The organism is Streptomyces sp. NPDC030995, from assembly GCF_055571215.1.
Genome location: NZ_JBVIFS010000043.1, coordinates 1 through 43,908, shown reverse-complemented (window position 1 = coordinate 43,908; position 43,908 = coordinate 1). Strand labels below are relative to the sequence as shown.

The following is a 43,908-nucleotide window of genomic DNA, read 5'->3' as shown; positions in this document are numbered from 1 at the left end:
CAGGGCAGGTACGCGGAGGCAACCGCGGCCCACGAAAGGGCACTCACGCTCTACCGGCAACTCGGAGACAGGCGTGGCGAGGCCAACGCCACCAGTGGACTGGGCGACATCCACTACGCGCAGGGCAGGTACGCGGAGGCAACCGCGGCCCACGAAAGGGCACTCACGCTCTACCGGCAACTCGGAGACAGGCGTGGCGAGGCCAACGCCACCAGCGGACTCGGCAACATCCACTACGCACAGGACCGCTATCCGGAGGCGACCGCGGCGCACCGCAAGGCACTCGCCCTCTACCAGGAACTCGGCGACGGGCGCGGCCGGGCCAACGCCACCAAGAGTCTCGGCGACATCCACTACGTACAGGGCAGGTACGCGGAGGCGACCGCGTCCTACGAGGAAACACTCGCCCTCTGCCAAGACCTCGGCGACCGCCACGGCCAGGCCAACGCCACCAGCGGTCTGGGCGACATCCACTACGCGCAGGGCAGGTACGCGGAGGCGACCGCGTCCTACGAGGAAACACTCGCCCTCAGCCAAGACCTCGGCGACCGCCACGGCCAGGCCAACGCCACCAGTGGACTCGGCAACATCCACCGCGCGCAGGGCAGGTACGCGGAGGCGACCGCGTCCTACGAGGAAACACTCACCCTCTACCGAGAGCTCGGGGACAGACGCGGCCAGGCCGAGACGACCAAGAGTCTCGGCGACATCCACTACGCACAGAGCAGGTATGCGGAAACGGCAGCGGCCTACGAGGACGCGCTGCCCGTCTACCGAGACCTGGGCGACAGACGCGGCGAGGCCAACGTCCTGTACGGCATGGCGCACGTCGATCTGCTCTTCGACCGCCGCCGCACCGCCCTCAGCAGATTTCGCTCAGCACGTCGGCTGTTCGTCGAGCTCGGCCTCGCCCACTCGGTCGGGATCTGCGACCGAGTGCTGGATGAACTCACCGAGTGAACGCACACCATGCCCCGAGTCGAGTCGAGTCGAGTCGAGACGACTAGGCGGCCGCGGCCGTCCCCCTGGTTACACCGCTCGATCGGCCGACCCCGGTGTCCGGTTGGGCCGGGAGGACCCGCTGCGCCGGGGGCGGGAGGCGGAGCTGCGCTTGGGGCGCGCGGTCACCGGAGCGGTGATGACGACCGGGATGCCCGAGGGCGCCTGCGCGCCGGTGATGCGGTGCAGTTCGGCCTCGCTGGAGCGGACCTGCGTGACGTGCGGGCGGATCCCGGCGTCCGTCATGAGGCGGACCATGCCGCGGCGCTGGTTCGGGGTGACGAGGGTGACGACGCTGCCGGACTCGCCGGCGCGCGCGGTACGGCCGCCGCGGTGCAGGTAGTCCTTGTGGTCGGTCGGCGGGTCGACGTTGACGACGAGGTCGAGGTTGTCGACGTGGATGCCGCGGGCGGCGACGTTGGTGGCGACGAGCACGGTGACGTGCCCGCTCTTGAACTGCGCCAGGGTGCGGGTGCGCTGCGGCTGTGACTTGCCGCCGTGCAAGGCCGCGGCCCGCACACCGCTGTTGAGCAGGTCCTGGGTCAGCCGGTCGACGGCGTGCTTGGTGTCCAGGAACATCAGCACGCGGCCGTCGCGGGCCGCGATCTCCGTGGTGGCGGCGTGCTTGTCGGCACTCTGGACGTGCAGCACGTGGTGCTCCATCGTCGTGACCGCACCGGCGGACGGGTCGACGGAGTGGACCACGGGGTCGGTGAGGTAGCGGCGGACCAGGAGGTCGACGTTGCGGTCCAGGGTGGCGGAGAACAGCATCCGCTGCCCCTCCGGTTTCACCTGGTCGAGCAGGGCGGTGACCTGCGGCATGAAGCCCATGTCCGCCATCTGATCGGCCTCGTCGAGCACCGTGATGCCCACGTGGTCCAGTCGGCAGTCGCCCCGGTCGATGAGGTCCTTGAGCCGGCCCGGCGTCGCGACGACGACCTCGGCCCCGCCTCTCAGCGCGCTGGCCTGCCTGCGGATGGGCATCCCTCCGACGACGGTGGCCAGCCGCAGTTTGACGGAGCGGGCGTAGGGGGTGAGTGCGTCGGTCACCTGCTGCGCCAGCTCGCGGGTGGGCACGAGGATCAAGGCGAGGGGCTGGCGGGACTCGGCACGCCGGCCTGCGGTACGGGCCAGCAGGGCGAGGCCGAAGGCGAGGGTCTTGCCGGAGCCGGTCCGTCCGCGGCCCAGGGCGTCGCGGCCCGCGAGGGTGTTCGGCAGGGTCGCGCCCTGGATCGGGAACGGGACGGTCAGGCCTTCGGCGCCGAGCGCGGCGAGCAGCTGCTTGGGCATGTCGAGATCCGCGAACGCCTCGACGGCGGGCAGCGCGGGGGTGATCGTCTTGGGGAGGGCGAACTCACCCTGCAGGGCGGCGGGCCGGCGGCCGGGGCCACCCGACCGGCTCGGACCTCCGGAGCGGCCGGGGGTACCGGAGCGGCTGGGGGCCGACGCGCCGAAGCGGCCGCCTCGGTCGGCGCCGCTGGGGCCGCCGGCGTATCCACCGTTCTTACGGTTGCGGGAGGAGCGGTCGTTCGTGCGTGTGCGGTTCACGGGGAACCTTCCTTGATGCGGCACGTATCAAGGAATTCCCGCAATAAGTGAACAGCACGGAGAATAGCGAGAACGAGCCGAACTGAAAGCAAAAGCGAAAGCGGGCCCGGCCGACAGGAGCATCGGCGGGGCGATCACCGGCCCGCGCGGAGCTGGGCGTCAGGGCCGGGAATTTCTGCTTGAAAGCTCATACGGAATATTCATCCGGAGCCGGGTGGGACGTCCGCCGTACGATGACACTGCGGATTCCGGGGTACGTGCCGCGGCCGGGCGCCGCTGCGGGAGGGCCGTGCCCTCAAACGCAACGAGCTGGGGCCCGCACCCAAGGTGCGGGCCCCAGCTCATACTGCGGGTGTGCGTCAGGCGAGAACGATGTTCTCGGCCGTCGGGCCCTTCTGGCCCTGCGCGATGTCGAAGTTCACCTTCTGGCCTTCCTGCAGCTCGCGGAAGCCCTGGGCGGCGATGTTCGAGTAGTGGGCGAAGACGTCGGCGCCGCCACCGTCCTGCTCGATGAAGCCGAAGCCCTTTTCAGCGTTGAACCACTTCACGGTTCCAGATGCCATGTCAATCTCCTTTGGGCAGTGCGCCGGAGTCCGCACTCTGCGGGCTCCGTGTCGCCGTGATGATCGCCCGACCGGAAATGACCGGAAATACAAAAGCGCTCCCGACGGCAAGAAGACCTGTCGGAGGCACTTGGAGTTTTTGGGAACCACAACTGCAACTGAGATCGACAGTAGCACAGTGGGGTCGACCTCGTGCGGTGAATCATTTCACTCGGACTGTTGTGTGAGATGTCCTCACCCTGTGTTGCCCCGTTTTTTGCTTCGCGGCCACAGATATTCGGGCGTCTTGAACGGAGTGTTTTTCCGAGTGCGGCGCGCCCACACGTTCGGCGCCGGACAGCCCTCGGCGAACCTTTCCGGTCACAGCACTAGGGACCGGCCAGCTCACGCACCGTCGCCATGTCGCTGAAGGGAAGGAGCTCCTCACCCACGATCTGGTGCGGTTCGCTGCCCTTGCCCGCGATCAGGACAGTGTCCTGCGGGCCCGCCGCCGACAGGGCGAAGGCGACTGCCTGGCGGCGGTCGGTGAACCGCTCGAACGGGGTTCCCGTCGCCGTGAGGCCGGTGGCGATCTGGTCCAGGATCGCCTCCGGATCTTCGTTGCGGGGGTTGTCCGAGGTCAGGACGCACAGGTCCGAGTGGGTCCCGGCGATCCTCCCCATGTCCGCCCGCTTGGTCGTGTCCCGGTCCCCACCACAGCCGAAGACCGTGATGACCCGGCCCCGGGCGAAGCCGCGGATGGCGCTCAGTACCTTGTCCAGGGAGTCCGGCGAGTGGGCGTAGTCCACGATCACCGAGGTCCCGCTCGGGGCCTGAAAGCGTTCGAATCGACCCGGGACAGGTGGCATCTGGGCGAGCGCGGCGACCAGCCCCTCCAAGCCGTGCCCCAGGACGTGGCAGGCCGCCACCGTCGCCAGCGCATTGGACACCGAGAAACGGCCGGGAACGGTGATCGCCGCCTCATAGGTGCGGCCGTCGTGATGCAGGGTGAAACGGGTGCCGGACGCGTCCGCCCTGAGGTCGGTGGCCCGGTAGTCCGCCGGGGCGTCAAGGGCGTACGTGGTCACCGCGCCGGGCATCATCATCTGGATCCCGGCGCCCACGGCGTCGTCCACGTTGACCACCGCGTGCCGGCACAGGCCCTGGAACAGGCGCAGCTTGGCGTCCCGGTAGTTCGTCATCGTGCCGTGATCGTCCAGGTGGTCCTGGGTCAGATTGGTGAAGACCCCGACGTCGATGAACGTCCGGTCCACCCGGTGCGTCAGCAGAGCCATCGACGTGGCTTCCAGGACCGCGCTGCCGGCCCCCGCGTCACGCATGCGCCCCAGGAGGTACTGGAGGTCCGGTGCTTCCGGCGTGGTCAGCGCCGACCTCGGCATCGGGATCAGTGCCTCGCCGATCCTGCTGCCGGCCGTCCCGATGACCCCCACGCTCGCGCCCTCGGAGATCCGCAGAACCGACTCGACCATGTAGGAGACGGACGTCTTCCCGTTGGTTCCGGTGATCGCGACCACGTCCATCGCGCGTCCGGGCTCGCCGAAGTAGCGGGAGGAGACCACGGCGGCCGCCTTCCGGGTGTCGGGCACGCCAACGACGCAGGCACCTGGCGCCGCCGCCCCGACCGAAGCCGGTAGGTCCCGCGCCTCGGCGCCGACGAGTACGGCCACCGCGCCGCGCGCGAGGGCCGGGCCCACGCATTCGGGACCGCCCCCCTGGTGGCCGGGTACCGCGATGAAGAGGCAGCCCGGCGTCACCCGGTCGACGTCGAAGGTGATGCCCGAGGTGATCCGGGTCGCCTCCGGGTCGCCCTGGAGAGCCTCATGGTCGTGGCCTGTCAGCAACCCGCTCAGCTTCACGATGGTCCCTTCGAAGGTGGCTCGGGCCCGTCGTGCGGCCGAAGCCAGGCGGCAGCACCGGCGGTGCGCCGGCATCTGCGGTGATGAAGTGGGGCAGGGGAAATGGAGGTAAAAGGGCGGCCGGGTCAGGCGGAAGAGCCGGTGCGGCGGGAGCAGAGCGCGGCAGTGCAGCCCAGCAGGCGAAGTCGCGGGGGATGGGCAAGGGCGGACGAGGCGGCCGCGGGGAATCGCTAGCCGTGGCCGTGCAGCGCGCCGCGGCCGACCGAGGGAGCCTCGCCGACAGCCGCAGTAGCCGGGCGAACGCCGGCCGGACCCGCAGGGACCGGACACGGCACACGGGTGGCCTGCTGCAGGCGCTTCCCCGTGGCACGTGTGTGATCCATGGGCCGAGTGTACGTCCGGTCGAGCGGCCCTCCGCCCATGCGTGAAGGAGGCGACGGGCCTGACCCGCACCTGACGCGAGCCGGTGTTCCTCAAAGTGTTCGTCGACCTCGCAGGGGTCGTTAGGGTGGCCCGGTGTCTACGCTGCCTGTGATTCTCTTGCTGTCCGGAAGCCTGAGGGCTGGTTCCTCCAACGAGTCGGTGCTGAGTACCGCGCACGCGGTGGCGGCCTCCTCGCGGGTGCGCACGGTCCTTTACAAGGGGCTCGCGGCGCTGCCGCATTTCAACCCCGACGACGACAGCGACCCGCTGCCGCCTGCTGTGGCCGGGTTGCGGGCCGAGATCAGCGAGGCGGCCGCGGTGTTGATCTGCACCCCGGAGTACGCGGGCACGCTGCCCGGCTCGTTCAAGAACCTGCTGGACTGGACGGTCGGCGGTACGGAGATCTGCGACAAGCCCGTGGCCTGGGTGAACGCCGCCGCCCCGGGGCGTGGCCAGGGCGCGGAGGCCACGCTGCGCCTCGTACTGGGCTACACCGGCGCTTCCGTCGTGGAGGCGGCCTGCGCGAGGATTGCGCTGTCCCCGCAGATGGTGGGTGGGGACGGACTCATCACCGACCCGGGGGTGCGTGAGCAACTCGGCCAGGTGCTCGCCCTGTTGGCAGAGGCTCACGAACAGGCCGCAGGTCCCGGGCAAGGGTAGATTCCGGCGGTCGCGCCCGGCTCGTGGTCGGGGTGAGGCTGGACGGTACGTGCGGGTCGTTCGGCGGGGTTAACAGAGGTTTGACGGGTTTTCGGGCTAAACCAATGATCGATGATTAGCGTCGACCTCCATGACATCTTTAGTACAAAGTGCGTTGGGGGAAGCCGACGCCCCGTTGGATGATTTTGAAGGCTCGGTGCCCGGGGCGAGCGGGGTCGTCGTCCGCCTGGACGTGGACGAGACCGACCGCTGTTTCTTCGACCATCCGCTCGATCACATACCCGGCATGCTGCTGGTGACGGCGCTGCTCGATCTGGTCCGCGCGCAGGCGAGGGACCAGGCCGATGCGGGTTTCAACCGTCTGCGGGTCTCTCTGAGTTTCGACCGGATCTGTGAGCCCGGCGAGCCGGTGCTGCTGCACTGTGAGCCGGCTCCCGCCGAGGAGGGGCCGGTCTGGCGGCTGCGGGCCGAGCAGGAGGGCAGCGCCGTCTGCCAGGCCGTCGTGGGCCTCGCCCGCACCCCCGCCGCGCAGCCCGACGGGCAGGGTTCAGCCGCGGGGGACCGCGCCTGCCCCGCTGATGCTGCTCTCGTGCATCGGCATCTTCCGGAAAACATCCTGCTGGGTGCTTCGATGCGTACCGAGGAAGCCGCCGTCCTGGTGCCGCCCGCCGGGCACCGGCTGCACGGCGGTCCCGATGGTCTGCACACCCCGGACGCGTTGATCGAGTCGGCCCGGCAGATGTCCACGCTGCTGGCGCACGCGGCGCACGGCCGTGATCTGGACATCCAATTGCTGTGGCTCACGCTGGAGGCCGACGTGCCGACCGACCTGCCGGCGTCGGTTCCGCTGTCGCTGCGCTGGGAGTTCACCCCCGCCCGTGGTGCGCGCGCCCCTTACCCGATGGCGTTGGTGGATGCCGTCAGCGGTGAGCGGATGGGCGGCATCGAGATCACTCACCACTCCATGAGCCGTGCCCGCTACCAGGAACGGAGGGCCGCCAAATGAGCACCGTGAAGCCGGCCGCAGAACGCGGAATGTCTCTGACCGTTCAGGCGCCCCGTCTGCTGTTCCTGTGCGCGGTCGCCGCGGTGACCACCGGCATGGTGGTGCACCTGCGCGACGCGGACCACACCGTCGATCTGGTGGCCGGGGTTCTCGCCGCCTGTTACCTGGCGTGGCTCGCGGTCGAGATCCCCGTGACCTTCCGCAAGTCGACGGCTCCGCCGAGCGAGTCGGCGACGCTGCTGCTTTACGCGACGGCGCGGATCGCGACCGCTGCTGCCGCTGTCCTGGGTCCGCTCCCGTGGGACGGCTGGTCGTGGGCGCTGCTCGCGCCCGCCCTCCTCTTCGTCGGCGGCGTGGTCCTGCGCCAGGTGGCGATCCACACCCTCGGCCGTTTCTACTCGCACCACGTGATGCGTCAGCAGGACCACCAGATCGTCACCTACGGCCTGTACCGGTTCATCCGCCACCCCGCGTATGCGGGGATGCTGCTGGCGCACGTCGGGTTCGTCGCCTTCTTCCTCAACCCGGTGAGCGTGGTGCTGCTGGTGCTCCTCGCGGCCGCGATCACGTTCCGGATCCGCACCGAGGAGCGGATGCTGATGAACATCCCCGGTTACAGCGCCTACGCGGCCGGCCATGCCCGGCTCATCCCGGGGGTCTGGTGACCTTGAACATTGATCTGAGGGAGTCACCGCACGTGCTTTCCCCCGACGAGTTGCTCACCACCACGCGATCGGTGCGCCGGCGTCTGGATCTTTCGCGCCCGCTCGATCTCGCGGTCGTCAAGGAGTGCGTGGAGATCGCACTGCAGGCGCCCAACGGCGGCAACACCCAGCGCTGGCAGTGGCTGGTCGTCACCGACGCCGGGCTGCGGGCCAAGATCGGATCCGTCTACCGCCGCGCCTTCGAGAACCATTACCCGGCCGCCGGCACCACCCCCGCCGGCGCCCCCTCCGGAAGCCCCGAAGAGGCGGCCACCCCCGAAGAGGCGGCTACGGCCCGGATGATGGCGAGCGGCCGCTACCTGGCCACGCGTCTGCACGAGGTACCGGTGCTGGTGATCCCGTGCCTTCAGCTGCGCGACGGCCGGCTCCCCGAGGGCAGTCAGGCGAGTTTGTGGGGCTCGCTGCTCCCGGCGGCCTGGAGTTACATGCTCGCCGCTCGTGCCCGCGGGCTGGGCACCGCCTGGACCACCGCGCACCTGGACGCCGAGCAGGAGGTCGCCGACCTCCTCGGCCTGCCGCCCGGTGTGCGCCAGGGAGCGCTGATCCCGACCGCGCACGTCCTGGGGGAGGGCTTCAGCCCGGCCCCGCGCCGGCCCGTGGACAGCGTGCTGCACCTGGACGGCTGGACCGAACGCGCGGAGAGCGGTGACCTGGATGACTGACGTGACTGACGTGGCTGGCATGACCGGCACGACCGGCATGACCGACCTCCTGACCACCGCAACCGCCGGCGCCGACGCCCTGGCCGACGCCGCGCAGGTGGGCAACAAGTTCGCCCGCCAGGAAGTGCTGCGCCGCGCGGGCTTCAGGGTTCCGGAGTTCTTCTGCCTGCCCGCCACCGCCTTCGACCAAGCCCTTGAGGCGGTACGGCCGCTCCTGCCGCCGCTGCCCCAGGACTGCGAGGACAAGGCCGCGATCGACAGCTGGTGCGCGGCCGCCCACCAGGCACTGACGGAGTCGAGCCTCCCGACGGCCCTGGCCGAGCGGATCCGGGAAGAGTTCACCGCCCTGGTCGGCGCGGACGGCCTGGTCGCCGTACGGGCCTGCGTCGTCCCGGCCGCACAGTCCACCGCCGCCGACACCGCGGGCACCACCCTCGACCCGGACACGGCCATCGGGGAGGACAGCGCCGTCGACCCCTTCGCCGGGATGAGCGACAGCTTCCTCTACGTGGATCAGGCCGGCCTTGCCGAGGCCGTGTTGCGGTGCTGGGCTTCGGCGTTCAACCCGCAGGCCGTCCACTACCGGATCTTCCGCGGCCTCGACCCGGCGAAGGCGCGCGTCGCCGTCGGGATCCAGCGGATGGTGCTGGGCACCCGCTCGTTCGTCGCGTTCACCCGCGACCCCCGCGACGGCTCGCAGCGTCACCTGATCGCCGCCGCACACGGGATCGGCGAGGGCGTCGTCCAGGAGAAGGCCGACGTCGACCACTTCTTCCACGACCCGGCCACCGGCCGGGTGAGCGCGCAGACCGTGCACAAGCGGTGGTCGATGGGCCTGCCCGAGGGCGCCGTGTCGGGTGCGCCGGTGCTGCTGCCGGTCCCGGTGGAACTGGCCGACGTTCCGGTCCTGGACGACAAGGAGGCCCGTACGGTGGCCGAGCTGGCCGCCCGCGTGGAGGAACTCTTCGGCGTCCCGCAGGACATCGAGGGCACCATCACCCCCGACGGCACCGTCCACCTGGTCCAGGCCCGGCCCCTGGTGACGGCCCCCGCAGCCCACGCGCCGGCCGGTCCGGACGGGGCCCGGTCCACCGTCTACTGGGGCAACCACAACATCACCGAGAGTTTCCCCGGGACTTCGGGGGCGCTGACCTACTCCCAGTCCCGCGAGTTCTACCGCCGTTCCTTCGGCGACCTCTACCGGCGGATGGGCGTGCCCGCGCGCCGGCTGCGGGAGAACGCGCACCGCCTCACCCGGATGGTCGGCTACCTGGAGGGCCAGGTCTACTACCGGCTCGAGGACTGGCACCATCTCCACGGCCAGATGCCGATGTTCGAGCTGGTGCGCCGCCAGTGGGAAGCGTCCATGGGCATCACCGGCCCCGCCGCCGGCGTCCGCCGCTGGTCCCCGCTGAGGGTGGCCCGCTCGGTGCCGCACCTGGCCTGGCGCACCGCCATGCACCCGTGGCAGGTGCACCGGTTCCTCAGCTGGTGGGACCGGCAGATGACCGAGATCAACACCGTCGGAGACACCCCCGAGGAACTGATCGCGCTCTACCGGCGCGTGTGGGAACGCGCCGAGAAGCAGTGGGGCATCACCCTGGTCAACGGGCTGATCGCCCTGGTCGTGCTCCGCTCCGGCACCGCGCTGCTGCGCCGCTGGACCGGTCTGGGTCCGCAGGTCCTGATGGCACTGATGGGCGGCGGCAAGGAGAACCGGTCCCTTCAGGCCGTCCGCGCGGCCATGGCCCTGGGCGAACTCGTGGGATCGATCCCCGAACTGCGCAGCGCCGTCCTCGACAACGAAGACCCGCGCCAGGTGTGGGCCGACCTGACCGCCGGCCGCTACGGCACTCAAGTAGCCGACGCCGCCCACGCGTACGTCGCCCGCTACGGCGACCGCGCGCTGCACGACCTGAAGCTGGAGGAGCCCACCCCCCGCCAGCGCCCCTGGACCGTCGTCCCCCTCATCCGCCCCCTGGTCCGCCAGGGCACCACCGTCGCCGCCAACCGGGCCGAGGAGCAGGCCGCCGCCGCCCGGGCCCGCGAGCGACTGCGCGAGGCGTGCCCCGGACCGGTACGCCGCGGCGTGCTGCTGGCCCACGCGGCGCTGGCCCGGGACCTGGCACGGGTGCGTGAGGACACCCGCTTCTGCCGCACCCAGCTCTTCGGGATGTCCCGTGACGTGATGTGGCGCCTGGGCGCCCACCTCGCCCGCACCGGCGTGCTCGACGACCAGCTGGAAGTGGCCGATCTGACCGTCGAGGAGGTCATCGGCGCCTTCGACGGCACCGGCACCGCCGGCGACCTGCGGGCCCTGGTCGCGCTGCGCCGCGCCGAGCGCCTGCGCTGGACCGAAACCGAGCAGCGCCCGCCCCTGCTGGGTGTGCCCGGCAACCTCCCGCTCGCCCGCGCCCTCCCGCACGCGGTGCCGGTCCGGGCCGGCGACGACTCGGATGACCAGGTGCTGCGGGGCATCGGCTCCAGCGGCGGCGTGGTCCGCGGCCGCGCCAAGGTGGTCCTCGACCCCGCCACCGACCCGGACCTGGCCGGAGGCCGCATCCTCATCGCCCGGGAGACCGACCCCGGCTGGCTGTTCCTCATGATGTCCGCCAAGGGCATGGTCGTCGAACGCGGCACCCTGCTGTCACACACCGCGATAACCGGCCGCCTTCTGGGCGTTCCGACGGTGGTCGCCGTCGCGGACGCCACCAAGGCGATCCCCGACGGGGCCTGGGTGGAGATCGACGGGAGCGCGGGCACGGTCCGCCTGCTCCCCGATCCGGCCGATCCGGCCGGCGAGGCTGCCCCAGCCGACGAAGCCGACGAGGCTGCCCCGGCCGAACCCACCGACAAGGCTGAGAAGGATGACTGACCCGGCACGCTTCCCGTTTCCCGTCGAACCGGGCGTCTGCCCGCCCGCCGAATACCACGGGCTCCTCGCCGGCGGCGTACCGCACCCGGTCCAGCTCTCCAGCGGACAGCCCGCGCTGCTGGTCACCCGGCACGAGGACGTGACCGCCGTGCTGGGCGACGACCGCTTCAGCCGGGCGGGCTACGCGGCGCTCGCCCGGCCGCTGCTGGCCCGGGAGACCGACTCGCTCCCGCTGGTCACCGCCGACGCACCCCACCACACCCGCCGCCGCCGAGCGGTCCTGCCCGCCTTCACCGCCCGCAGCGTCCGTCAACTGCGGCCCCGGCTCCAGGAGTTGGCCGACCAGCTGCTGGACGAGGTGACCGCCGGCGCCGAGCACGGCGTCGCCGAGCTGGTCAACACGTACACCGTTCCCTTCGCCATGCAGGTGATCTGCGAGATCCTCGGCATCCCCTTCAGCGACAGCGCCCTGCTGCGCCGCGAAGTCGACGTCCTGATGTCCACCTCCGGCCACACCCCGCAAGAGGTCGCGGCCGCGCAGGCCCGCATGGACGACTACTTCGCCTCCCTCATCGACGACAAACAGCGCGCCGTGGAGCGCGGCGCGCCGGCCGACGACGTCCTCACCAGACTGATCACCCGCCCCGCGGGCGACCCCGAGCAGCACCTCTCCCGCAAGGAGGTACTGGCGCTCGGCTCCGGGATGCTGATGGCCGGCTACGAGACCACCGGCAACTCCTTCGCCATGTGCGTCCTGCTGCTCCTCCAGCACCCCCACCTCGCCGACCACCTGCGTGCGCAGCCGGACCGGATCCCGGTCGCGGTCGAGGAGATGCTCCGCTTCACCTCACTCAACAACACCGGCGGCTACCCCCACCTGGTCACCGAGGACACCGTCCTGGGCGGCTGCCCCGTCCGGGCCGGCCAGGTCGTCGTGGCGCTCACCGACGCCGCCAACCGCGACCCGGCCGTCTTCAAGGACCCCGACACTTTTGACCCCACCCGCCCCGACACCGCCGGCCACCTGGCCTTCGGCCACGGCCGCCACCTGTGCCCGGGCGCCGAACTCGCCCGCGCCGAGCTCCAGACCGGCATCGCCGCGCTGCTCCGGCGCTTCCCCGTACTGGAACTCGCCGTGCCCGCAGACGAATTGAATTGGCGTCAGACGATGTTCATCAACGGCATCTGGCAGCTCCCGGTCCGCTGGGCGATACGGACGGAGCAGCCGGCATGATCCGCCGCCTCGCCCTCTTCGTACAAGGCAGCTACCCGCTGCCCCTGGCCGCCGTGATCGCCGCCGCATGGGCCGTGGGGGTGACCGGACTCTACGCCGCCGTCGACCCCGGCGCCCACGACTGGCGCCCTGGCTGGGGCACCGCGATAGCCGCGCTCACCGTCATCGTCGACCTGCTCCTGCTGCGCGCCGCCGACGACCTGCGCGACCTGCCGTACGACCGCCTCCACAACCCCGGCCGCCCCCTGGCACGCGGCGCGGTCCACCCCCGAGACCTCCTCGTCCTGATGGCCGTCGGCGCCGCCGGCCTGCTCCTCCTCAACGCCGGCAACCGCCCCGCCCAGCTCCTCCTCGCCGCCCAGTTCACGTACACCGCGATCCTGGTGGGGGCGGAGCTGCGCTTCGGCTGGCCACCCAGCGACAAGGTGGTCCTCAGCGTCCTCCTGAGCTCCCCGATCCAGGTCGTCCTCAACCTGTACCTGTACGCGGTCTTCCTCCACGACACCGACCTGAGCGCGGGCCGACACGCCTGGCCGGTCCTGGTCGTGGTCATGCTGGCCGCCACCCACCACGAGCTCGCCCGCAAACTCGTCCGGGCCCCCGGCGAACGCGAACGCACCTACGTGCACGTCTTCGGACTGCGCACCACCACCGCCTTGGCGGTGGGTTTCGCCATCGCCTCCACCGCGGTCGCACTGGCCGCGCTCCGACCCTGGACCACGACCGGCCCCGGCGCCTGGGGCTGGCTGGTCCTCCTGCCGGCCGCCCTCGTCGCCCGCGCGGCCTGGAGCTTCACCCGCGACGCGGCACCGCGCTGGCCGCTGCGCGCCACGATCGGCTACCTGCCGACCGCATTCACCTGCTACCTGCTGATCGGCCTGGGGGTCACCTCGTGAGGACGGACAACCTGTACATCGCCGGCGCCGCCGCCCGGATCCCGGAGTTGTTCCCGGTCGCCGAGGCGGTCCGGCGCGGCTGGTACGACGCCGGGCGGGCCGAGGCCGAGGGCTGGACCAGCGTGGCCATCGCCGACAACCTCTCGGCGCCCGAACTCGCCGCCGAAGCCGGCATCGAGGCCCTCAAGCGCTCGGGCCTGGGCAGCGACCAGATCGACCTGGTCCTGCACTCCGGCGTCTGGCACCAGGGCCCGGAAGGCTGGTACGCCGCGAACTACGTCCAGGACCAAGTCGTCGGCGGCAACGCCCCGGTCATCGGCATGAACCAGGGCTGCACGGCGGTACTCGACGCGATCCGCCTCGCCTACGGCTACCTGACCGTGGACCCCCACGCGAGCGCAGCCCTGGTCACCGCGGCGGACAACTTCGGCACCCCCCTCGTCGACCGGTGGAACTACGCGGACGGATGGGGCTCCGGCCGCGGCTCCATCCTCGGCGACGCCGGCGGCGCGGTCATCGTGTCCACCGAGAGCGGCCCGCTGCGCATCCGCGCGCTGGCCATGACCTCCCTCTCCTCCTGGGAACACCTCTACCGCGGCGACGAGGCCATGTACCCGCCCCCGGTCACCCTCGGCGTCCAGGCCACCCTGGGCCGCCGCATGTCCTCCTACGTCCAGCGCCGCGACCCCGAGGGCCACCTCCTGCAGGCCGTCACCCGCGACCTGGTCCGCGCCCGCACCACCCTGGCCCGTCAGGTCATGGAGGAAGCGGGGGTGGGCCCCGACGACATCACCCGCGTCACCCACGTCTTCACCGGCCACCCCCGCTATCTGGCGAGCCTGCTCAGGCCGTTGGGCATCCCCCCCGAGCGCGGCCTGCTCGACCTCGGCCGCGCCCACGGCCACCTCACCTCCACCGACCAGGTCCTGGGCCTCGCCCACCTCATGGAGACCCGCGCCGTGTCCCCGGGCGACCACATCCTGATGATGGGCAACGGCGGCAGCATCTCCCTGGCCTGCGCGGTGGTCGAGGTACTGGAACAGCCCTGCTGGTGAGGGCCCCCCAGCCCGCTCCCACGATCCGCACGCTCTCGGCAGCGTGTTCCTTTCGACCCATCCAGGGCTTCGAGCTCTAGTAGGGGCCGCCACGGAAGAGCACGCTGCCGTGGCGGCGCGGGCGGTCGCCACGTTCGTGGGCGGCGTCGGAGCGGTCGGCGGGGGCCGAGAGCCGGGCGAGGGCCCGGAGGGTCGCCAGGCCGGCGAGCACCTCGTCACGGCGCTCCGCGGACTTCATCCAGGCCGGCAGCCTGGCGAACATCGCCATCGTCGGGGAGGCGTGACGCTCGCGCAGCCGGGCACGGACGTAGGCGGCGAGGGCGTCGACGTGCTCCTCGTCGTAGGCCCACAGGATCCGTCCCGTACAGCGGGTCTGAAGCCACAGCGGCCGCCGGAAGAAGGGATCCTCGGTGCCGCCGGGCACCGCGCCGACCAGACCGGCGCCCCGCTCCTCGGCCGTCCAGTCGGCGACCGCGCCGCAGCCGGCGCAGGCGAGGCGGCGGGGCTGGAAGAGCAGGGCGCTGAAGTACTTCGGCGCTGCGAGGCCGGGCAGAGGCACGACGAGCGCGCGGCCACCGCACCTCGGGCACACCACGAGCACCCGGCCGGTGAACTGGACGAGCCACGTGCCGTGGTCGTGGTGGCGGACCGGTTCGGGTCGCGGGGGATCGGAGCTCATGAAGGACACCCTGCCAGGGCCGACCCGCCCGAGCGACCGGGATACGGCGGCCCCTGCAACCGGAACGGCGCTGCATCCGGCCTGACCGTCAGACGTCAGACATCGGACGACGAGGAAGCGGGCCACGGGACGGTGGTCTCGGCTGCGACCTCGTAGTCGACGCCGGGAACGTCCCACCCGTAGAGCTGGCCGACCTCGTCGCGGAACCAACCGGTGTCCGCGCTGGTGGCAATGGTGTCGGCGTCGACCTCGTCCCAGGTGGCGCGGACGGCAGCCTGAACCCCGGGATTCATTTCCCAGTCGTCCAGCCGGATGCGGTCCTGGTCGTCCAGTTCGAAGGCGGCGTCACCGGCGAGCTGCTTCCACAGGGCGGCTGCCTGGTCGACGGTGCCCTGCCAGCTGTCACCGGTAACGCGGTGAAGGATGCTGGTGTAGAGCGCGATGCTCGGGATGGCGGTGGAGGCCTGGGTTACGGCCGCGCCCGCGACGACGGTGTAGGCGTGGCCCGTGTCCTTGAGCCGGGTGTTGATGGCGCGCGCGGTGTCTTCCAGGTGCTGCTTGGCGGCGCCGATGGTTCCGGCCCGGTAGATGGGGGCGGTGATGTCGGATCCGACGTACGAGAGGGCGACGGTCTGGAAGCCGTCGGCGAGCAGGCCTTTGGACTGCAGGGCGTCGATCCACATCTGCCAGTCGGCGCCGCCCATGACCTGCACGGTCGCGTCGCGCTCGGCCTCGTCCGCGGCCTGCAGGTGCAACTCGCCGATCTGCGGGACGCCGTCCTCGAACACGAGGGTCTTGGCCCGGTAGTCGGTGCCGAGCGGCTTGATGGCGGAGTGGTGGACCTCGCCGGTCAGCGGGTCCGTGCGACGCGGGGCCGCGATGCTGTAGATGAGCAGGTCGATCTTGCCGAAGCGGGCGGCGAGCTGGTCGGCGGCCTCGTCCTTGATGCCATCGGAGAAGGCGTCGCCGTTGAGGAAGGTGAAGTCAGCGCCGGCCTCGGCGGCGAGTTCGGCGGCCCGGGCGGTGCGGTACCAGCCCGCGCTGGCGGTGCGGCGCTCGGTCGCGGCGGCCTCGTAGGCGATGCCGAGTCCGCGCATCCGGTGGGCGCGCAGGCCGACCAGGGTCGCGGCCAGTCCGTAACCGGCGCTGGAGCCGATGACGAGGGCGACCGGGCCGGGCCGGTCGCCGACAGGGCCTGGTGTCCGCTGCCACATGCGGTCGACCACTGCTGTGCAGCCGGTCGGATGGCTGTTGACGTAGAGGTAGCCGCGGTTGCCGGGCTTGATCTCGCGGAGGCTCACTCGTGGGGTCCTTCGGGTGCGGGGATCGTGGACGCCGCGGCAGGGAGCGGTTCCACGCAATGGCGGACATCGTCGATGGTTGCTCACATCCTCGGTGAGCGTGGCCCGACCCCGTGATGGTGATCTTCGCTAGAAGTGGCCGCGGATTCTTGTCGGTGTCCTATCCGGCCATGCCACACCGCCTGACGGGTCCGGACTCAAGGAGGCCTCCGGGGCCACCGCGGGCGACCGTCCACCGACGGGGACCGGCCGCCGTCAGCTCGGCGACGGCGTGACCTCAGGAGGCAAGGACGACTGGTCGAGGTCATCGAGGACCTGCTGGAAAGGCCGGCGCAGGGCAACGGCGAGGGGCCGGGAGTCCGCGCGGACGTAGGCGGCCAGGCAGTTGCGGGCACCGGCAACGGCGGGCCGGGGATCGTCTCCGGACAGGGTGTCGGTGATGGCCCGCGCGGTGAGGGCGGCCAGTTCGGGGAGCCGGAGCTGGGCCCGGGCGAGGTCTGCGGCAAGGTCTTCCCGGCCGGTGAGGTCTGCGACCTCCCTGGCCAGGGTCACCAGCGGCGCAGTGAGCCCGTCGGCGGTGGCGATGTGCCGGGCCTTGCGCCGTACGGCGTCGCGGTGACGGCGGCGCAGCGGGTTGAACCTCATGGCACGTTCGGCTTCACGGGCGCGCGCGGCACCCGCATGCACCGCTTCGACGTGGGCGTTCACCAGGGCGAGGTTGTCGCGGGCGGCGGCCGGGTCGGTACCCAGGGCCGCCGCAGTGCCGGTCAGGGCCCGGACCAGGCGCACCCGGCAGTCGTCGACGATGACGGCCAGGACCCGGTGAGGGTCGGGCGGCCACAGCAGCGGGGCGAGCAGGATCGTCACCGCCGCCCCCGCCACGGTCTCCCACACGCGGTGCAGCGCGTAGGCATCGGGTGACGTGCTGGCGAAGACCAGCAGCGAGGACGCCGCGACCTGGATGTTCAGCCCACCGCCGGCCCGCAGGATCATTCCGACACCCAGACCCAGGGCCACCACCAGCGTCAGCGCGGCGGTCGAAGGCCGCAGCACGTTCAGGACGGCAATGCCGATCAGCACGCCCGCCACCACGCCCAGGGCCCGCTGCAGCGACGTGCCCAGGGCCGTCATCGGATCGCCGCGCAGGGCCACCAGCGGGACGACCGCCGCGTAGACCGGCGGCTGGTCGGCTCCCAGCCACAGCGCGACCTGCCAGGCCACCGCGACGGTGACCACGATGCGGGCGGCCGCCGGGCCTTCGGCCCGCAGGATCTCCCGGGCCCGGCGGGCCCGTGGTGCCGGGACGTCCGCGAAGTCCGTCATCCACGCCTTTCGGTGAGGTGTCCGCGCCTGCCCGCCCGTGCCGGAGGGGGTGCGGGGGCGGGTGGCGCTCCAGGCGCCGGTGAATCCGGCGGCCAGGAGGTTGCTGTGGCTCCGTATGCCGGTTCCCGGTGTTGCGCCGACTCCGCCGGCGGCCGAGTTCAGGTCGCCGAGAAGCACGGTGGCGTCGGCGGCGACCCAGCCGCGTCGGACCTGCAAGGGGACATTGGGTGGGCAGCCGAGTACCGGGCGGCAGACGGGCACGTGGTGCTTGCCGCGGGCGGAGGGCCAGTCGAGGTACTCGACGTGGGTGGCGGGCCGCAGCGGCCGAGGCCGCGGTGAGCGACCCGGATACCGGTGCGAACAGCGCGAGCGCGCACACGGTGGATGTGAACCAACGGCGAGTCATGCAGCCAGACCCTTCGGCAAAGACGGGCGAAGCCCGTACCTTTCGACCGAACCTAGGGCGGCCGACGGGATGCGGCGATCCGGCTCTAGGCCGGGCGGCCCATGGGCTCCGCGGCATCGGCATCGGCATCTGCGTCGGGGGGCGTAACTGTCCCTGATCGGGCGTGCAGACGGACGCACACGGGCGCGGCGCCGATTCCGGCGAGGGCAGCCGGTCAATATGGGGGAGAGGAAGGAGATCCGCGATGCCGGCACAGGTCCCCGCAAAGCAACCCACGACCGATCTCGACGCCCGCTACAGCTCCGCGCTCAATCCCCGCCCGGGTGCTGCGGACGTCACCGCCACCGAGTGGGCCGAGGCCCAGCGGCAGCTGGAGGCCGCCGAGATCTTCTGGGTGTCCACCGTGCGGCCCGACGGCCGCCTGCACGTCACTCCCGTGATCGCCGCCTGGCACGGCGGGGTGCTGTACTTCTCCACCGGCCCGGGGGAGCAGAAGGCGAAGAACCTCGCTCATGACGGGCACTGCGCGCTGACCACCGGGGGGAACTCGCTCACCGAAGGCCTCGACCTGGTGGTCGAGGGCAAGGCGGAGCCGGTTGCCGATCCGGCGGTACTGGAGGAGGTGATCGCGGCGTACGAGACCAAGTACGGGCCGCACATCACCTCGCCCGAGGGCGCCTTCCACGGAATCGGGGATGCCTTCCGCAAGGGGGACGCGGTGGTGTTCGCCGTTGCCCCGGCCACGGCGTACGGCTTCGGCCGGGACGACGGGGTCTACACCCACACGCGGTGGGCGTTCTGAGCAACAGGCGGCCGACCGTCTCGTCCGCCACTTCGGCGGCGCCGGAAGATGTGGCTACCGGCACTACGTGGCCGACTGGCCCGCTCGCCCGGCTTCTGTTCGCAACGTGCGAGCCCGATCGGCCGGGTCGTAGTTCGCCCCGACGCCCTCGATCAGCAGCAAGTCGCCCTCGATATGGTCCGTGCGCAGACGCAGGATGGCCCGGTAGGCGGGAGAGTCGTACCAGGCACGGGCTTCGGCCAGGCTGGGAAACTCGATCAGCACCATGCTGCCGGGCCACCTTCCCTCCACGACTTCGGCCGGCGGACCGTGGATGACGAAGCGGCCCGCGAAGGGGTCGAGGGTTGCTTGGATGCGCTCCAGGTACTCGATGATGTCTGAGTGATTCCGGCGGCTGCGGAGATGAGCGAAGCCATAAGCGGACACCACGGGGCTCCTTCGTTCCGGGGGTGAGCGATGGCCAGAACGTAGCCGAGGGTGCTGAGGCGGGGCGATTACCCCGGAGGTAATGGCCGTGGCGGCCCGCGCCGGTCTCACTCTGACCGGCGACAAGGGCCCTCGCGATCACCGGCCGCGCCGCTCACCCGTCATTGGCGCGGGGAGGCGAACCGTCAGGAGCGGCAGGAAGTGGCCGACGAGTGGCCCCATGCACAGCGCGACGAGTACGGTCCCGAGGCCGAGGCTCCCACCGAGAATCCAGCCGATGCCGGCGACGGCCACTTCGATGCCGGTACGCACCGCCGCGATGGGCAGGCGTGTGAGTCGAACAAGTCCGGTCATGATGCCGTCGCGTGGACCCGAGCCGAACTGTGCGCCGAGGTAGAGCGCGTCAAAGAAGGCCAGTGCGACGAGGCCAACGACGAGGTAGCCGATCTCGGTGACTGTCCCCTGAGGGCTGGGGAGAACAGCAGCGGTGGCGTCTGCGGCGAAGCCTACGATCGCGACGTTGAGCAGTGTGCCGAGCCCTGGCAGCTCGCGCAGGGGTATCCAGGCGAGAAGCACCAGGAGCGAGATCAGGTTGGTGGCCCAACCGAACGAGATGCCAAGGCTCTTGGCCGTGCCGTCCGTGAGTACGCTCCAGCTGGCCGTACCGAGACCGGACTGGACGAGCACCATCAGGGCGGCACCGTACCCCACCAAGCCGACCAAGAGCTGGGGGATACGACGCGCCGTTCGGCCCGCCCGAATCTGAGCGAAGGCGTTCATGCGCATCATCACGGGGCGGTCGCGACCAGCCGGGACGGACGGGTGTGCAGAGGGAGCAGGAGGAGCCATGGCTCAAGCCTCGACGCCATCTGGACTCTGATTCCATAGCCAGATTGCATAGGCTGGTCGGATGAAGATCAGCTCGCACGCGGTAGGGCGCATGCTGGGGGCCTGGCAGGACGGCCCCGGGCCGGCGCACCAACGCCTCTCCGACAGACTGCGGCTGCTGGTCCTGGACGGACGTCTCTGTCTCGGGGCGGCGCTGCCGAGCGAACGTGACCTGGCTACCGCGCTCGGCACCAGCAGAACCACGGTCGGCGCCGCATACCGCACTCTGGTCGAGCACGGGTACCTCGCCACCAGAGCCCGCGCCAGGGCGACGGTGCGGCTGCCGCACGACACGCTGTCCGAGCGCCGGGCCGGCACGGACTCGGCGACCATCGACCTGTCGTTCGCTGCGCCACCCGCCCCCTCCGAGATCCTCCACGCCGCCTTCGCGACCGCTCTCGAACAGCTACCGCGGCACTTCGAGCGGCACGGATACGACCGGTACGGCACCGCGGAGCTACGCGAAGCGGTAGCCGGCTGGTACCAGCGCAGAGGACTGCCCACCGCGCCCGATCACATCCTCATCACCAACGGTGCGCAGCACGCGCTCGGTCTTCTGGCGCGAACCCTCCTGTCGCCACGCGACAAGGTCCTGATCGACCATCCCACCTATCCGCACGCGATCAGGGCACTCACTGAAACGCGCGCCCGACTTCTGCCTGTCGCCGTGGGCCCTTCGGGCTGGGACACCGCGCAACTCCTCGCAGCAGGACGTGCCGCTCAATTGGCCTACCTGATACCGGACTTTCACAATCCGACCGGGATGTGCATGTCCGCGAGCGTACGCCGCAGACTCCGGCTGGCGTGTCCCACGATCACCGACGAGACCCTGACGGACCTGGATCTGGACGGAGCGAGCCCGGAACCCTTCGCCGTACACATGCCGACCGCCATCAGCATCGGCTCGGTCTCCAAGAGCATCTGGGGCGGCCTGCGCATCGGCTGGATCCGCGCCGTGCCTTCGCTGCTGGAGCGCCTCGAACAAGCCCGCCCCGCCACCGATCTCGGCACCCCTGTCGTGGAACAGCTCGCCACAGCCGCCCTTCTGAATGAGCGCCAGACCCAACGGCCCGACGCGCTCCGGCAACTGCGATCGCAACGTGACGCATTGCGGCAAGCCCTCAGCGACCACCTGCCCGACGTCCACGCACCGCTATCAGCCGGCGGCGTGACGCTCTGGGCGAGATTCCCCGAGCCCATCAGCTCACGGCTGGCGGCGATCGCGCCGGACCACGGAGTGACGATCGCGGCCGGACCACGATTCGGAATCGGCGGCGCATTCGAACGCCACATCCGACTGCCGTACACGCTCCCTTCGACTCGTCTCGTCGAGGCGGTTCGCAGACTCGCACAGGCCCAACTGGCGCTCGTCCAAGGCTCTACCGGAACCCACACCCCCGCACCGGTGGCATGAGCGTCGACGGCCTGCGCAACCACCTGACGGTCGGTGTCCCGCTCAACCGTAGGCTGCCTCCTCTAGGGTGGGGATGGTGACAGTCCGTGATCTGCCCGGCCTGGAGGTTCCGTGTCCTTGAAGATGAAGCTGAGCGCGATAACACTCGACTGCCCTGACCCGCTGGCCCTGGTGGCGTTCTATCGGCAGGCCACCGGCCTCGAAATCCACCCGAAGTCGGACGCGGACTTCGCCGGACTCAACCGCGAGGACGGACTCCTCATCGGCTTTCAGCGGGTCGACGACTACAGGGCTCCGAGCTGGCCCGACCAGACCGTTCCCCAGCAGCTCCACCTCTGCTTCGACGTCGTCGACTTGGACGAGGCCGAGGCCCTCCTGCTGGAACTGGGTGCGGGCAGACCGGATCATCAGCCCCAAGAGGACAGATGGCGAGTCCTCACCGATCCGGCTGGGCACCCCTTCTGCCTCGTCAGAGGCTGATCAAGGATCACGATGGCCCGTCATGCCCCCGGGGGATGTGCGTCAGGCGGGGAGGAAGAATCCGGTCACGTCGGCGAGGAGGCCGTCCCGGTGCACCGCGCTGCTCACGCCCGTCATGAAGGTCTCGCCATCCGGGCCCACCTGGGTCCAGCGGGCCAGTGACCGGTCGTGATGGTCGAGGACCTCGTCGATGCGGAAGCGGTGTCCGGGAAACGCCCCGGCGAAACCGCCCATGTACGCGTCCAGTTCGGCCAGGCCGCCGACCTCGGTCCCCGGGTCCCGGTAGGTGACGTCGTCGACCGCGACCGCGCCGAGCGCGGTGAGCCGTATGGACGCGTCGGCCGACCAGCACGCGGCGTAGTCGTCCCAGAGCTGCTGTTGGTCACTCATCGCTGTTCCTCTTCGTTGGCTTGCTTGGCTGTCTTGGCTTGCCCGGCACCGATCGATGCCAGGGCTCCGTCGGTGATGGTGTGCAGCTTGGCGGCGCCCGTACCGGACCGGACGAGCACCAACAGCCCCTGGTAGAGCGCCAGGAGCTGGGCGGCCGACACCACGACGTCGAGATCCGCGGGCAGTAGCCGCTGGGCGCGGGCGCGCGTCAGCGCGTCGGCGAAACCGGACTCGATCGTCTCCAGCCCCCGGCGCACGCCTGGCGTCGCCTGCGGAACGGTGAACGATTCCACCGCGGTGTTGGTGAGCAGGCACCCCGGATCAGGTTCGGGGCCGATGCCGGTGTCGAACGCCGAGGTGAAGAACGAGCGGATGCCGGCCACGGGGTCCTGCGAGTCCCGTAGGTGGATGCGGACCCTGCCTTCCACCACACGCTCGTTGTAGGCGTCCAGCGCGGCACTGAACAGGCCTTCCTTGCTGTGGAACGCCCGGTACAGGCTGCCCGGGTGCATTCCGGTCGCCTCTTCGAGGTCGCGCAGCGAGGCGCCGAGGTATCCACGGCGACGGAACAGGCGCATGGCGGAGGCCAGCACCTCGTCCTGGTCCCAGACCTGTTTGCGGCCCACCACGCCCCCTGTAGTTGAACGGTCGCTCACAAACTAGCATGCGCGGCGCCCCCTACGGACCGGCCGCTGCTGGTGCGGCACCGAGCGCGGCCGGTCAACTGAGCGTCTCACTGGCGAAGTTCAGGCGGCCCGCAGCTGGGGGCGCGGTGGTCGCGGTCGCCCACGGCGGCGAGCGAGTCCAGTTCGCAGGCGCCCCTGGGCGGCTTCAGCGCCGAAGGGCGCGCCATCGCGTACGGCAGTGGGCTTCGACGCGGTTCAGGCAGGAACTGTTCGGGGGAGGAGCAGTTCGGCTTGGTGATTGGTGCCGGCTTGCTCAGGCCCGGCCATCGACCGCGGAACGCGATCCCATGCGTGCGCGGCACGCGTACTTTGTCGACTCCACAGTGCTGCGCGCCAAGGCCATGGCTTCGAGCAGGAGATCGGTGGTGGTGTCGTTCGGGGCGTCCTGTTGCGTACGCAGCAGAAAAGCCGCACAGGTGAGCGCATCGCAGGCGGCGCTGACCTCCGCCGGGGTGCGCGGCTCACGTGAATCGCGCAGCTCCGAGGCCAGTCTCTCCAGATATGAAACGACTGTCGTGAGGTCCACGGCCGTCTCATGTACGGCACGCATAGAAAGACTCCCTTTCCCTAGCCCGGAACCGGGACGCCGTGCAACGGCGTCCCGGTCGGGTAACACAGAGGTCATGCAGGCTGGTCGATCTTCGTGACGAGGTAGTTGCCGAGGACGAGATAGTCGATCTCGGTGCCCAGGAAGCACTTCACCGCGTCGACCGGGGCACACACGATCGGCTCGCCGGCCACGTTGAACGACGTGTTGATCAGGCACGGCACGTCGGTCAGCGAGGTGAACTGACGCAGGAGCCGCGACAGCAGCGGCGCCGCTTCATCGGTGATCGTCTGCACCCTGGACGTGCCGTCGACGTGCGTCGCACCCGGAATGATGTCGTGGTATTCCGGCCGCACCGGGAACACGAACGTCATGTAGGGCGAACGGGCCTTGCGGCCCATTTCGAAGATCTTCGGCGCATCCGATTCGAGCACGATCGGCGCGAACGGCCGGAACGGCTCGCGGTGCTTGACCCTCGTGTTGATGACATCCTTGATGTCCGGGAACTTCGGGTTCGCCAGGATGCTGCGGTGACCCAACGCCCGCGGCCCGTGCTCCATTTGACCCTGGAACCAGCCGATGACGACCTTGTCGGTGAGCAGCTTCGCCACCTGGTCGACGACCTCATCCTCGTTCAGACGTGTCCAGCGCACCTGGCCGCTGAACTCGTTGAGGGCGCTCTCGATCGCCGTGGCGTCGTACTCCGGCCCGAGGTACGGGGTCACCGTGTCGGCGTACTTCACCTCGGCGGTGTTGCTCGGGTGGTTTGCCCAGGCGAAGACGGCGGCACCGATGACCACGCCGGTGTCGCTGGCGCCGAAGCTCACCTCCATGTCCTCGAAGCGCGAACCCTCCAGCAGCTTGGTGTTGTTCACGCAGTTCAGGGCCAGGCCGCCCTCGAAGAGCAGGTGGTTCAGATCGGTCTTGGACTCCAGTGCGCGGACCTGGTGGCTCGTGACGACCGTGAGCATCTCCTGCGCCGCCGCGGCCACCTTGGCCTTGTACTCAACGGTGTCCTCGAACGGACCGAAACCCTTGACGAACAGGTCGTCGAAGCAGCGCGGGTTCGCCAGGTCGTGCGGCCTGACGAGGCTGTACCGCCCGCCCTCGTGCAGCTGCACGACGTGCTCCAGGAACGGGTTCGGTGAGGGAGCCTCGGCGAACCCGGAAAGGCCCATGACCTTGTATTCGTCATTGTTGGGAACGAAGCCCAGGAATCGCGTGATCGAGGCGAACAGGTTGCCCAGCGAGTCGTTCGCGCTGATGAAAGACTCTTCGAAGACCTTGATCTGACCGTCGCGTATTTCGCCGGTCAGCGAGGAGAGCAGTTCGGCGCGACCGTCACTGATGAGGAATGCGGTGTCCTTCTGTCCCGCCATGTAATAACCGGTCATCGCGTGGGCGAGGTGATGCTGGACGAACACCACCTTGTCCGGGTCGGGGGTGAACCCGGTGCGTGCGGCGAAGTCGGCGAGCATGGCCTCGCGCCCGACGGCCTTGTCGAACAGCTCACCGATGCGACGCAGCCGGTCCACCTTCTCCGAAGGCTTCAGCGGTGCCGACGCGAGGTCGTGCATGGTGGCGTCGAAGACCTCGTTGGAGAAGTTCCACGGGATGGCTATGACATCGATGTCGGAGAACTCGATGCCCGCCTTCTCCAGACACCACTGCACCGCGTTCAGCGGGAAGTCGGAGGTCTTTTTCTCCCGGTTGAGCCGCTCTTCCTCGACGGCAGCAACCAGCTTGCCGTCCACCAGCAGCGCTGCACCCGAGTCGTGGCCGAGGATGTAGTGCTTCTCGGTTCCGACCGCGCCAAATTGGTTGGCGAATACTTCTGCGCCCAAGGTGAATCCGTTGCAACCCAGAACAATCATGAAAAATTCCCTTCGCTGTTGAGCTGCGGCGCATGTATAGTCCGCCGACCGCCGAACGGGCCCTTGGGGGTGCCGAGCAGGGCAAGATTACTGCTGCGCATTCAGCCGAACCTTCTGAGCGGAATATTTTTGAATAACATTCAGCCCTGTCGAATTTCCCCGCCACGGTACCGGAGCTGATCAGCCCACTGCAAGGTTCGAACCACACTTCCATAGGTGCGTTTCTCACAGCCCATCAGAGGGATGGCTTGATCCTTCTCCTGCAATCAGTCCACGTAGCGGAATCGAGCGTGCGAGATCAGGGCATCGACGCCAATGAATTGCCAACACTGATTGGAAAGGTGGGGGTGGACGGTGCATCAGCCGCCTCAAACAGTGAAGGGGTCCCTGGCCGTGCGATGTGACGGATTTAGCCATTCGTCTCCGTACGCGGATGTCCGGACGGCCATGGGTCGTCCGGACATCCTTGGGTCGATGAATGGTTGGGGCGGGGGCTCGGGGACCAGGCCGGGTTCGGGCTCGTCGCGAAAGCGACTCTCGGACGCTGGTGATCACGTTCTGTGGGGTGTGGGGATCTGACGAAGGGCCGGTCGCCCGGCCGAGGGGCGGGGCTTATGGCTTGTTCCGGCGCAGGCGCAGGCGCCGGCGCCTGCAGCGGGAGGTCGCATGGGACGTGAACGTCGACTGCACGATGTGCCCGACAGGGCAGCGGCCGGCAGCTCTGTGCTGAGCGCCGACTCAAGCTGGAGGGCCAACCGTACCGCCGGAAGCGAGTCGAGCCCCGAGTGGGATGGAGTGGGTCCGTGGCCCGACCGATTCGGGATCGTCGATGCTCTGGTTCGGGTTTCAGGAACGTAGTTCCTACCCGATGTTGAAGCTCATGGAGCTCATGGAGCTCGTGGAGGCGGGCATCCGCGCTCTGATCGGCACGGCCGATGGCGGCGCCGAGGCGAGGACTCGACCGATGGGCGTCTCAAGGTCTGGTGACGGTCACGGTCCACACCATGCCCTGATCAGCTGGCTTGGCGCTGTGGGGTTACCGACGTGGCTTGTGCGAGCAGTCCGTCGACGAAGGCCTGGAGAGCCTGGGGGTAGGTGTTCTGCGGGGTCAGCTTGGCCCATTGGTCGTTGAGGGCGGCCAGGCGCGGCAGTTGGGTCGCGAGGAGGCTGCTGAATTCACGGGAGACCGGTACCTCCCCGTTCGCCCTCGCGCGAGCGGAGTGCGCGCGGACGAGGATCTCGCCGACGGTGTAGTACCAGATGCTGCGGAAGACGTAGACGGATTGCGCGGGCGTGCATCCGTAGTCGATGGCTCCGGCCAGGATGACCTCGACCAGCCACAGGGCGGAGTCGCCGAGTCGCATGATGAAACCGTCGGTGGTGAGCACCTCGGCGGCCCACGGCCACGCCGCGAGGGAGTCATGGATCGCGGTGGCGGCCCCGATGATGCGGTCCCGCGGATCGGCGGGCAGGTCGGGGTGCGGGATCTGGTCCGCGTGCTCGTGGATCAGCAGGAGCAGCAAGTCCTCTTTGTCCCGCACGTGGTGGTACAGGGTCGTCGCCCCGATGCCGATCTCGGCAGCCAGCCGACGGATGGTCAGCTTGTCCCAGCCGTCCCGATCGATGAGCCGGCGGGCCGCGCTCAGGATCTGCGTACGGGAGGTCACGGGGGGTCGGCCGACACGGCCGTGCGGTGCTGCATTGGGAGACATCGTCCCATCATGCACTAGCCCCACGCGGTGTCTTCGATCTCTGCGCTCGACAGCGAGCCGGTCCTGGTGTTAATTTCAGAACGGGTTCGGAAAGTCTTGCAGTGGAGGCCGGTTCATGAGCATGCTCTAACTCCTCGATCGTCGTACTTCTCCCGGAACTCAGGGAGTTGCCGCACGCAGTGCGCCGTCGGGCCTGCCCCCGAAATCCGTTCACCCTCCGCTCCCCGCCCACTCGTTCCGCCCTGCCCCTTCTAGAACGACACGTCGTTGTAGTCGATGTCGGTGAGTTCGACTTCGAGGTCGTCGGCGCGGCGTCCGCCGTCCTTGAAGTACACCTCTTGCAGTCCTTCGGCGACGATCGCGCGCAGCCGCTCGTCGTTGGCAGCCTTGCTGCCGGGCTTCGAAGAGCCGGTTGGCGTAGGCGGGTGGAGGGCGGACGGTGAGGCGGCGCATGCGGCCGTCGTCGGGTGGTGCCGATGGGCGCGGTGTATCCGAACCGGGCCCTGGTCTCGACCGTGATGCCGGTGCGGGTGGCGGCCTGCTGCCGGCGGCGCCCGCGGGCGCGCACAGTGGAGTCGATCCGGTCGGTGATCTCCTTGGGCGGCTCCCGCGTGAAGGTCTCGCGGTCCGCGCGCTCCAGGGCGTCAGGAAATCGAGCGGGGAGGTGCTGGGCGAGGCGTACACGACGCAGTCGGACAGTACGCCGAGCGGGTACTGACCTGTGGCCTTCGCCACGTTGGCCATCTTGCGGTGCATGTTGACGCGGGCTTTGGAGATGACCGCAGCCCGGATGCCCGGGCGCCAGGTCGGCCGCTCCAGAGCCGGCCAGCCTCGATCGGTTGCACCCGGCACCGAGCTCCCTGGCGTAGGCGACGGTGTGCGTCTGGTACCAGGCCGGGCCCTCGGGCCGCTTGCCGGACGGCGTGAACGGCGACGGCAGGCGCGGGTCCAGATCGATGGGGGAGAGGTCCACCAGCCAGGAGCCGGGGATCTTCTTGTTGAGCAGGTCCACGTCACGCGCCCACTGGAACGCCTCCTCGTCCAGGAAGCCCCCCTGCCAGCCCTGCGCGGGTCGGCGGGCGCAGCGCGGTCATCAACTCCAGCCCGGAGACGGCGGTGGAACCGCGCGGGGTGAGAACCCGGGCCGCGTACGTACCGAGTACGCGGGCGATGTCGGCCGGCTCCATGTCGGTGACGCCGGGCCAGGACCGGGCGTCGAGCGCGTCCCAGGACAGGACGGCGAGCTGTACGCACTGGCGCTGACCGGCATTCGCCGGACGGTAGATCCGCACTCACGGCCCGAACCCGCGCTGCGTCAGCTTCCACTTCGCCTTGGCGAGCTCCTTCAGGACCAGGTGGACCTCCGGCAGCCGCAGCGAGCGGCGGCGCGCCTCCGGGACTGAACGGGCTGTCTAGCCAGGGCACTTGGTAGTTGCGGCGGCGGCCGCCCGCTTGGCATTCCTAGAACTCCTAGGGTATACCTAGGGATCCTAGGATGGATTGTGGAGGAGGGCGCATGGCGCGGGCCGGGCTGACGGCGGAGCGGGTGACGATCGCGGGCGCGGAGCTGGCGGACGAGGCCGGCTTCGACCAGGTGACGATGTCGCGGGTGGCGAGGCGGCTGGGTGTGAAGGACGCGAGCCTCTACACGCACGTCCGCAGTCTGGAGGATCTACGCGGACGGATCGCGCTGCTGGCGGCGGACGAGAAGACCATCCGTATCGCGGAGGCGACCACCGGGCTGGCGGGCAAGGACGCGCTGGTGGCCTTTGCCAACGCCTGGCGGGAGTACGCCCACAAGCGTCCGGGCCGCTACATGGCGACGCAGACCCCGATCCAGATCGACCCCGAGCTGGCCGCACAAGCGGCCGGACCGCGGCGCGCGGTCGAGCTGACCTACGGCATGCTGCGCGGCTACGGACTGGCCGAGCCCGACCTGACCGACGCGGTCCGGTTGCTGCGCAGCACGTTCCACGGGTTCGTCGCCTTGGAGGCCGCGGGAGGGTTCGCGCACGAGCGTTCGCCGCAACACTCCTGGGTTCGCGCCCTCGACGCCCTGCACACCCTCCTGGAGCACTGGCCCCCGTCCCGAGAAGGAGACTCCTCATGACCGCCCCGACCATCGGCAGCCTGCGCGTGAACGGCGCGACCCTGCACTACGAAGTGCGCGGCCAGGGACCGCTCCTGCTCCTGATCCCCGGAGGGGCGGGCGGTGCGGCCTCCTTCGACGGCATCGCCGACGACCTGGCCGCCGAGTACACAGTCGCGACCTACGACCCGCGCGGCATGTCCCGAAGCACACTGGACGACCCCGAGGCCGAGCAGCACGTCGCCGAACACGCCGACGACGCCTTCCGGATGCTCGAACTGCTCTCGCCCGGCAAGCCCGCCCGGGTGTTCGGCGCCAGCTCGGGCGCGATCGCCGCCCTGCACCTGCTCACCACCCATCCCGAACGCGTCGAGCGCCTCGTGGCGCACGAGCCGCCGGTGGTGGAAGTCCTGCCGGACGCCTGCGAACATCGCGCGCTCATCGCGCGCGTGCAGGAAACGCTCCGCACACAGGGGCTGATGCCGGCGATGGCCGTGTTCGCCGCGGGCCTGAAGAAGGGCGGCGACATCACCGAGCCGAAGGCCGAGGTCAAGCTTCCGCCCCAGGCAGCGGCCCGCGCCGAGCGGACGATGGCCAACCTGCCGTACTTCGTGGGGCGCATCGTGCCCGCCTTCATGTCCTACGTCCCGGACATCCATCGGCTGGAGGCGCTGTCGGACCGGCTCGTGCTCGCCTGCGGCCAGGACCCACGCGGCGAACTGCCCTACCGGCCGGCCGCCTTCCTGGCCGAGCATCTCGGTACGGAACTCCTGCACTTCCCCGGCGGGCACACCGGCCTGACCACGCATCCCGCCGAGTCCGGCGAACTCCTCCAAAAGGCCTTCCGCGCCTGAGGCCTGGCGCAACCGCTTCATGGCGACGGCCGACCGCTGGCTCCCGGCCCCTTGGCCCGGCGAGGGCGAAGGCCTCCACTGCGTGAGCGTCTTGGGCCCACCCCGCCTGGTCGGCTGCGGACGGAGCCGACCGGATTTGAACCGGCGTCCTCGCGATTTTGGAGACCGCGCGCGTCGACCTCTGCGCTACGGCTCCGCCCGCCCTGCATCCTAGGGGCCGCGGACCTCACAGCGGGACACCGGGCTGTGCCGCGCCTGGCTGGTCGGCTTCCGTGCATCTCGTACCGACTGGTAATTCCAGCCAATTATTGCCATGCCCCTGACAGGCTCCTGACAGTTCAGGGTGGCTGTGGGACTCTCCGGGCACGCACTCCGCACCCTCTGAGAGGCCCAGCGCCTCGCCTACCCCCACCAGTACGTGGCATGGAGGAGCGAATGATGAGGCACAGCACACCCATCGCGCGCAGCAACCGCATCGCACGTATCGCCGGGATCGCGACGCTGGTCGTCGCGGCGGCCTTCACCGGTACCGGCACCGCCCTCGCGCACGGCCCCGGCGTCGCGGCCGCCGACCTGAAGGTCGACGGCGTGATCGTGGTCGCCGGCAACAGCTGCAGCTGGACGAACGCGAGCACCAGCGCCGCTGCCCCGAACGCCCTCACCGTCGACCGAACCACGATCAACGCGCCGGGAGGCAACCTGGCTTGTGGTGGCGGAATCACCGCCAGTCTCAACAACAATCCCGCCTTCACCTTCGACGACGCAGCCGGCACCGCGCGGACCGATCTGATCGACATCACCGGCAAACAGAGCTTCATCTCCTGCCGCTACAAGGCGACGAACATCGCGTGGGACCGCGACGGGACGAGCCGCAAGTACATCAACCGGGCCTTCACCGCCGCCAAGACCTCGGGCAGCTTCCTGTGTCCGGGCTCGGTCACCACCCCGGCGGGGGACGCGTCCATGCTGTTCCGCTGAGCCGGGCGACCCAACCACGGCCGCCTCCTGGGCGGGTTCCGGCGGCGTGTGCCCTTGGCAGCGGACTCCCGAGATCCGGGTGATGCGCGGGGCGCGGGGCGCGGGGCGGGCTCGAGTTCCAGGGCCCGCTCCGGACCCTGCCGAGCCGCCCCAGGAGGAGGCCCACGCCTCATGTGGTCGGTGCCGCGCCGGTCGCCATGCACCGCAGTGGCGGCTGCCAGGCCGTCATCGACCACCTCCGCGGGCCGCGGCCCGCCGCGGGCGGCTACGGCAAGGCGGGGTGAACACCCGCCTCCGTGCCGGGGCCGCCTCGCTAGTGCTGCGACCGGAAAGGTTTGCCGGGTCGCGGCCCCCGGCACGGCACCTCGCCGCGTTGTCGGACCGCGCCGGTACGTCCAGGACGAGCCGCGGCCCTCCGCCTTGCGATGCGTCCCCTAGGCCCTGCGGGCCTGGGGAGGCCCCATGGCACCGGACGCCGCGACCCGGCAAACCTTTCCGGCCACAGCACTAGCTGCGTGCGCTGATCGGCCGGCTCAGCGGACTCGGTCGTAGACGAGAGCCAGTGTGCCGTGCTCGCCCGCGGCCTGGCTGACGAGCTCCCACTGCCCCGCGGGCAGGCCGTCATCGAAGAGGCGCGGCCCACCGCCGAGGAAGACCGGGAAGATCGTGAGTGCCAGCCGGTCGACCTTGTCGGCCGCCAGCAGCGCCTTGATGACGCTCGCGCTGGAGAGCACGAGAATGTCGCCGCCTTCGGTCGCCCTGAGGTCCGCGACCACGTCGGCGGCCGGCTTGTCGACGATCGTCGTCCGCTCCCACGGCGCCTCGCCGAGGGTGGAAGAGAGGACGACCTTGTCGGTGTCGACGAGCCACTTCGCGAAGCCCTCGTCGCGCGGGTCGGCCCCCTCCATGCCGATGACGGTGGGCCAGAATCCGAGGAACCCCACGGCGTTGACCCGCCCGAGCAGGGCCGTCGTCGCCGGCTCCCAGAGGCTGGTCAGGTGGTCGCGGGCGACGTCGGTGTGGGCGTACGGCATCACCCAGCCCATGTCCTGAGGGTTCCCCGGCCGGGCGTAGTGCCCGTCGAGGGAGAGGCTCATGTTGGTGACGACCCTGCGGCCGGCGGTCTGCTCCGTCACTTCGTGCTCCTTGTCTCGGTGGCGTGCGGGTCCGCGGCGAGGATCGCCGCGAGCCTGTCGAGGCTCTGGCCGAAGCCGATTTCGATGCCGGCGATGAAGTCCGCGGCGTCGACCGTGCTGTCGGCGATCCGCCAATGGACATCGAGCTCCGTGCCGGTGCCGGTGCCGGTGCCGGTATCGGGGTCTGTGGGCCGCAGGCCCAGCTCGACGTGGGCCGTGAAGGCGAGGCCCCCGTCGGGAAGCAGCGGGGAGAGCCGGTAGGCCAGGCACTCACCGGGGCGTACCTCTTCGACGACTCCCTCCGCGCGCCCGGCGACCAGGTCGGAGCCGTCGGCGTCCTCGACATCTCGGTACTCCAGGACTACCCGTCCACCCGGCCGTGCCTCGAAGACGAGGTCGGAGACGCGGAGGTCCTCGGGCGTCCACCACTGGGCGAGCAGGGAGGCCTCGCTCAGGTGGCGCCAGACCAGCTCGGGGCGCCCCGCCAGAGAGCGGACGAAGCTGAACGAGCGTCCGTCGGCCCACCCCCGCTCCTGCGCGGCGAGGCGCTCGGCACGGAGGCCGAGCCCGTAGCGGTCGTAGGTCGTGTGCGAGCCGCCGGCCTGCTCCACGGTGTCGGCCAGCCGGCTGAGCGCAGCCGCCAGGTCCCGCAGGGCAGCGGGCCGGAGCGCGTAGACGCGGCGCTGGCCGACGCGCTGGGAAGTGACGACGCCGGCGCGCTCCAGGGTCTGCAGGTGCTTGGTCGTCTGCGGCTGGCGTGCCTCGGCGAGCTGGGCGAGGACGCCGACCGAGCGGGGCCGCTCGGCCAGCAGGGTCACGAGCCGCCAGCGTGCCGGGTCGGCCAGCGCGGTGAGGAGTGCGTCCATGGCAGCAAGTATTCTCGCCTGAGAATATTCGTGTCAAGGAATAATTCGCCTCCTGCCGCCCCCGGCGCACGGGGAGACCTGACCGTCGAGTGCGCCTGTGGGTGGCCAGTAGAATCGACGGCTGTGGCGGATACCCAGTACGAAGACCTGTTGCGGCTGGTGCTCACCTCCGGGACGGCCAAAGCCGACCGGACGGGCACGGGCACCCGAAGTGTCTTCGGGCACCAACTGCGCTATGACCTCTCTCAGGGGTTCCCGCTGGTCACCACCAAGAAGGTGCACCTCAAGTCCATCGTGTACGAGCTGCTGTGGTTCCTGCGCGGCGACTCGAACGTCGGCTGGCTGCACGAGCACGGCGTCAGCATCTGGGACGAATGGGCGGACGCGGACGGCGAGCTCGGCCCGGTCTACGGTGTGCAGTGGCGCTCCTGGCCCACCCCGGACGGCGCGCACATCGACCAGATCAGCGAGATCCTCGACACCCTGCGCCGCGACCCGGATTCCCGCCGGATGATCGTCTCCGCCTGGAACGTCGCCGAGCTGCCCAAGATGGCGCTCGCGCCGTGTCACGCCTTCTTCCAGTTCTACGTCGCCGACGGCAAGCTCTCCTGTCAGCTGTACCAGCGCAGCGCGGACCTGTTCCTCGGCGTCCCGTTCAACATCGCCAGCTACGCCCTGCTCACCCACATGGTGGCGCAGCAGGCCGGCCTCGAACCGGGCGACTTCATCTGGACCGGCGGTGACTGCCACATCTACGACAACCACACCGAGCAGGTGACCGAGCAGCTCTCGCGCACCCCGTTCGACTTCCCCGGACTGCGCCTGCGCCAAGCCGACTCCCTCTTCGACTACGCCTACTCCGATGTGGAAGTCCTCGACTACCAGCACCACCCCGCCATCAAGGCCCCGGTCGCCGTATGAACATCGGACTGATCTGGGCGCAGACCCTCGACGGCGTGATCGGCGCGGACAACGCGATTCCGTGGCGGCTGCCCGAGGACTTGGCGCACTTCAAGGCGACCACCCTCGGCCACCCCGTGGTGATGGGGCGCAAAACGTGGGATTCACTGCCTCCGCGCTTCCGCCCGCTGTCCGGCAGGCGCAACATCGTGGTGACGCGCGATCCACAGTGGGCGGCCGAAGGAGCGGAGCGCGCCGGGTCCATCGCCCAGGCACTGGAACTCGCGGCCGAGTCGCCGGAACCGGCCGCCCCTGCTGAGGCGTGGGTGATCGGCGGCGGTGAAATCTACCGTGCCGCCCTGGCCCACGCCACGATGCTCTCGGTGACCGAGGTCGACTCGCCGGTGAACGGCGACACCTACGCTCCGGTACCGGACGCGACGTGGAGCCTCGCCGAAGACGGGGGCTGGCAGTCCTCGAAGTCCGGGTTGCGCTACCGCATCCGCAGGTACGACCGGTGACAGCCAACTCCCGCTCCTAGCACCGGCTACCTGGCCACCGGAGCGTACGGCGCCGCGGCCACCGCGTCCGGCACCGCCCACGGGCGGTCCTGTTCGAAGGTCCGGAGCAGGTCCGCCGCGACGCTCACCGCGATCGTGGCGGGTTCCTTGCCGATGATCCCCGTGATTCCGATCGGGGTCTTGATCCGGTCGATGGTGGCGGCGTCGTGGCCACCCTCGGTGGCCAGGCGTTGCCGGAAGCGCGCCCATTTGGCGGCCGAGCCGATCAATCCGATCGAGCCGAGACCGGCGGTGCGCAAGGCGGCGTCGCACAGTGCGGCGTCCTCGGCGTGATCGTGGGTCATGACCAGGACATGAGTGCCGGGTGGCAGCTCCGTGAGCACCTCTTCCGGAAGCAGCGGTGTGTGGCGCACGTGGATCTGCGCCACCGCATCCGCGAGCACACCGAGCCGCTCGTCGGTGAGCATGTCGGGGCGGGTGTCGATCAGGTACAGATCGAGGTTGTGGCGGGCCAGGATGCGTGCCAGCTCCAGTCCGACGTGCCCGACGCCGAAGACGGCCACCGCTTGGACCACAGGCAGCGGTTCGAGCAGTACGGTGACGGCTCCGCCGCAGCACTGCACGCCGTGCCGGCCGGTGACCTTGTCGTTGAGGGCGAACTCCATCAGCTCCGGCTCCGGATCGGCCGTGCCGTTCAACTCGCGCGCCCGATCGATGGCGACGGCCTCGATGTTGCCGCCGCCGATCGAACCCCAGGTCTCGGTCGGACCCACGACGAGCTTGGCACCGGCCCGGCGGGGCGCGTGGCCGCGCACGGTCGCGACGGTCACGAGCACGCCGGGTTCCCGGCGTGCCCGCAACCGCGCGACCGCGGCCACCCATGTCATGTCAGGCATTGCTCAAAGCGGTTGCATCGGCGGGAGCCTCGCTGCCGCCCAGCGCGTGACCGTCGTGCTGCACGCCGCCCTGGCGGGCCGCTTCGATCGCCCAGTACACCGCCTCCGGTGTCGCGGGGGAGGCGAGTTCCACGCTGACTCCGACCGGCCCGAACGCCGCGGCGGCCTGCCGCAGGGCTTCGCGCACCGAGAACGCCAGCATCAGCGGAGGCTCACCCACCGCCTTGGACCCGTAGACCGCACCCTCTTCGGTGGCGTTCTCCATCAGCGTGACGTTGAACTCCTCGGGCATCTCCGAGAAGCTCGGCAGCTTGTACGTGCTCGCTGCCTGGGTCAGCAGCCGGCCGCGGTTCGGCCCGTCACCGCTGTCCCAGCGCAGGTCCTCAAGCGTCAGCCAGCCCGCTCCCTGCACGAAACCGCCCTCGACCTGACCGATGTCGATCATCGGGGAGAGGCTGTCGCCGACATCGTGCACGATGTCCACGCGCCGGATGCGGTACGCGCCCGTGAAGCCGTCCACCTCCACTTCGGTCGCGGCGGCCCCGTAGGAGAAGTACTTGAACGGCGAACCCTGGAACGCCTTCGCGTCCCAATGCAGACCCTCGGTCCGGTAGAAACCGGCCGCCGACAACTGGACTCGCTGGAAGTACGCGGTGCGCACCAGGTCGTCCCAGGCCAGCTCCTTGTCGCTGCCGAGGGTGCGCGCGACGCCCTCGACGATGCGCACGTCCGAGGCGTTCGCACCCAGCTGGGTGCCGGCCACTTGAAGCAGCCGCTCGCGGATCTGCTCGCAGGCGTTCTTCACCGCCGCACCGTTCAGGTCCGCTCCGGAACTGGCAGCGGTGGCCGAGGTGTTGGGTACCTTGTCGGTTCGCGTCGGGGCCAGCCGCACCTTGTGCAGCGGGATACCCAGCGTGGTCGCGGCCACCTGCAGCATCTTGGTGTGCAGGCCCTGGCCCATCTCGGTCCCGCCGTGGTTGATCAGGACCGAGCCGTCCTTGTAGATCAGCACCAGCGCACCGGCCTGGTTGAAAGCGGTGAGGTTGAACGAGATGCCGAACTTGATGCCGGTGATCGCGAGCGCCCGCTTGGTGTTCGGGTGCGCGGTGTTGAAAGCGGCGATCTCGCGCTTCCGATCGGCGATGCCCCCGTTGTCCTGAACCTCCTGCCAGACGGCGGAGATCCGTTCGGGGTGAGCGACCGGCTGTCCGTACGGCGTCGACTGGCCCTGCCGGTAGAAGTTGCGTTCCCGCAACTCGATCGGATCCAGGCCGAGCAGCGGCGCGCACCGGCCCATGATGTCCTCGATCACCAGCATGCCCTGCGGTCCGCCGAAGCCGCGGAAGGCGGTGTTGGAGACCTTGTTGGTCTTGGCGATGCGACCGGTGACGCGCGCGTTGGGAATCCAGTAGGTGTTGTCGATGTGGCACAGAGCGCGGGCCACCACCGGCTCGGACAGGTCCAGGCTCCAGCCGCCGTCCGCGGTCAAGGTGGCGTCCAGGGCCTGGATGCGGCCGTCGGCATCGAAGCCGATCTTCCACTCGGCGTGGAACCCGTGCCGCTTGCCGGACATGGTCAGGTCCTGGGTCCGGTTGAGGCGGACCCGGACCGGCCGGCCCGTCAGCTTGGCGCCGAGCGCGGCGACGGCCGCGAACCCGTGGGGCTGCATCTCCTTGCCGCCGAAGCCGCCGCCCATGCGCAGGCACTGCACGGTCACCTCGTGACTGTGCAGGCCGAGCACGTGCGCGACGATCTCCTGGGTTTCCGAAGGATGCTGGGTGCTGCTCTGGACGAACAGCTGCCCGCCCTCGTCGACGAGGGCCAGCGCCGCATGCGTCTCCAGGTAGAAGTGCTCCTGGTCGGAGAACTGGAACTCGCCGGTGAACACGTGCGCGGAGTCGGCGAACCCGGCGTCGACATCGCCGGTCAGCATCACGGGCCGGGCGCCGTGGAAGCTTCCGGCCGCGATCGCTTCCTGCAGGGTGACCAGGGAGGGCTGTTCGTCGAGTTCCACCTCGACGGCCGCCGCACCGAGCCGGGCCGCCTCCAGGGTCTCGGCGAGCACCCAGGCGACCGCGTGGCCGTGGAACATGACCTCGTCCGGGAACAGCGGTTCGTCGTGCTTCATTCCGGCATCGTTGACGCCCGGTACGTCGGCACCGGTCAGCACGCGAACCACTCCGGGCACGGCGAGCGCGGGCTCGGTGCGCAGCGCGGTGATCCTGCCGTGGGCCTTCATGACCTGGACCGGGTAGGCGTGCAGCACGTCCTTGGTGCGATGGACCAGGTCGTCGGTGTAGAGCGCGGCGCCGGTGACGTGCAGGTTGGCGCTCTCGTGCGGCATGGAAACGCCGACGACGGGCTTTTCGGGACGCTCGGACAAATGGCTCATGACGACACCGCCTCGGTGGTTCGCGCGTACAGCTTCAGCAGGCTCTGGCCGAGCATCGCGGAGCGGTAGCCGGCGCTGGCGCGGTGATCGTCCATCGGTGTGCCCTGGGCCTGCAGCACCCGGGCCGCGGCCTCGACGGTCTGCGCCGACCACGGCTTGCCCTCCAGGGCCGCCTCGGTGGCGAGGGCGCGGATGGGGGTGGCGGCCACGCCGCCCAGGCCGATGCGCGCCTTGCGGACGATCCCGTCCTCGACGTCGAGCGCGAACGCGACCGCCACGCTGGAGATGTCGTCGAAGCGCCGCTTGGCGATCTTGTGGAAGGCCGTGACCGGCGACAGCGGCAGCGGGATGCGCACCGCGCGGATCAGTTCGCCGGGACGGCGCACGCTCTGCCGGTAGCCGGTGAAGTAGTCGGAGAGGGGGACCTCGCGCTCACCGTCGACATCGGTGAGTACCACCGATGCCTCCAGCGCGAGCAGTACCGGCGGGCTGTCACCGATGGGGGAGCCGGTACCCAGGTTGCCGCCGAGGGTCGCACTGTTGCGGATGAGCCGGGATGCGAACTGCGGGAACAGCTCTGCCAGCAGCGGGATGCTGCCGTCGAGGCGGCGTTCGATTTCTGTGAGCGTCTGCGCCGCCCCGATCTCGATGTGGTCGGACCCGACTCGCAACTCCCGCATTTCGGGCAGCCGGTCGACCGCGACCACGCAATTCGCCCGGCGGGAACGGATGTTCACCTCCACGCCCCAGTCGGTGCTTCCGGCGACCACCACCGCTTCGGGCCGCTCGCGGAGCACCTGCAGCGCTTCGGCCAGGGTGCTCGGCCGCAGGAACGCGCTGTCGTCCTGGGTGTATGCGGTGGCGACCGGTTCGGGCGGGGACTGCTCGCGACGCTGCGCCAGGGCGTCGTCCTCGGTGGGCGCACCGACGGCGAACGCGGCGTCGCGAATCGGGCGGTATCCGGTGCAGCGGCACAGGTTTCCGCTCAGCGCGTGCAGATCGAAACCGTTCGGGCCGTGCTCGGAGTCGGTGCCGTCGGCCGAGTGCGAGTGCGAGTGCGAGTCCGAGTCCGCGTGCGCGCAGCGGTCGGACCGGTAGTACTCGGCGGCCATGCTGCAGACGAATCCCGGTGTGCAGTAACCGCATTGGGAGCCGCCGCGGACGGCCATCTCCTCCTGCACAGGGTGCAACGTGGCCGGCCCACCGGATTCGCCGGGGGTGGCGAGACCTTCGGAGGTGATGACCTCCTGACCGTCGAGCGCCGCGACCGGCACCAGGCAGGCGTTGACCGCCACCCAGTCGGTGGGCTTGTTCACCCCGGGTCGGGCCACCAGGACCGAACAGGCGCCGCATTCACCCTCGGCGCAGCCCTCCTTGGTGCCGGTGAGGCCGCGCTCGCGCAGGAAATCGAGCGCCGTGGTGTGGGGTGAAGCCGGTGAAATCGGTGTTTCTTTCCCGTTGACCGTGATCCGCGCCGCTACCATGGCACGTCCTCATTTCGGCGCGCGGTCGATCTGACTGTCCTAGTCGCCATTTCAGGAGCTTTCTACTTCGATGGTGCAGCCCGAGAACCCAGAGCGCAGCAAATCGGCACGCAACGACGTGCCGTAAACGGTGACAGAGATGGAAAGGTGCCGGGGCCACAATCGGGCACGCCGGCAAAGGGGGCTGCTCAGCAGCCGTGTGCTACACGACCCGGAGCCCAGGCGATCTGGTGAGCGAGGCGAGACAGCTCGGAGATGGTCGACATCCGGCTGCGCCTCCTTCCAGTAGCTCACGAATCGGTGCGGTCGAAGCTACGTCGCCGCGGGTTCATCGGTCAAGCCGATGTCGGTGAATTCCACGAAGGCGGGCCAGTGAGTGTGGCGGGTTCTCGTACGCGCAACCCATCGGGTGCGGGGGATCGGAAGCCCCGGCCGCCGCGGCCGACCGGGCCGACCCGGCCGGCAAGGGGCCGGGCCGGGTCGGTCGGCCGTGTCAGCGCACGGAGGTGAAGTCCCGCGAGGCGATGTATGCGGGGCGCCGCACCGGGGCGGCGAAGGGCTTCGCCGGGCGGTTCTCCACGCTGTTGAAGACGAGGAACACGTTGCTGCGCGGGTGGGGCGTGATGTTGTCACCCGAGCCGTGCATCGCGTTGCAGTCGAACCAGGTGGCCGAGCCCGCCTTGCCGGTGAAGAGCTTGATGCCGCAGGCCGAGGCGAACTTGGTCAGCGCCTCGTCCGACGGGGTGCCCGCATCCTGCATTTGGAGGGACTTCTTGTAGTTGTCCTTCGGCGTCGCACCCGCACAGCCCAGGAAGGTCCGGTGGGAGCCGGGCATGATCATCAGACCGCCGTTGGTGGTGTAGTTCGGCGTCAGGGCGATGGACACCGACACGGTGCGCATGTGCGGGAGGCCGTCCTCGGCGTGCCAGGTCTCGAAGTCGGAGTGCCAGTAGAAGCCACTGGCGCCGAAACCGGGCTTGACGTTGATCCGGGACTGGTGCACGTACACCTCCGAGCCCAGGATCTGTCGCGCCCTCCCCACGACGCGCGGATCGGCGGCGAGGGCCGCGAACACCTCGCTGATCCGGTGGACTTCGAAGACGGAGCGCACTTCCCGGGACTTCGGCTCCACGATGGACCGCTCGTCGGCCAGCGTCGAGGGGTCACGGAGCAGCCGGTCCATCTCGGCCCGGTAGACGTCCACCTCGTCGGGCGTGATGAGTTCGTCGACCGACAGGTAGCCGTCGCGCTCGAAGCTCTCCAACTCGTGGGCCCAGATGGGGCCGGGCGTGCCGGGCTCGGACCAGACGACGGGGTCCGCGCGGCCGGTGAGCACCTCCTCGGAGCCCCTGGTCGGATACAGGTCGTTCACGGTGCGGGTGGATGCGTTGGTCATGGTGGTGCCTGCCTCTCCTCTCTGCGAGTTTCCGTACGTCAGCTGTGGTCGGGTTCGGTGAGCAGCGGGTACACGCCGTTCTCGTCGTGGTCCTCCCGGCCGGTCACGGGCGGGTTGAAGACGCACAGGCAGCGGAACTCGTGCTTCACGCGCAGGGTGTGCCGCTCGTGGCCGTCGAGGAGGTACATGGTTCCCGGCGTGATCGTGTAGCTCCGGCCCGTCTCCTCGTCCGTGAGTTCGGCCTCCCCCGCCGTGCAGACCACGGCCTCCACGTGGTTCGCGTACCACATGGACGTCTCGGTGCCGGCGTACAGGACCGTCTCGTGCAGGGAGAAGCCGACGCGTTCCTTGGCCAGGACGATGCGCTTGCTCTCCCAGGTGCCGGATGCCGCTCTGACGTGGCGGTCGGTTCCCTCGATGTCCCGGAACGAGCGGACGATCATGGTGGTGCCCTTCGTGGTGTGTGGGGGGACTGGTCAGGCGGCTTCGTTGACGGAGCGGGCGAGGATGGCAAGGCCCTCGTCGAGTTCGTCGCCGGTGACGGTGAGCGGCGGAAGCAGCTTCACGACCTCGCCCTCGGGGCCCGAGGTCTCGACGAGGAGACCGTGCTCGAAGGCCCTCCGGCACACCTCCGCCGCGCGCTCCTTGTGGGTGAACTCGATGCCCCAGACCAGTCCACGTCCCCGGTACGTCGCGCCCAGCCGGCCGTGTTCGGCACACAGTTCGCGCAGCGCGTTCTCGATGCGTTCGCCCTGGACGAGGGTCCGCTCGCGCAGGACGCCGTCACCCCAGTACGTCTCCAGGGCCGCGGTCGCGGTGACGAACGCCGGGTTGTTGCCGCGGAAGGTGCCGTTGTGCTCGCCCGGCTCCCATACGTCCAGTTCGGGCTTGAACAGGCACAGGGACATGGGGAGTCCGTAGCCGCTGATGGACTTGGACAGCGTGACGATGTCGGGAGTGATGCCCGCCTCCTCGAAGGAGAAGAACTCGCCGGTCCGGCCGCAGCCCATCTGGATGTCGTCGACGATGAGCAGCATGTCGCGGCGTCGGCACAGGTCCGCGAGGGCGCGGAGCCATTCCGCGCGGGCGACGTTGACCCCGCCCTCGCCCTGGATCGTCTCGACGATGACCGCCGCCGGGTGGTTGAGGCCGGAGCCCTGGTCCTCGAGCAGGCGCTCGAACCAGAGGAAGTCGGGGGTCCTGCCGCCGAGGTAGTTGTCGAAGGGCATCGGCGTGCCGTGGACGAGGGGGATGCCGGCGCCGGCCCGTTTGAAGGCGTTGCCCGTGACGGCGAGCGAACCGAGCGACATGCCGTGGAAGGCGTTGGTGAAGGAGACGACCGATTCGCGGCCCTTGACCTTCCGCGCCAGCTTGAGTGCCGCTTCGACGGCGTTGGTCCCGGTGGGGCCCGGGAACATCACCTTGTAGGGCAGTGCTCGGGGTTCGAGGACGTGGGACCGGAAGGTCTCGAGGAATGCCCTCTTGGCGGTCGTCGACATGTCGAGGGCGTGCGTGATGCCGTCCCGCTCCAGGTAGTCGAGCAGGGCCCGCTTCAGGACGGGGTTGTTGTGGCCGTAGTTCAGGGACCCGGCGCCCGCGAAGAAGTCCAGGTAGCCGCGGCCGTCTTCGTCGTACAGCCGGCTTCCCGTGGCGCGCTCGAAGACGACGGGCCAGGCGCGGCAGTAGCTTCGCACCTCCGACTCCACGGTCTCGAAGACGGACAGGACCGGCTCGGTCATGGTCAAGGCAACTCTCCAATGAATGTGGGGGTGTTCGGTACGGGGTGTCCGGGGTGGCGGCCCGGACGGCTGCCGGCGCGGCTCGCGGCTCGCGGGCAGCGGACGGCGCACGGCGGGCTGCCGGGCGCAGCCGGGATCAGAAGTGGAGCGGCCCGATGCGGTGCAGGACCTCCGGGGCGTGCCCGCCCTCCGGGAACTCCTCTGCGGTGAACAACACTTCGCGCGTGAGCGTGGCGCCGTGTCGTGCGGCGTACGAGGCGAACAGCCGCTCCGACGCGAGGTTCCCGGGGGAGATGGTGGTCTCCAGGGAGCTCAATCCGTGTTCTGCCGCCACACGGGCGGAGAGGCCGTCGAGCAGGGCTCCGGCGACACCCAGGCCGCGGACGGATTCGTCGACGGCGATCTGCCAGATCAGCAGGGTTCCGGGGCTCTCGGGCCGCACGTATCCGTTGACGAATCCGACGGCGCGCCCGGACCGGTCGCGGGCCACCGCGGACGTGCCGGCGAAGTCACGGCACCAGAGGAGATAGCTGTAGGCCGAGTTGAGGTCCAGCGTCCTGGAGTCGCGAGCGAGACGCCACAGCAGGGGGCCGTCACCTGGGCGGGGGCGGTCGATGTGCATCGTCGAGGTGGTCGGAGTGGACAGGAGGGTTTTCCCGAAACGGGCTAGTTCTGCATGAGCAGTCATGCGGGCCGAAGTTACCCAGGGCTGGAGCAAATTGCATGGCCCTAAGGGGTTACGGAACCGGCATGACTCGTGATAGTTGCAGATGCCTTCCAGGGATCGTGAAGCGCTAGCAATGTGCCGATCATTCTATGAAAAATACCGACATTTTAACCCCACCCTCGACTTTATAACGAGCGGATAACGTCTTTGCCGTGTCTCATATTTTCCACTTGAATGTGATGTCTTCGTCGGTCGGTCGGGGGTTTCGTTCACAGCTGCGCGGTTATACGCGACCGAGCGCCGGCGCCCGGCTGGCGCGACGGGCGCGGGGTGCAGCCCTCAGCGAGACGGACGGAGCGCCGATGACAGCCGCAGGCCACAGGTCCCGGGTGCGGGATGCGGACACCGCACCTGCTCGCCCTGGCGGGACCTGCCGGACGAGCCCGGGCCGTTCCAGACCGCTCACTACTGAAATTGAATGAGTGGTGTCGGGCGCTGGTCAGGGTCAGCTGTCCATGATCAGTCCGGCTTGGGTGAGGCATCCGTCGATCAGGTGCGGT

39 protein-coding genes, 1 tRNA gene and 1 pseudogene are annotated in these 43,908 nt (G+C 69.8%); 17 read left to right on the top strand and 24 right to left on the bottom strand.

Features of this window, described 5'->3' with window-relative positions:
* The coding region (locus ACZ45T_RS35510; protein ID WP_468448265.1) for a tetratricopeptide repeat protein at positions 1 to 960 on the top strand (960 nt) is incomplete at its 5' end.
* A 69-nt stretch (positions 961 to 1,029) separates the two neighbouring features.
* Here ACZ45T_RS35510 and ACZ45T_RS35505 read toward each other — a convergent pair.
* The 3 genes from ACZ45T_RS35505 to ACZ45T_RS35495 form a co-directional block, all read right to left on the bottom strand.
* Positions 1,030 to 2,547: a DEAD/DEAH box helicase gene (locus ACZ45T_RS35505; protein ID WP_468448264.1), complete on the bottom strand. Its 1,518-nt coding sequence runs from the start codon at positions 2,545 to 2,547 to the stop codon at positions 1,030 to 1,032.
* Positions 2,548 to 2,906: 359 nt separating this feature from the next.
* Complete coding sequence (locus ACZ45T_RS35500; RefSeq protein ID WP_093678426.1) at positions 2,907 to 3,110, bottom strand: cold-shock protein; 204 nt, start codon at positions 3,108 to 3,110, stop codon at positions 2,907 to 2,909.
* A gap of 368 nt (positions 3,111 to 3,478) precedes the next feature.
* Positions 3,479 to 4,966, bottom strand: coding sequence for a UDP-N-acetylmuramoyl-L-alanyl-D-glutamate--2,6-diaminopimelate ligase (locus tag ACZ45T_RS35495; RefSeq protein ID WP_468448263.1), 1,488 nt, complete (start codon positions 4,964 to 4,966; stop codon positions 3,479 to 3,481).
* Between the two features lie 516 nt (positions 4,967 to 5,482).
* Here ACZ45T_RS35495 and ACZ45T_RS35490 point away from each other — a divergent pair.
* From ACZ45T_RS35490 to ACZ45T_RS35455, 8 genes are all read left to right on the top strand, one after another.
* Positions 5,483 to 6,049, top strand: coding sequence for an NADPH-dependent FMN reductase (locus ACZ45T_RS35490; protein WP_468448262.1), 567 nt, complete (start codon positions 5,483 to 5,485; stop codon positions 6,047 to 6,049).
* Positions 6,050 to 6,203: 154 nt separating this feature from the next.
* Entirely contained in the window at positions 6,204 to 7,055 is an 852-nt protein-coding gene (locus ACZ45T_RS35485) for an AfsA-related hotdog domain-containing protein (protein WP_468448261.1), read from the top strand.
* A complete protein-coding gene (locus ACZ45T_RS35480; protein WP_468448260.1) occupies positions 7,052 to 7,720 on the top strand; it encodes a methyltransferase family protein in 669 nt (222 codons plus the stop codon). Before ACZ45T_RS35485 ends, ACZ45T_RS35480 begins: the two co-directional genes overlap by 4 nt.
* A gap of 32 nt (positions 7,721 to 7,752) precedes the next feature.
* The gene (locus ACZ45T_RS35475) at positions 7,753 to 8,442 is read left to right on the top strand and encodes a nitroreductase family protein (protein ID WP_468448259.1); all 690 of its coding nucleotides are present in this window, start codon (positions 7,753 to 7,755) and stop codon (positions 8,440 to 8,442) included.
* Between the two features lies 1 nt (position 8,443).
* Positions 8,444 to 11,317 (top strand): PEP/pyruvate-binding domain-containing protein, encoded by a 2,874-nt coding sequence (locus ACZ45T_RS35470; RefSeq protein ID WP_468448258.1) that lies wholly within the window; start codon positions 8,444 to 8,446, stop codon positions 11,315 to 11,317.
* Positions 11,310 to 12,551 carry a cytochrome P450 gene (locus tag ACZ45T_RS35465; RefSeq protein WP_468448257.1) on the top strand — a complete coding sequence of 414 codons (1,242 nt, stop codon included), beginning with the start codon at positions 11,310 to 11,312 and terminating at the stop codon, positions 12,549 to 12,551. The genes ACZ45T_RS35470 and ACZ45T_RS35465 overlap by 8 nt, the downstream gene beginning before the upstream one ends.
* Complete coding sequence (locus tag ACZ45T_RS35460) at positions 12,548 to 13,447, top strand: UbiA prenyltransferase family protein (RefSeq protein ID WP_468448256.1); 900 nt, start codon at positions 12,548 to 12,550, stop codon at positions 13,445 to 13,447. Before ACZ45T_RS35465 ends, ACZ45T_RS35460 begins: the two co-directional genes overlap by 4 nt.
* Complete coding sequence (locus tag ACZ45T_RS35455) at positions 13,444 to 14,502, top strand: ketoacyl-ACP synthase III family protein (RefSeq protein WP_468448255.1); 1,059 nt, start codon at positions 13,444 to 13,446, stop codon at positions 14,500 to 14,502. Before ACZ45T_RS35460 ends, ACZ45T_RS35455 begins: the two co-directional genes overlap by 4 nt.
* Positions 14,503 to 14,578: 76 nt before the next feature.
* Here ACZ45T_RS35455 and ACZ45T_RS35450 read toward each other — a convergent pair whose 3' ends face one another.
* The 3 genes from ACZ45T_RS35450 to ACZ45T_RS35440 form a co-directional block, all read right to left on the bottom strand.
* Positions 14,579 to 15,181, bottom strand: coding sequence for a hypothetical protein (locus ACZ45T_RS35450; protein ID WP_468448254.1), 603 nt, complete (start codon positions 15,179 to 15,181; stop codon positions 14,579 to 14,581).
* Between the two features lie 95 nt (positions 15,182 to 15,276).
* Positions 15,277 to 16,482: an enoyl-[acyl-carrier-protein] reductase FabV gene (fabV, locus tag ACZ45T_RS35445; RefSeq protein WP_468448253.1), complete on the bottom strand. Its 1,206-nt coding sequence runs from the start codon at positions 16,480 to 16,482 to the stop codon at positions 15,277 to 15,279.
* A 255-nt stretch (positions 16,483 to 16,737) separates the two neighbouring features.
* Positions 16,738 to 18,021 (bottom strand): FUSC family protein, encoded by a 1,284-nt coding sequence (locus ACZ45T_RS35440; protein ID WP_468448252.1) that lies wholly within the window; start codon positions 18,019 to 18,021, stop codon positions 16,738 to 16,740.
* Positions 18,022 to 18,455: 434 nt separating this feature from the next.
* On the opposite strand from ACZ45T_RS35440, the gene ACZ45T_RS35435 reads away from it, so the two are divergent.
* Positions 18,456 to 19,013, top strand: coding sequence for a pyridoxamine 5'-phosphate oxidase family protein (locus ACZ45T_RS35435; protein WP_468448251.1), 558 nt, complete (start codon positions 18,456 to 18,458; stop codon positions 19,011 to 19,013).
* A gap of 63 nt (positions 19,014 to 19,076) precedes the next feature.
* Here the strand turns inward: ACZ45T_RS35435 and ACZ45T_RS35430 are convergent, their stop codons facing one another.
* Together ACZ45T_RS35430 and yczE are read right to left on the bottom strand one after the other, a co-directional pair.
* Complete coding sequence (locus ACZ45T_RS35430; protein WP_468448250.1) at positions 19,077 to 19,439, bottom strand: DUF1330 domain-containing protein; 363 nt, start codon at positions 19,437 to 19,439, stop codon at positions 19,077 to 19,079.
* Positions 19,440 to 19,577: 138 nt separating this feature from the next.
* Positions 19,578 to 20,219, bottom strand: coding sequence for a membrane protein YczE (gene yczE, locus ACZ45T_RS35425; RefSeq protein WP_468448249.1), 642 nt, complete (start codon positions 20,217 to 20,219; stop codon positions 19,578 to 19,580).
* Between the two features lie 130 nt (positions 20,220 to 20,349).
* On the opposite strand from yczE, the gene yczR reads away from it, so the two are divergent.
* Both yczR and ACZ45T_RS35415 read left to right on the top strand, forming a co-directional pair.
* A complete protein-coding gene (yczR, locus tag ACZ45T_RS35420; RefSeq protein WP_468448248.1) occupies positions 20,350 to 21,741 on the top strand; it encodes a MocR-like transcription factor YczR in 1,392 nt (463 codons plus the stop codon).
* Positions 21,742 to 21,864: 123 nt separating this feature from the next.
* Positions 21,865 to 22,221 (top strand): VOC family protein, encoded by a 357-nt coding sequence (locus ACZ45T_RS35415; RefSeq protein ID WP_468448274.1) that lies wholly within the window; start codon positions 21,865 to 21,867, stop codon positions 22,219 to 22,221.
* Between the two features lie 42 nt (positions 22,222 to 22,263).
* Here the strand turns inward: ACZ45T_RS35415 and ACZ45T_RS35410 are convergent, their stop codons facing one another.
* From ACZ45T_RS35410 to ACZ45T_RS35385, 6 genes and pseudogenes are all read right to left on the bottom strand, one after another.
* A complete protein-coding gene (locus ACZ45T_RS35410) occupies positions 22,264 to 22,611 on the bottom strand; it encodes a nuclear transport factor 2 family protein (protein ID WP_468448247.1) in 348 nt (115 codons plus the stop codon).
* Complete coding sequence (locus ACZ45T_RS35405) at positions 22,608 to 23,237, bottom strand: TetR/AcrR family transcriptional regulator (protein ID WP_468448246.1); 630 nt, start codon at positions 23,235 to 23,237, stop codon at positions 22,608 to 22,610. Before ACZ45T_RS35405 ends, ACZ45T_RS35410 begins: the two co-directional genes overlap by 4 nt.
* Positions 23,238 to 23,550: 313 nt before the next feature.
* Positions 23,551 to 23,823, bottom strand: coding sequence for a hypothetical protein (locus ACZ45T_RS35400; RefSeq protein ID WP_468448245.1), 273 nt, complete (start codon positions 23,821 to 23,823; stop codon positions 23,551 to 23,553).
* Positions 23,824 to 23,918: 95 nt separating this feature from the next.
* Complete coding sequence (locus ACZ45T_RS35395; protein ID WP_468448244.1) at positions 23,919 to 25,688, bottom strand: carbamoyltransferase family protein; 1,770 nt, start codon at positions 25,686 to 25,688, stop codon at positions 23,919 to 23,921.
* Between the two features lie 1,043 nt (positions 25,689 to 26,731).
* On the bottom strand, positions 26,732 to 27,430 hold the full coding sequence (locus tag ACZ45T_RS35390; RefSeq protein WP_468448243.1) for a TetR/AcrR family transcriptional regulator: 699 nt from the start codon (positions 27,428 to 27,430) through the stop codon (positions 26,732 to 26,734).
* Positions 27,431 to 28,036: 606 nt separating this feature from the next.
* Positions 28,037 to 28,818, bottom strand: a pseudogene (locus tag ACZ45T_RS35385) (hypothetical protein); the annotation flags it as partial.
* Between the two features lie 128 nt (positions 28,819 to 28,946).
* Between ACZ45T_RS35385 and ACZ45T_RS35380 the strand changes: the two are divergent.
* On the top strand, positions 28,947 to 29,540 hold the full coding sequence (locus ACZ45T_RS35380) for a TetR/AcrR family transcriptional regulator (protein WP_468448242.1): 594 nt from the start codon (positions 28,947 to 28,949) through the stop codon (positions 29,538 to 29,540).
* Positions 29,537 to 30,373: an alpha/beta fold hydrolase gene (locus ACZ45T_RS35375; RefSeq protein ID WP_468448241.1), complete on the top strand. Its 837-nt coding sequence runs from the start codon at positions 29,537 to 29,539 to the stop codon at positions 30,371 to 30,373. The genes ACZ45T_RS35380 and ACZ45T_RS35375 overlap by 4 nt, the downstream gene beginning before the upstream one ends.
* A 121-nt stretch (positions 30,374 to 30,494) precedes the next feature.
* Here the strand turns inward: ACZ45T_RS35375 and ACZ45T_RS35370 are convergent.
* Positions 30,495 to 30,569, bottom strand: a tRNA-Trp gene (locus ACZ45T_RS35370).
* A 242-nt stretch (positions 30,570 to 30,811) separates the two neighbouring features.
* On the opposite strand from ACZ45T_RS35370, the gene ACZ45T_RS35365 reads away from it, so the two are divergent.
* The gene (locus tag ACZ45T_RS35365; protein WP_468448240.1) at positions 30,812 to 31,351 is read left to right on the top strand and encodes a hypothetical protein; all 540 of its coding nucleotides are present in this window, start codon (positions 30,812 to 30,814) and stop codon (positions 31,349 to 31,351) included.
* 533 nt (positions 31,352 to 31,884) lie between these two features.
* Here ACZ45T_RS35365 and ACZ45T_RS35360 read toward each other — a convergent pair.
* Both ACZ45T_RS35360 and ACZ45T_RS35355 read right to left on the bottom strand, forming a co-directional pair.
* Positions 31,885 to 32,487, bottom strand: coding sequence for a dihydrofolate reductase family protein (locus ACZ45T_RS35360; protein ID WP_468448239.1), 603 nt, complete (start codon positions 32,485 to 32,487; stop codon positions 31,885 to 31,887).
* On the bottom strand, positions 32,484 to 33,353 hold the full coding sequence (locus tag ACZ45T_RS35355; protein WP_468448238.1) for a metalloregulator ArsR/SmtB family transcription factor: 870 nt from the start codon (positions 33,351 to 33,353) through the stop codon (positions 32,484 to 32,486). The genes ACZ45T_RS35360 and ACZ45T_RS35355 overlap by 4 nt, the downstream gene beginning before the upstream one ends.
* Positions 33,354 to 33,476: 123 nt before the next feature.
* Here ACZ45T_RS35355 and ACZ45T_RS35350 point away from each other — a divergent pair, with 123 nt between their 5' ends.
* Entirely contained in the window at positions 33,477 to 34,274 is a 798-nt protein-coding gene (locus ACZ45T_RS35350) for a thymidylate synthase (RefSeq protein ID WP_468448237.1), read from the top strand.
* Positions 34,271 to 34,774, top strand: coding sequence for a dihydrofolate reductase (locus ACZ45T_RS35345; RefSeq protein ID WP_468448236.1), 504 nt, complete (start codon positions 34,271 to 34,273; stop codon positions 34,772 to 34,774). The genes ACZ45T_RS35350 and ACZ45T_RS35345 overlap by 4 nt, the downstream gene beginning before the upstream one ends.
* Positions 34,775 to 34,800: 26 nt before the next feature.
* On the opposite strand, the gene xdhC is transcribed toward ACZ45T_RS35345, so the two are convergent.
* The 7 genes from xdhC to ectA all read right to left on the bottom strand — a co-directional run bounded on the left by xdhC (position 34,801) and on the right by ectA (position 43,303).
* Positions 34,801 to 35,661, bottom strand: coding sequence for a xanthine dehydrogenase accessory protein XdhC (gene xdhC / locus ACZ45T_RS35340; protein ID WP_468448273.1), 861 nt, complete (start codon positions 35,659 to 35,661; stop codon positions 34,801 to 34,803).
* A gap of 1 nt (position 35,662) precedes the next feature.
* Positions 35,663 to 38,062: a xanthine dehydrogenase molybdopterin binding subunit gene (xdhB, locus tag ACZ45T_RS35335; protein ID WP_468448235.1), complete on the bottom strand. Its 2,400-nt coding sequence runs from the start codon at positions 38,060 to 38,062 to the stop codon at positions 35,663 to 35,665.
* Positions 38,059 to 39,546 carry a xanthine dehydrogenase small subunit gene (locus ACZ45T_RS35330; protein WP_468448234.1) on the bottom strand — a complete coding sequence of 496 codons (1,488 nt, stop codon included), beginning with the start codon at positions 39,544 to 39,546 and terminating at the stop codon, positions 38,059 to 38,061. The genes xdhB and ACZ45T_RS35330 overlap by 4 nt, the downstream gene beginning before the upstream one ends.
* Before the next feature lie 493 nt (positions 39,547 to 40,039).
* The gene (gene thpD / locus ACZ45T_RS35325) at positions 40,040 to 40,942 is read right to left on the bottom strand and encodes an ectoine hydroxylase (RefSeq protein ID WP_468448233.1); all 903 of its coding nucleotides are present in this window, start codon (positions 40,940 to 40,942) and stop codon (positions 40,040 to 40,042) included.
* Positions 40,943 to 40,980: 38 nt separating this feature from the next.
* Positions 40,981 to 41,385 carry an ectoine synthase gene (locus ACZ45T_RS35320; RefSeq protein WP_468448232.1) on the bottom strand — a complete coding sequence of 135 codons (405 nt, stop codon included), beginning with the start codon at positions 41,383 to 41,385 and terminating at the stop codon, positions 40,981 to 40,983.
* Positions 41,386 to 41,418: 33 nt separating this feature from the next.
* Positions 41,419 to 42,687 (bottom strand): diaminobutyrate--2-oxoglutarate transaminase, encoded by a 1,269-nt coding sequence (gene ectB / locus ACZ45T_RS35315; protein ID WP_468448231.1) that lies wholly within the window; start codon positions 42,685 to 42,687, stop codon positions 41,419 to 41,421.
* A 130-nt stretch (positions 42,688 to 42,817) separates the two neighbouring features.
* On the bottom strand, positions 42,818 to 43,303 hold the full coding sequence (ectA, locus tag ACZ45T_RS35310; RefSeq protein WP_468448272.1) for a diaminobutyrate acetyltransferase: 486 nt from the start codon (positions 43,301 to 43,303) through the stop codon (positions 42,818 to 42,820).
* Between the last annotated feature and the right edge of the window lie 605 nt (positions 43,304 to 43,908).

What these genes read in the sequence shown, in the direction of transcription:
- yczE (WP_468448249.1), bottom strand. Translation starts at nt 20,219, where the DNA reads ATGAACGCCTTCGCTCAGATTCGGGCGGGCCGAACGGCGCGTCGTATC.
- ACZ45T_RS35450 (WP_468448254.1), bottom strand. Translation starts at nt 15,181, where the DNA reads ATGAGCTCCGATCCCCCGCGACCCGAACCGGTCCGCCACCACGACCAC.
- thpD (WP_468448233.1), bottom strand. Translation starts at nt 40,942, where the DNA reads ATGACCAACGCATCCACCCGCACCGTGAACGACCTGTATCCGACCAGG.
- ACZ45T_RS35320 (WP_468448232.1), bottom strand. Translation starts at nt 41,385, where the DNA reads ATGATCGTCCGCTCGTTCCGGGACATCGAGGGAACCGACCGCCACGTC.
- xdhB (WP_468448235.1), bottom strand. Translation starts at nt 38,062, where the DNA reads ATGAGCCATTTGTCCGAGCGTCCCGAAAAGCCCGTCGTCGGCGTTTCC.
- yczR (WP_468448248.1), top strand. Translation starts at nt 20,350, where the DNA reads ATGAAGATCAGCTCGCACGCGGTAGGGCGCATGCTGGGGGCCTGGCAG.
- ACZ45T_RS35435 (WP_468448251.1), top strand. Translation starts at nt 18,456, where the DNA reads ATGCCGGCACAGGTCCCCGCAAAGCAACCCACGACCGATCTCGACGCC.
- ACZ45T_RS35380 (WP_468448242.1), top strand. Translation starts at nt 28,947, where the DNA reads ATGGCGCGGGCCGGGCTGACGGCGGAGCGGGTGACGATCGCGGGCGCG.
- ACZ45T_RS35480 (WP_468448260.1), top strand. Translation starts at nt 7,052, where the DNA reads ATGAGCACCGTGAAGCCGGCCGCAGAACGCGGAATGTCTCTGACCGTT.
- ACZ45T_RS35365 (WP_468448240.1), top strand. Translation starts at nt 30,812, where the DNA reads ATGAGGCACAGCACACCCATCGCGCGCAGCAACCGCATCGCACGTATC.
- ACZ45T_RS35460 (WP_468448256.1), top strand. Translation starts at nt 12,548, where the DNA reads ATGATCCGCCGCCTCGCCCTCTTCGTACAAGGCAGCTACCCGCTGCCC.
- ACZ45T_RS35415 (WP_468448274.1), top strand. Translation starts at nt 21,865, where the DNA reads ATGAAGCTGAGCGCGATAACACTCGACTGCCCTGACCCGCTGGCCCTG.
- ACZ45T_RS35410 (WP_468448247.1), bottom strand. Translation starts at nt 22,611, where the DNA reads ATGAGTGACCAACAGCAGCTCTGGGACGACTACGCCGCGTGCTGGTCG.
- ACZ45T_RS35345 (WP_468448236.1), top strand. Translation starts at nt 34,271, where the DNA reads ATGAACATCGGACTGATCTGGGCGCAGACCCTCGACGGCGTGATCGGC.
- ACZ45T_RS35500 (WP_093678426.1), bottom strand. Translation starts at nt 3,110, where the DNA reads ATGGCATCTGGAACCGTGAAGTGGTTCAACGCTGAAAAGGGCTTCGGC.
- ACZ45T_RS35330 (WP_468448234.1), bottom strand. Translation starts at nt 39,546, where the DNA reads ATGGTAGCGGCGCGGATCACGGTCAACGGGAAAGAAACACCGATTTCA.
- ACZ45T_RS35375 (WP_468448241.1), top strand. Translation starts at nt 29,537, where the DNA reads ATGACCGCCCCGACCATCGGCAGCCTGCGCGTGAACGGCGCGACCCTG.
- ACZ45T_RS35390 (WP_468448243.1), bottom strand. Translation starts at nt 27,430, where the DNA reads ATGTCTCCCAATGCAGCACCGCACGGCCGTGTCGGCCGACCCCCCGTG.
- xdhC (WP_468448273.1), bottom strand. Translation starts at nt 35,661, where the DNA reads ATGACATGGGTGGCCGCGGTCGCGCGGTTGCGGGCACGCCGGGAACCC.
- ectA (WP_468448272.1), bottom strand. Translation starts at nt 43,303, where the DNA reads ATGCACATCGACCGCCCCCGCCCAGGTGACGGCCCCCTGCTGTGGCGT.
- ACZ45T_RS35465 (WP_468448257.1), top strand. Translation starts at nt 11,310, where the DNA reads ATGACTGACCCGGCACGCTTCCCGTTTCCCGTCGAACCGGGCGTCTGC.
- ACZ45T_RS35355 (WP_468448238.1), bottom strand. Translation starts at nt 33,353, where the DNA reads ATGGACGCACTCCTCACCGCGCTGGCCGACCCGGCACGCTGGCGGCTC.